The following is a 43,006-nucleotide window of genomic DNA, read 5'->3' as shown; positions in this document are numbered from 1 at the left end:
GATAGTCTAGATGGAAGCTCATAATGGTAAATGTATTAGTATGTACATTTTACACCATAAACTCAGGAGAGCCGTTTAGTCTATGCGAGTGATATTAATTCCGCCCCTCATCGGAATTATTCATCTCTCTGGGATCTCCCTCTGCGTTCTCTGCGTTCTCTGCGGTTAAATCATTCCGATGCAACCGGAACTTATCTGACGAAGTGGCGGTTTTTCTTGTGATGTATCCTAAAAAATTATAAAAATAACATTTAGTAGTCACAGTGGAAAGCGGTTGTACTGTACTTGCCTTTGTGAACCATAAAACCTCTACAACTATTACCCAGCAAAGTTATTTAAACGCCCGCTTTCCCCTTCTCCCCTTTTGCACCTTGCAAAGCAAAAATCGGAGTTTGAGCAGATTTCCCCTTCAGAGCAACAGATCCCAAAGCCTCGCAAATGAAGTTTAGCTCGATCGACTCATACACCCTTTCAGCAATCAAAATTTGGTTTTCCCCCGCCTTGCTCATCAACCGAGCCGCCGTATTCACCGTATCGCCGAGGATATTAAACTCCCTACGCCCTCGCGGTTCCCCAACCTCAGCAGCAAACACCGGCCCCCGCGACAGCCCAATTTGACAGCTTACTTTTACTTCTTCACCCGCGATAATTACCAGAGGCCAACCTACAATCAGATCTCGGATTGCAATCGCCGCACTAGCCGCGCGGCTGGCATCATCTGTGTGAGCGTCAGGTACGCCAAAATAAATCAGCATATCCGAACCGTCTAAGTGCGCCGTTACTTTTTGCAACACGCCCCCTTTAGCTGAGACTACAGCATCAATCGACGCAAACACCCGAGAAAAAGCCACTATCAGATTGACTTCTTCCTCCAGCGAAGCTTTGTCCACAGACTCCGGTAAACCAATCAAGTTGACAAACATCACCGTCGGTTCAGGAAAATCCGGCGGAATTTTCCGCCTGTCTGCATTTTCCACCAGCAGTCTCAGGATAGTTTTGGGAATATAACTAGCAAGGGGTTCAAGCCGATTCACAGCTTCCCCGATTTCTTTTACCAAGCCCGCCACGCTGCGATCGAGCAAGACCGAACTCGGCATCCGCCGCCCAGTCAAAGTGATATCATACTCTCCGAGTCGATCGTCCGTGAAATCGTCCGCCACCAAAAAATAACCCGGTTTCCCGGGTTCAAAACGAAATTGCTCTCCCAAAGACTCTCTAGCAGTTTCCGTCACACACACCCGCCCCACAGTTCCAGAACCCTCAGCTTGCTTGGCTTGCTGCACTGAATGCCCCAGCAGTACGTGAGCCATCCGCAGCGGGGTACCGATGTCAGCACTAATATAGCGGCCGCAGTGGATGCCCACCCGCATCCTCAAAGACAAAACACCCCGCGCCGTTTCAATATTGGCAAATTCAGCCATCGCCCGCTGCATCCGCAAACCCGCCCGCACCGCCCTGGCTGTATCCTCTTGGTAAACTCCTGACAGAAACTGCACCAGCATCGCATCTCCGGTAAACTCCAGCAAATCCCCGCCCGATTTGCTGACAATTTCAATCATCGAGGCAAAATAGTCGTTAATCACGCCCAGCAGGCTTTCAGCTCCCTTGCGCCCCTGGGTCGCATTCGCTTCCAACAGCGAGGTAAACCCTGCCAAATCCGTGAACAGCAAGGTGCCTGTTTGCCACTGGTAGCGCACCTCGCCCGGATTGGGCGGAGATTCGGACACGAGCCTCGGTACGTAGTCGTGGAGGATGTAGCGCAGAGTTCGCAGGTGCTCGAAAACCCCCATGAGCGTTGCCGGGGAAGGATCTACCCACGCAGCAGCGTACAGTTGAGCCGAAAGGAGCGATCGCAGTCGCAGTTCGATCGCAGCCAAGGGAGGATTGTAGGTTAATCTATTAATAATTTCCACCTAAGTTTATTCTTAAAAAATAGGGTAAGTTCTATCGATCGAGAGCCCACACCAGTAACTCGACCTATACCATTATGATAAGTTTCCAGTGACTCCATATCAGCCAAACCCAGAACCCACTATAGAAACTTCCGAAAGTCACAGCTTGCTAGCTCCCGATTTGATCCGAGCTGCTCGCTCTGCCTATGGTATGTATCTGAAAGTGCATTCCGATCAGATGCAGCGTCCGGCGGGTGTAGTTGTCAGTCAAGGAAGCGATCGAGGCCAGATAATTTTTGCTTCGCAGCCGATTTTATTGCCCGGTGAACGTTTTGTTACTTTTGAGGAAATTGAATCTCAAATGTATTAATTGCTAATTGGTCATTGGTGGTAATTGGTAATTGATAATTGAGCATTGGGCATTGGGAATTGATAATTAGTCACTAATATTATGTCCGCTCGAACTCTCGCACTAAAATAGGTTTCTAGTGAAGAGCCATGTTTTCAGGATTTTATGAAAACTTGCCTTCTTGACTATTAATACCTTTTATGATGGGTAATTGACCGTACAGGCTCTAACAACTGACAACTAACTATTGAGAAGTAACAAGTGATACATAACCCCAGTCAACAGTGAACAGTCAACAGTGAACAGTCAACTTAATGGAAATTATCTTTAATTGCCTTGTCATGGCGATCGTCTTTATTGTCGGAGCGGCTATTGGCAGCTTTCTAAATGTGGTAGTTTATCGGTTGCCTGCGGGTTTGTCTGTGATCAACCCTCCTTCTCGCTGTCCCAAATGTTTAAATCAACTCAGAACTTACGAAAATATACCCGTTTTCGGTTGGCTGTGGCTGCGGGGACGCTGCAATCACTGCCGGAGTCGGATTTCGGCCCGTTATCCACTGGTGGAAGCAGCTACGGGTTTGCTGTTTTTGCTAATCTTTTGGCGGTTTGGCGTAACAGTGCAAACTCTTGGTTTTTGGACTTTGTTTAGCTGGCTGTTGGCTTTGTCTTTGATTGATTGCGATACAATGACTTTGCCTAATTCTTTAACTCGATCGGGTTTGGTGCTCGGATTGGTTTTCCAGGTGGCGAAAGGTTGGTGGCCGACATTTAGTTTGATCGACTCGGTACACTATCTGGTACTCGACGGGATCGCGGGAGCAGTTGTCGGGTTGTGGCTGTTTGATGCGATCGGACTCGCCGGGACGATCGGGCTGGGGCAGAATGCTATGGGGGCTGGAGATACCAAATTAGCCGCCTTGATGGGAGCTTGGCTGGGCTGGAAATACTTGCTGCTAGCGGGATTTATTGCCTGTATAGCCGGGGCTTTTGCTGGTGGCGGGGCGATCGCTATCGGGTTACTCGATCGGCGTCAACCCATGCCTTTCGGCCCGTTTCTGGCTCTCGGTACAGCAATTACTGCTCTGTGGGGCGAAGCGATCTTATCTACTTACTTGCAGTTGTTTTTCCCGAATTTTAGTTTCTGATCTGCCGGTAGTCAGGCGCGATCGAACATAATATTGTCTCAAAAATTGGTAAAATTGTTCCGTGTCTTGGATTACACTTAAAACCACTAGCTTTCGTTGGGAAGCGGAATTAATGCAGCAGCTCCTAGCAGCTCATGAAATCCCAGCCCGGATTGTAGACTTGGGCATAGCATCTTATTTGGGTGCTGGAAGTGCTACAGCCCTGCAAGTTCTTCCAGAACACCAGCGAACAGCATCGCTCCTCATCAGTCCCATTGAAGAGGACAATACTCAGTAGTCAAGTCTGTTCTTTATTGTCAGTTGTTATGGGTTATTAGTTATTAGTTATTGGTAGCAGCTAACAACTCACAAATAACAACAGTCAACAGTCAACAGTCAACAGTCAACAGTTAACAGTTAACAATTACCAAGTTTTAATGTCTCTATTTGATTGGTTTGCAAATCGACGAAAATCAGTACCGAACTCCCAAGAACGGCCGGAACGAGAAATTGCGGACGGGCTTTGGAATAAATGCGAAGCTTGCGATGCCCTGAGTTATACCAAAGACCTGCGAGCAAATCAAATGGTTTGCTTGGAATGCGGGCATCATATCAGAGTTTACAGTGACGATCGCATCGAACAGTTGATCGATCCCAATACCTGGGTACCCATTAACGAAGGACTGCACGCCACAGATCCCCTGAAATTTCGCGACCGCAAAAAATATAGCGATCGACTCCGAGAATTTCAAGAAAAAACAGGCCACCTAGACGCCGTAGAAACAGGCATCGGCAAACTCGAAAATTTGCCAGTCGCCCTCGGGGTCATGGAATTTCAGTTCATCGGCGGCAGCATGGGCTCAGTTGTCGGAGAAAAGCTAACTCGCCTCATCGAACACGCCACGCGGGAACGCTTGTCCGTGATCATTGTCTGCGCTTCCGGTGGCGCAAGAATGCAAGAAGGAATGCTCAGCTTGATGCAAATGGCTAAAATTTCCGGGGCTCTGGAACGCCACCGGGAAGCGAGACTGCTTTACATCCCGATTTTGACCCACCCGACCACCGGCGGCGTCACCGCCAGTTTTGCCATGCTGGGAGACATTATAATTGCAGAGCCAAAAGCTACTGTGGCCTTTACGGGCGGCAGGGTAATCGAACAAACTCTGCGGGAAAAGCTGCCGGAAAATTATCAAACTTCCGAATACTCCTTCGCCCACGGTTTTGTAGACTTGATTGTACCCCGGACTCAATTAAAGAAAACTCTCGGTCAGCTCATCAGCCTCCACCAGCCCCAGCCTTTCTTGGCAGGCTCGGAATTCCCCGCCCTAGAAGCCAGCGATAACCACGCTTTGCCCCCGCAGACTCACGCTTTCAAGCTTTCTCCCTAAGCTGCTGCGCCGGATGATTGTCTGTTGGTGAGTCCCGGCACAGAGGGAAATTGCTGAGGAATTGCGAAAAAGCCGGGTTCTACCAAAAATATTTAGTTTGGTAACGAGACGTTCACGCAGACACCGGCTTTTGAGCCCCGCGCGCGCAAGTGCTATTGGTAATAACGACGCAGCAGTGGGATGATATTGATCGGAAGTTGATTGGCCCTGAAGTTAGGCTGGGCAAAAATGCCTAGTCGCAGTTAGCGGTTAGTTAGCTTGCGATAGATCAAACAAAATCTCAGAACAAACTAACAGAACAAGCTAACAGCGCTTTCTAAAATTGTCCGGCTTTCAGTTAATAGCCGTCAACTCAATTTTGACCTGTCAGCGACCTAAAAATTATGGGTTTTGCAGACCTGTCCATCGCAGAAATAGCAGAGGACTTCAACGTCCCTGTTGAAGAAGTTATCCGCTTGTGCGATGAGTTGGAAATTGCCTACAAGCACCCTCAAACCCGTTTGGCTTTGGAGGATGTTAAGGCAATTATGTCCACTCTCGAAAAAAGGCGCGACTCAAAACTTCTTGCAGATTAGATCGCAAAATTCCTCTACCTTTAAAGGTATGGCTGCACAAACTTTCGCCAGTTGTTGTAGAAAGAGGGAATTTTGAACACAAATCTGTTTGCCAGGTATGATCTCTTAGCGTTCAATAATTTGCCGGATTTTTTTAAGGAGAACCATGCTTAAAAGATATTTCATTGCTCTGACCGCTGTATTCTTGACATTTCAGTTATTTGTCAGCAGTGCGATGGCTATCGAACTGAGTCCTGAACTTCGCACTCTGCCTTTGAATGACAAGGGTACTCCAGTGGTGCTGAGCCTCAAACAAGTTGAGCAAGGCAAACGCCTGTTCAATTCGGCTTGCGCTCAATGTCACGCTGCGGGCATGACCAAAACTGACCCGAACGTGAATTTGAGCCCGGAAACTCTGGCTTTGGCCAACCCGCCCCGGAATAATATTGAGTCGCTGGTGGACTTTATGAAAAATCCCACCACTTATGACGGGTTTGAGGAAATTTCGGAACTGCATCCGAGCATGAAGAGCGCGGATATTTTCGCTGAGATGAGAAATCTCTCGGATGACGATTTGTACGCGATTGCCGGTCACATTCTGTTGCAGCCAAAAATTGTCTCCAAGCAGTGGGCTGGTGGCAAAGGCGCTCGCTAATCGATTTTAGATTTTAGATTTTGGATTTTGGATTGGGAGAGGGCTGAAGTTCGGCAATAATTGCTGGCTGGTGGTTTTTCGCTCTAAAATCTGAAATCTAAAATTTACCTCCGGCTCATTGATTATCGCAAAAGGTTGTAGTCCCTCATGCTGCGTCGTGGTGCTTTTGTCTGCTTTCTGTTGGGGATGTTAATTATTTTGCCCGTGCTGTTGGCTCCTCAACCTGTTTTGGCTGCTGCCGATTCTTACGTGAATAGGTATTTACAAGCCAGCGAACCTGTGGCTCTGGAGTTGGACTCTGAGGGACATACTCGCTTGTTTTCGGCTCAGGATTTGTCTGCGGGCAAGGTATTGTTCGAGCAAAATTGCTTGAATTGTCACGTCGGAGGAGCTAATTTGCCTGATCCGACGATATCTCTGTCTTTGTCTGATCTCAAGGGGGCAACGCCTCCCCGCAACAACATCAATAGTCTGGTGGGGTATCTGAGAGAACCGATGACTTATGACGGTACTGAGGAGACTTTTTGGTGCCGCCAAGTGCCGGAAAGCTGGATGCCACAGGCTGAGATTGAAAATTTAGCTGCTTTTGTGATCCGGGCTGCTCAGAAAGCTCCGGGCTGGGGCGTGGAGAATTTTGAGAGTTGAATGGCCACTGCCAAAAAGTGGTAAATTACTCGGAAGAAGGCGATACGACTGCGCGATCGCGCCTGTTTTAACAGGTAAAATATCTAAAGAATCACCCTTTGCGTGTCCATTAGAGGAGAACTGCGTTGAAAAGACTCTTATCGATCGCCCTGTTAGCGATCGCAATTTTTACCGTCGGCTTTGGCCGCCCTGCTTTGGCAGGAGATGCCGCTAACGGAGCTAAAATCTTTAGCTCCAACTGTGCTGCTTGTCACATCGGTGGCGGCAACGTGGTTATGGCTATGAAAACCTTGAAAAAGGAAGCTCTTGAGAAGTACGGCATGAATTCTCTGGAAGCTATTACCACTCAGGTAACTAAGGGCAAAAATGCTATGCCTGCTTTCGCCGGCCGCTTGAAGCCCGAACAAATCGAGGATGTAGCAACCTACGTGCTCTCGCAATCTGAGAAAGACTGGAAAGGCTAAACTGCTTCATTGAAGTCGGACAAGCTGGGCGGTTTTGATTTAATTTAAAACTTGTCCTCCGATCGCACCCTCTCTCACCCTTTGGCGAATAAACATCGGTTTGCAGCGATCTTAACCTATTTGGGAAAGCGCGCCAGAAATCCAATTTTTATTAGCTCAAGGGTGAGGGAGGGACATTTTATTTTAGATTTTAGATTTTAGATTTTAGATTTTAGATTTTAGATTTTAGATTTTAGATTTTAGATTTTAGATTTTAGATTTTGGATTTTGGATTTTGGATTTTGGATTTTGGATTTTGGATTTTGGATTTTGGATTTTGGATTTTGGATTGAAGAATTGAAGAATTGAAGATTGCTAAATTCTGATTTTGTATAAATTGTCAAGCACTTTATATTAAGATTTATTGTGGTGGCGCTTCCAAAATTAAAAGTGTGTGCTAGGATATAACCCCTTATTAGCAAAGCCTTGAAATCCAAATTAAAGTCAATCGGGGATCTGGAATCTACACCTGCCATGAACGTAAAAACATCAGCAAAAGTTAAAACTCTCGGAGACGCTGCATCTGGAGCGATTGAGAAATATTTCCGCAAAAGTATAGCGCACGAGGCTGAAGTTATCAAAGACAAAGACGCGGAAGAACTTCATCAAATGCGCGTGGGATTGAGACGTTTGCGATCGGCTGTGACTGGTTTTGCTCCGGTTTTAGATTGGCCAAAAGAGGCTTCTGAACGTAAAATTGGTAAGGTGGGGCGGATTCTGGGAACGCTCAGGGATTTGGATGTGATGCTCGAAAGTCTCCAAAACCGCTATTACCCGAATTTGCCCACTGACGAACAGAAAGTTTTGGATAAGGCTTTGTTGAATTTGCTCAAACAGCGCCACCGGGCTTTGAAAGGGGTGAGGGCGATTTTAGAGCACAAAAGCTACGAATCGCTGAAGCAGTCGATCGAGGATTGGCTGGAAAAACCGAAGTTTCAGGCGATCGAACATTTGCCAATTGCTGAGGTTTTGCCAGATTTACTGTTACCTCAAGTCAGTGAGTTTTTCCTGCATCCGGCTTGGCTATTGGGTACGGAATATGAGGATGGTAAAGTTAAAGTTGTTGATGATTTAAATGCTGAGACTGTCGAAGAGAAGTTAGCAGCCGAGGGAACTATTCTGCACGATTTGCGGAAGCAAGCTAAGCGAGTTCGCTATTTGATGAATCTGTTTGGAGATTTTTACAGCGAGACTTACGAAGTTTATGTCGAAGATGTGAAAGCTGTTCAGGAATGTTTGGGCGATATTCAAGACAGTGAAGTTTTAGGCGAGTTTCTGACAGATTTTGTCGAGCGTGATCTGAAAAAAGAGTTGCCGAAGTTGGCTGGTTTGTTGGCCGCAAATCGCTATGCAGCTTGGCAAAAATGGCAGGTTTTGCAGCGCCGGTATTTGAGTTCGGAAATTCGGCAAGGTTTGCGATCTGCTTTAATTCATCCTGTGGTTAAAGATGCTGTTAATGGAAAGTTGCCCCAGGAAAGTTAGGTTTTTCGGGCCCAGAGAATGCGATCGACTGGCGGGAGGGACTAAAAGAGGGATATTTGTAGGGACACGGCATTGCAGTGTCCTTCATTTTGTAACTCAATAAAGGGCGATCGCGCTTTGGGATAGGTTCAAGAAAACATCTTAACAATTATTCTTTCCAGTAACATCGTTTTCGGTTGCATCAGAATCATAAAATCGAGTCAACAGTTAACACTCACATATTCAGTTTTTCGACTCCTCCTTCTACAGTCAACAGTCAATAATCATTCCGGTATAACCGGAATTGATATAACGAGTTAAAATCCGAATTACTTCACCAGGTGAAGTAAAAGAAAGGACGATAGCGTTTTTTACCATACCAAGTCACGACTGCAACCACTTCATAAACTTATTCGTCACAGTACCAATAGATTCTCCCACTTGTTTCTTCAACCGCCACCGCTGAAACGCTTCTTCGTAATCTTCCCCTTCAGTTTGATAAACATTCCAAGCATTCAGCGACAATCCCAAGCCCCACGTGAGTAAAATGAACAGTGACCAAGAAAGCTCGTGCGAACCTGCTAGGTTAAACAAAACTAGAAAAGTATTGATAATTGCGTACTTTGTCACATTTTTCTGCAATTTGCGACGACGGTAAGAGTTAAAAACCAGCTTTTCTTGAAATTCTCCTCTACTTGCTAACCATTGCTGTTCCGCCGCTACAATATCCTGTTCGGAAATGCCCAATTCCGCTGCAATCTCGAAAAGCTGCACTCTGGATAATTCCCCTTCATCCTGTCGCCGCGCGATCGCAAGCTGTAAAATACCCTGAGCATCCTCTGAACCGTAAATGTGATTTATTTGACTTTCATTTGTCGCCATAACAGGTTTCCGATAATTTCTCACATCCTTTCTATGATAGATATAGACGCAGTTAAACGACAGGTAGTGACATTGGCGGATTTCAACACCCGGACATTTGAGTGAGCGAGACTCCTGACTATGGGAGGGGAAATCGAAGAACCGATATATTTCCCCAAATTGCAACTAACGGGACTTAAACAAATTTTAAGCCCAAACAAAGCCTAAACTGGCTTTATAAGCGGAGAATACGTCCCAATTTTGGTTCAACCATTTCACAAACCTAAAAGATATGGCTGTCCGAAATGCTTCGAGTGCATAGCGTAAAAGTGTTTAAAGGTTTGTTTGCCCATCTGCGCCTTAATCCTCCTGTTAAGGTATGCCACAAAATGAAAGTGTAGGCACAAAACACCATAATAAAATGTCTTTTAAGGCTGCTTTCATCTCTGACTTGATATTCATTTAACCCCAAGCAGCCCTTGGCTTCCCGATAGAAAACTTCGACCCAATTTCTTTGTGAATAAGTTTTTACTATCCACTCCTCTGTAGCTGTTGATAAGTCAAAATTACTCATCAAATAATCTATTTCAGTCGCGGTATCGAAAGTCTCTGCATTCATGACGATGGCTATTACTTTCTTACCTGTGCATTTTGATAACTCGACTTCTTGAATTGCTACCCATACTGTTCTCGGTCTTTCTAGAGCGAGTTGTATGGGAGCATCCCACTTTTGCAGTCAGTATAAATACTCAGACTATTGTCTGGCTAAGCTGATGGCATAATATAGCAAAACCATTTGATTTGTAAACAATCGATTCAATCATCACAAGCGTTTCAGGTTGTTCTACATTCACAACTCAAATAGACTTGCTATAGAAAGCAGATAAATTACCATAATCCAAGTTCGCATGACCCCAGAAGAACAGCAGAAGATCAAAATAAATCTCCAAGAAATAGCAGAGATCCTTTATAAGAATACCCCAGTAGACAATCTACAAAGCTTTGAATCCGTAGAACTGAGTGTGAGAGAACATTTAATTGAGACAGTAGCACCAGAAATTAGCGTTTTTTTTTTCACTCGGCGGGGGGAAAAGGTTCGGGTAGAAAAAGAACCATAAAAAGTTGTGTAGGAGAAATAACTATATCGAGTAAACAAGCCCAAAGGCTGGGAATAAAGAAGGGAAGTCGTCTGAGTTTTAATTTGGAAAAATGTTGTTTATTATTAGTGGGAAATGAATCTTTTGCCAATGCCGAGAGAGACCTCAAAATGTTGACAGGAATTTATGTACCGCACAGTACACAACATCGACTATTAGAGCGTTACGAATTCTCCTCGGCTCAAGCTACGGAGCAAGTAGAAGCATTGAGTATAGACGCAGGAAATGTCAGACTGAGAACTCATGAAGGAGAAGAAAGTATCTGGAGGAACTATAAGGCGGTTAAGGTACATCGCCTTTGTAGGGGCAGCTTTTTTCCAAAATAATCCAGATTTAGTGGCATGGGTAAATAGGCAACCTCAAAGTGAAGCGATAACCTGCTTGGGGGATGGTCATGATGGGGTGTGGAATCTGTTTAAGCAAATTGGGACTCTTGAGAAAAGAAGAGAGGTACTCGATTGGTATCAGGGGAATAGAAAATCTACATAGAGTAGGAGGTTCGCTCAAACGATTGAGGAGAGCGAAGAACCAACTGTGGCAAGGAGCAACAATAGAAGCTATAGCTGAATTTATAGGAGTTAGAGCTAAAGAAAGTAAAAATTTCCAGAATTATCTCCGAAAACATCAGTCAAGAATCCCAGATTACCAAAATTATCTTTATTCAGGGTATTGATATTGGTTCGGGAGCTGTAGAGTCTTTAATTAAACAGATTGGAGCAAGAATTAAGATTGTAGGTGCACAGTGGAACGAAAAAAATGTGCCTCAAATTTTAAGACTGAGATGTGCATATTTAAATAACGACATCAAGATCGGTATTTCTGCTTAGTTAAAAAGCGGGATGCTCCCCTTTCTCATACCATCTTAGATTAAAGGGTTAAATAATTGAGAATGACTGATTGTGTATTGGTTTGGAGCACGGGCCTAGAGTTGCATTTTTTTAAACTTGTATCACAATCGATAATTGGGTATAAATATCTAAAACTGCCCAAACAACAAAAAGCAAGCTGAACGTTAGTAGATTCGATTCAATTGCTCGCCTGCGATAACTCACACAATATAATAGAAGATAGATTTTTAGTATAGGCGAGATTCCTACCTTGACTACTCCGATTCCTCAAAACTTTGTGCAAACGATCGCCAAACAGCGCGGTGTCACAGATGCCGAGTTAGAAACTGTGTTTATGGCTCTCGACGGTCAATCTACAGCGACCATCGCCACAAAGCTTGGCATTAGCGACATCGCCGTTCGCAAAAGACTCGGCGAAGTTTACAAAAAGTTTCAGATCGGGGGGAACGGCCCTGGAAAGCTTTCGGAATTGAGGCATCAGTTGCTGTTTTCATACCACATCGATCAGGGAACGAGCGCTTTTAGTGGAGGTAAAGGCTCTCTATTGAAGATGGCGATTGGACACCGACAGGAAGATTGGGGCCAAGCACCGGATGTTTCGGTTTTTTACGGACGGACTGAAGAATTAACTACTTTAAAGCAGTGGATTGTATCAGATAATTGTCGCGTGGTAGCGCTGCTTGGTTTGGCAGGTAGCGGCAAAACAACTCTGTCGGTGCAGTTGACAAAACAGGTACAGAATGAGTTTGATTTTGTGATTTGGCGATCGCTGCGATCGACACCAACACCATCCGACTTCCTAGGAAGCTTAATTCAACTTTTTTCTCACCAACAAAAACCCGATGTACCCATCGACCTCAACAGCAAAATTTCGCGCTTGGTCGAGTATCTGCGGAAACACCGCTGTCTGGTAATTTTAGACGATTTTGAAGCGGTTCTCAGACCAGAAGAATTAGCGGGACACTACCGCGAAGGCTGCGAAGGATATCGAGATTTAATTGTGCGGCTGTGTGAGGTCAATCACAATAGCTGTTTACTGCTAGTTAGTTCGGAAGAACCTACAGAACTGGCTTTGCTGGCGGGAGAAAAAGTGCGGTCTTTAAAACCTGCTATTTCCGAGGAAATAGCGCGGGAAATTTTCCAAGAAAAAGGTTTGTCGCCTCAAGATCAAGAGTTGGAAATCTTGTTATCCCGGTACGGAGGCAATCTGTTAGCATTAAAGATTGTAGCGACAACAATTAACGAGTTTTTCGAGGGAAATGTTTTAAAGCTTTTGGAAGCAACGGCGTTATTTATTGAAGAACATATCAGCAATTTGCTGGCGCAGCAGTTCGATCGAATGTCGAGTTCCGAACAAGATATTGCCTACTGGATTGCTATTGCTCAAAGCCAGATTTCCCTAGCAACTTTACGAGAGCAGATGTTCGCCAATTCATCGCTTTCGGATTTGCTAAAAAATCTCGATTCTCTGGGTCGTCGCTCGCTGATTGACAAAATTAGTGAGGGCGGGGAAACTGTTTTTCTGCTTCAGCCTTTGATCGTGCAATATGTGACGGATAGATTAGTCGATCAGATTCGAGCGGAGGTTTTGGAGACGGTTAAGACCCAAGGAATAGAAAGGATGCGGCTGTTGAAAACTCACACATTGAGCATCAACATTGCTAAACGGAAAGGGGATAAAGGCGAACCAAGTCGCTCTATTTTAGCATTAGTAAAAAATAGGTTGCAAGTTTTGTTTGTGAAGACGACAGGCTTTGAAGAACCGCTAAATATCTTGAATAAAGTAGCCTCTGATCTCGATGATAAATCGATTCTTGAGGTGGGATATGCTAGGGAGAATTTGGCGCAGATTATTTCAGAAATTCAGTGCTAAGGATCGCGAATTAAATAACTTACAATTTTAATTGTTATTGTGGGATGGGCGTCCCGCCCGTCGAAAAAGGACGGGCGGGACGCCCATCCCACTTTCAAAAGTGGAAGTTATTTAATTCTCATTTCTAACAAAAAGGCGATCGCCCTTTGACAAAAGCGATCGCCCAATTTTCAAAACAAACAGAGTTCGATAAAATTATTTGACAATGCCAAAAACCGATGCAGATTCAGACCCTGTAATTTTGTCCAAAGCAGGCGATTTTTGAGCTTGAGCAATTTTGGGAACCAAAAGTTGATTCGCATAAATCCGAGGATTTTGTTGAGCAATTTGGATGTAAGATTGGCGGACTTCTGCGTTGACTGCGACAGTCTTGGCATCGTAGACTTGCATCGCCATGTTGGGATAAAAACCAATGCCGACAATCGGTATCAAAAAGCAAAATGCGATCGCCACTTCCCGAGGTTTAGCATCAATAAACGGTGCATCACCAGGCAAAACGCAACTATTACCAAAACAAACCGCTTCATCCAGATTGTTTCTCTGATTCTGCAGATTTAGATCCTCAAGGTCGCAAGCAGCTAGGGTGCCACAGTTGTAAAATAACTGTCGCAGCATCGAGAGCAAATAAATCGGCGTCAAAATCAGTCCTACAGCAGCCAGGAACACTGTCACCGCGCGGAAAGAACCGCTGTACATATCGCTAGTTGCGACGCCCACAAACACTGAGAGTTCGCTAGCAAAACCGCTCATGCCGGGGAGTGCCAAAGATGCCATCGCGCCTGCGGTAAACAAGGCAAACACTTTCGGCATAACTTTCCCAATCTCGCCCATCTCGTCCATGATCATTGTATGGGTGCGATCGTAAGTAACGCCAGCCAGGAAAAACAATACGGAGGCGATTAAACCGTGGGAAATCATTTGCAACAGCGCCCCGTTGATTCCCAAATCAGTGAAGGAAGCAATACCCAACAACACGAATCCCATGTGAGAAATCGACGAATTCGCTAAGCGGCGCTTCATGTTCGATTGGCCGAAGGAATTCAGCGCGCCGTAGATAATATTGACTACGCCGAGCACCGCCATAATCGGTGCAAAGTAAACGTGTGCTTGGGGAAGAAGTTCCAAATTCAGGCGAATCAGTCCGTATCCGCCCATTTTCAGCAATACGCCGGCCAGAATCATCGATACGGGAGAAGATGCTTCACCGTGGGCATCCGGTAGCCAAGTGTGGAAGGGGAAAATCGCCAGTTTCACACCGAAGGCAATCAGCAATCCCGCATAAAGGAATAATTCTAAACCCAGTGGGTAGTCCTTCAAGCCTAGTTCTACCATGTCGAAGGTGGGGGTGCCTCCGCCGTAGAATGCCATTGCTAAGGCAGCTATCAAAATAAAGATGGAAGCGCCTGCGGTGTAAATCAAGAATTTGGTAGCTGCGTAGCGACGGTTTTGTCCGCCCCAAATCGAGATTAGCAGGTACACCGGAATTAGTTCGAGTTCCCAGACAATGAACAGCAGCATGATGTCTTGGGCGACGAACACTCCTATTTGTGCGGAGTACATCACCAGCATTAGGAAGTAGAAGAGTCGTGGCTTGCGATCGACTTCCCAGGCTGCAAAGATTGATAGCGTCGTCACCAATCCCGCCAACAGTACCAACGGAACTGACAGTCCGTCAACGGAAACAGACCAGTTGAGGCCTAAAGAAGGTATCCAGGAATATTGCTCGACGATTTGGAAAGTAGAGATGCTCGGATCGTAATGAGTCCAAAACACCCAGCACATTAATACAAAATCTGCAATACCTACGACTAGGGCATACCAGCGCACGGTTTTGCCGTCTGTATCCGGCAGAAAAGGGATCGCGAGGGAAGCTACCAGGGGTAGGATGACAATTGCGGTCAGCCAAGGAAATTGATCCGCTATCATAGTGAGAATAAATACTTAGTTGGAAGTTACCAAAATTATAATACTAAATTTAATTAAAACTTAAGATTTATTCATAAATATTTTTTATATGTAGGGCGTGTCATTAATTAGGTTGGTTGACAAAACAGAATTAACGTGTAGTGAGTAGCGATCGGAGGGTTAAGCCAACCAAATGACTGATGCTGCCAGTAGCGCCGTGTCATCGGGTTTTCCTGAAGCTTGAGTGAGCGATCCGAACCCTACGCACATTCGCCAGCTTTTGTCAACTCTTTTAATTGATGACACACCCTAGATAAACGCGAAGACATGTGTCACGAATTGCTACACACGTCAATTGATTGTCGATTTTTGATTTTTGATTTTTGATTCAGGACTTACGAACAACAAAATATAGCGTTTTGTAGGGGCAATCTGCCTGTGGTTGCGCCTATTCTGGTAGATGGTGGGGTAAGTCCTGTGTATTAAGGGCGCAAATTAGCTTTCAATCAGCGTTCAATCTGGATCAACTCCCAATTCGCGCAACTTAGCCACCCATCGTTGAACCCTTTGGCTTTCCTGGTCAGCCCTTTGTCTTTCTTGCTCAGCCCTTTGCCTTTCTTGACTCTGCTTGTTCTCAACTCCACAGCAACAAATTACCTACATCATCCCATCAGCGCAGCCAGTTCATGGTTTGTCCCAACCTTTCCCCCGACCAAATCCCCAGATATAGTTCCAGTTGTGGAATCCACACCCGCCCCTGCTCATTGGGTGAATGTAAAACATACCGCCCATCTTGCAAATAGCGCACTTCTAAAATACCTTCGTAGGGGTCATAAGTGACATAAGTAGGTACTTAAAGAATCTGTTCGTAAAAGTGGAGTTTACCATAGGGCGGAGTGGCTCTGACCGATAGTCCTCCTCCCTCTGCTTCCGAGAGAAACTCCATCACGATCGCCACATTAGCACCATCAGTATGAGGAGTATAACTACGGCGAATTACTCCCTCTGCTAAAGGATGCACTTGTGGCACATAAAACCAGTCTGGAGCTTTGACAACAATCTTTTTATTGACTGTGGCGACTAACCCCAAATGAGAGGCAATCAGCATTTCTGGCTGGATAAATTCTGCGGCTCCCCGTGTATCGGTGAGAGCATCCGCGAGAGAAGGTTGTTGAGTATTTTCCACCGGATCGTCGGGTAATACGAAGTTAGCTGCTAGGGGTTCCCAGGTGACGGTTGGTTTGGCTTTGAGAGACGGAGCTTCGAGTACGATTGTATTAACCTTCAACCAGAAATGTTGATGTAAATTTATCTATATTAACTCAAGTTGCTAGTTTCTGAATGGGATGGGGCGGGTTTATCTGATTTGTCGGTGGGTGTCATATATTTCGGTGAACCCGCCCCTACAATTATTTATGTTATGCCTGGGAATTGTCACCCTTGATTTAAAACATCGATTTTAACTAGATAAAGAGAAAAGCCGATCGCCAAAAGATGCAATTAAAGTGCGATCGACTAATTGCGAGAGCCATTTTTGCGGTATACCAGATTCTCCGTAAAAAGCCCCAGCCAACTGTCCGTAAACCGCACCAGTTGTATCCGCGTCATCGCCCAAATTCACAGCCAACAAACAGCCTTCAGCAAAAGAAGAACTGTTGTAAAATGCCCAAAGTGCCGCCTCCAAAGACTTGACAACATAACCACTACCCTGAATTTCAGGAGGTTGTCGCAATTTAAAAGAACCCGCCGCAATCTCATCAATCTCTGCCACCAGCGGATTTGCTGCCCAATAGCCACCAATCGGACAATATCTTTCCGAAAGCAACACATCTTTAGCAACCCCATTCACAGCCCCCGCAATTAAATTACCAAAATAGCGGCAAGCATCCACACAAGTAGCAGCAGCGTGAGTAGTTCTCGAACTTTCTCCAGATTTATCTATGACTTCCAAAAGATTTTTCGCATAAAACAAAGGCACCGGAGCCAAACGCATAATCGAACCGTTGCCGGCAGTCCAAACATCGGTAGAACCGCAGAAAGGTTTTCTTGTATCTTCAAAATTCCCAAGAGCTTGCTGCACAGTATTTCCAATATCAAAACATTCACCAGTGCTGCTCAAATGTCCGTCTTTACTCCACCGCAGATATGTTTCTAATTGATGGACTGGATCGAAACCTTGTTTCTCAATCAAACTTTCAGCCAAACAAAGCGCCATCGAAGTATCATCCGTCCACTCGCCCGGTTTTAGTCGAAACGGGCCACCGCCAACCATATCGTTAATAGGCGCAAACGTTCCGGGGCGATGGAACTCTAAAGTTGTTCCGAGAGCATCGCCAACTGCTAAACCGAGAAGACTGCCGCGATAACGTTCTATTTGCTGCATATAGTAATGGGGAATTGGGAATGGGGAGTTGGTAATGAGTAATTCAGGATTTATGCACCGATAGAACAAACCGGGTTGTTTACCGAATCTGTCGGTTGCAACGAAGTATTTTTGTAAAAAAACCCGGTTTCTAGACCCCCATGCGTAAGTCCTATAATTGTCTAAAGTGCGCGCGGAGTGCCCTGCTAATGACTAATGACTAATGACCACTCAGGCTAATATTGATGTTAACCTGTCCATACCCGAACTCAGACCTGTCCATGACACCCGATGTTTTCCCCGGAGCCGCTGCGGAACCGGCCCCTCAAGCGACACCCGAAGTCAGCCTTGATATGCAAGTCCGCCTTAAAACAGAAGATGGACAGCTACTACTGCTACTCCCCTCAGAAACTAACACCAGTGAATTACCAACAGCCACGGCCTCGACTTGGACTGAACTTTGGCAGCAGCTAAAAGTCAGACTGAATGCAGGAGAACGCTTTTGGCAGGCAAATGCCGAAGTACAATTGATGGCGAACGATCGACTTTTAGATATCCGCCAACTACAAGAAATCGCTGATGCCCTCTCCGAAGTGGAACTGCAACTCAAACGAGTCCACACCAGTCGCCGCCAAACCGCCGTTGCTGCTGCTACAGCAGGCTATTGTGTAGAACAGCAGCCTCCGGTTTCTTCCCTGAATAAAGCCGCAGCCGAAAAACCGCAATCCCTGGCGGAACCTTTATATTTGCAGATGACAGTGCGATCGGGCGTAGAAATTCGCCATCCAGGCACGATCGTACTTTTGGGAGACGTAAATCCCGGCGGCTCAGTCATCGCCGGAGGCGATATCCTAGTTTGGGGCCGTTTGCGGGGAGTCGTGCACGCCGGTGCCGGTGGCAATACCAAAAGCGTGATTATGACCTTGCAGATGGAACCGATGGTGATTAGGATTGCTAAGTATGTTGCCAGAGGCCCAGAAACCTCACCCGCTCAGTTTTTCCCGGAAGTCGCCTATGTGACACCTCAAGGGATTCGGATCGGTAGAGCCTCTGATTTTGACAAATCGCAGTTAGTCGGGGGTAATGAGTAATCGGTAATTGGGAATTGGTGATTGGTAATGAGTAATTAGGAATTAGTAATGAGTAATTGGTAATACTATTTCTCTTTAAGTCTGCACTTGATAATTTTTCCCTTGGCTAAATCAGCCACTAAAGGACAATTTCAAAATTAAGTGCAAATTAATATATAATTAGTATTACAAGGAGAGTTGTGAGTGTTGAGTTAATTCACTGGATAACAGATTGCTGCCAAATTACTAAAGAATAATTGCTAAATATAAACCAACAATAAAACCAATTATCAATTGCCAATTACCAATTACCAATTACCAATTACCAATCACCAATTCCCAATAAATCTAAAATCGCTTATGGCTCGCATTATTGTTGTTACATCAGGGAAAGGCGGGGTAGGAAAAACCACCTCCACAGCCAATCTCGGCATGGCTTTAGCTAAGCGGGGACGCAACGTTGCCGTAATTGATGCCGATTTCGGTCTCAGAAATTTAGACTTGCTGCTGGGCTTAGAAAATCGCATTGTTTACACGGCATTAGAAGTTCTCGCTGGAGAGTGCCGATTAGAGCAAGCTTTGGTGAAAGACAAGCGGCAGCCGCGCTTGGTGCTGTTGCCGGCTGCCCAAACTCGGATGAAAGATGCCATCAGCGCTGAGCAAATGAAGCAGCTTGTGGGGATGTTGGGAGCGAAATACGACTATATTTTGATCGACTCTCCTGCTGGAATTGAACAAGGTTTTCAAAATGCGATCGCCCCGGCTCAAGAAGGGATAATTGTCACCACTCCCGAAATCGCTGCTGTCCGCGATGCCGATCGAGTCATCGGCCTGCTGGAAGCCAACAACGTCAAGAAAATCAACCTGATCGTCAACCGGATCAGACCCGCAATGGTGCTGGCAAATGATATGATGTCGGTGCAAGACGTGCGGGAAATCCTCGCCATTCCGCTGTTAGGCGTGGTTCCCGACGACGAGCGCGTCATCGTTTCCACCAACCGAGGCGAACCATTAGTATTGTCGGAAACGGCCTCTTTAGCTGGAACTGCCTTCGACAATATTGCCCGCCGCTTAGAAGGCGAAAAAGTTGATTTTCTAGATCTCAATCCCCGTCGAGAAAACTTTTTTACTCGCCTCCGCAAGTTCTTAAATACTAAAATTATGTGATGTGCTGCAATATTGGCGATCGATCTTTAACAGCAGCGACCGCATCACAAAAACTAGCCCAAATTTTCTCCCCGTGACACCAGTTCCCAAAAAGAATGAAACTGTAGGTCAACTTCAAACCATTAGGGAATGAGTGATTCCCCAATCGAAAATCGAAAATCGTATAACGTTTTCTATGCCTAACCCTTGACAAACCAGCCTGACCCATGATACACACACTTCTCGAACGACTTTTCCCGCGCACCCCTGACAACAGCCGCGACGAGGTAAAACGGCGCCTCAAACTGGTTCTAGCCCACGATCGCTCAGAACTCAGCCCAGAAATGGTTGAGTCTATGCGCCGAGAAATTCTAGAGGTGGTGTCTCGCTACGTGGAAATCGATACCACCGGGTCTGAGTTCTCGCTGGAGAGCGACCAGCGGGCCACAGCACTAATTGCAAATCTCCCGATCCGGCGAGTCAGGATCGAGCATCCACCGGAGAATTTGCCCCAGAATTTGCCCCAGAATCGGCCCGAAAATCGACCCGAATATGTACCGGAGTATGTAGTCGAAATTCTCCCCGACACTACAGAGTGATAGGGATTGAGATTTTATTGTCAGGCAAAGAGTTCGATTCGAGCCGATCGGCATTTAAATTAAACTATAGCAACCGCTTTCGTCGGTTAGAAAATAGACTACAATTAGTGGCCAGTTTTGCAGAGCGATCGCGCAGACTTTGGGGCACAAACTGTAAATTTATACCTCCTTCATCAGGTCATCCGAGCGATCGAGTTAAATGGCATGAAGAAAATCGAAGTTGCTCAAGCTTTGGGAATCCGTCGCAACACCATCGACGCCACAAGTCGATGGTATTGCAACGCAGGAGACTTCCCAGCGGAGCGCCTTGTGGAAACGGCCTGCTAATGGTCACGGGCATCACAAAACAGAGCCAAGTTCCGAGACTTCAAAATAAATACACAAGCACAATAATCCAAGCTGAGATCCCACAACTGTGGGAGGCAGGGCATGATTGCTTGGTACTCATACAAAAAAAATAATTAAGAGTTGTAACCCCTATTGACATCGGCACAGTTAGCTAATATTCTTATTGTTTAAGATTTAAAATTCTCCAACTATTTCCATCAAAAACTTAAACAAAGTTTTCAAGTGCGGCTCCCTCCATAACCACTTCTAATAAAGAGGAAGATTGAATCATGGCAGTATCTCTCACCAAAGGACAACGGGTATCACTTGAGAAAGTTTCACCCGGTCTCTCAGAAGTATTCATAGGACTGGGATGGGACGTTAAAGCTACAGACACGGGTTCTGACTTTGACCTAGACTCATCATTGTTCCTCTTAGGTGCTAATGAAAAATTAATTTCTGACAATCACTTCATTTTTTATAACAATCTCACAAGTCCAGATCCAGACAAATCCGTGCAGCACATGGGAGATAATCTCACGGGGGCCGGCGAGGGGGATGATGAAGTTATCAAAATCAACCTCAAAAAAGTGCCTAATGATGTCCAAAAAATTCTTGTAACTGTAACCATCCATGAAGCACAGCAACGCCGTCAAAATTTTGGTCAGGTGCAAAATGCCTTCGTGCGGATCGTTAATGCCCAAACACAACAGGAAGCTGTTCGCTATGACCTTGTAGAAGATTATTCCATAGAGACGGCACTGATCATGGCTGAACTTTACCGGAAAGACGGTGAGTGGCGTCTCAATGCAGTGGGAGCCGGCTATCAAGGTGGTTTACAAGCATTACTCGATCGCTATAGCTAAAAGGTAAAACACATGGGAATTAACCTACAAAAAGGACAGCGCATCTCGCTTTCCAAAGAAGCGCCAGGGCTAACAAAACTGATCTGCGGATTAGGCTGGGATGTGGCAAAACGCTCCGGTGGGGGTTTGTTTGGGGCTTTTAGCAGTGCTCCAGATTATGACTTGGATGCCTCAGTGATTTGTTTAGATCGAAATGACAAAGTGAATGATATGACCAATATCGTTTATTTTGGCAATCTCTCCCACCGTTCAGGAGCTATTACGCATCTAGGTGATAATCTGACTGGAGCGGGAGAGGGAGATGACGAGCAAATTCTCGTCGATTTATCTCGAATTCCCTCGCAAATTGTCAAACTGGTTTTCACAGTTAACATTTACGATTGCATGGCACGCAAGCAAGACTTTGGACAAGTTCAAAATGCGTTTGTGCGTTTGGTTAATACGTCTAATAATCAAGAACTCGCAAAATATAACCTATCAGGTTCTGAATACAAAGGCATGACGGGGATGCTGATGGCAGAAATCTACAAGCATAATGATGAGTGGAAAATGGCAGCCATCGGTAACGGTGTTAAGGTTAATGGGTTACAGGAACTTGTGAAAACCTATGCTTAACAACTCGCTCAATACCTAGATGCTTTCTACTTGCTGGAATCAGACACTGAATCAATGTCTCTGTACGATCGCCTAGACTTAACCAAACACAATCGCCAGCTAAAACTCCCCCTCTCTCAACGGCTAAACCTGACTAAACCCCCCAAACTCCGTTGTCAGGGCTGTCGTTCCCGTATCCGGTCTGAGTGGGAGTTTTGCCCTTCCTGTGGAGGAGTTCTAAGGGATAAAGATAGCGATTTTCGCCGTTGCATTTGGGTAGATGTATCAGGAATGGATGTCGCACCCGAAAATAAAGAAGCGATCTTTTCCCTGTTGATGGACGCCTTCTCCAAACTCTACGGCGCATTTAGAAGCATCAAAGTATTTTTGACATCTGATCCCCCCGATCGCAAAGAGTGGGGCGAAGATTTTACTCATGTTTATATATTCGTGGATAGCCAGCCGGTTGACTATCTCGGCGTGGCTAGCTTCAAATCGGGAATGGTTACAGATCGGGCGATTATTCGGATTGACCAAGTATTCTATGCTTCTTGCAATGCCAGCCTTAGTCTCAATCAACTATCTAACTTAATTGCAAATACCATTGCCCATGAAATAGGACATACACTCGGACTCGATCATTCTGCACTTCCGACCGATGTCATGCACAATGGACTCGTTCATACTGTTCATAGCTTAATGCCTCCCTCATTTCACGCAGAGCAAATAAACTCAATGAACAATGCTATTCGCAGATATAAAGCCTTGAATAATTGATTGGCTAGAACCCTAAAATAGCTGAATTTAGAGATCGAATTCCCCAGGATTAATGCCTACAGCATGGCAAGCTTCTTTGACAACCTTCTTTTCATCTTTGTCAAAATTACCATCTGCACCACCGATAATAATGCCAATTTGGATGACTGCACGACCTTGATCTAGTTTTTTATTAAGTTTCCCTATCGCTTGGATAGCCTCAATTTTACCAAAATCGAAGTCCTGTGAGAGCTTCTCACAATAAAAATCAAATTTTTGCTTTAACTCCGACGCCGGAAAAATTTGGAGTGTTTTATTGGAAATTATTAGAGCCGCCGTTTTTTGTCTTTCCTCGGTATTGATAGTGCCATCAGCAGCCGCAATCAATGCACATATTGCCATGGAGGCATCAGCAAAATCATTGTTTTTAAACTTGGAAATATTGGTTTGCAGAGAATCATTGATTTGTGATACGTTCTGCTTTAATTTCTCCCAGAAAGTCATTTTTTCTCCTGTTTGGTGAATGAGATATGATGTTTATGACCGGAGTCATAGTAATCTAAGCTGCTTTTAACTTGCCAAGCAATTGCCAGACCCTGTAAGACCCTTAAGTTGATGAATTACACTCCTGTAGTGTATCATGGTTCTTGAGTTTTTAGATTAATCAAGTCAATCTTCATAACTAATCGCTCTTTCACAGGTTTGTTCGTGGTCTATCTTACTTAATAATTAAGCGCTCTTTCCAGAGTATCTTGTAACTGAAGTTCTAACGGTCGGTCAGAGCGAATTTTCAAACCAGGTAAATCGTGTTTGACTAACGTTTTTTCGCCGGTTTCAGCAGTTGCCAACGGCCAGAGTACCCAGCGGCTGCCAGGGGAAAGAGTGCTTAAACTTGCAGAGTTTTGAGTCAGCCAAATTATCGGCAGTTTCGACCGATTATCGATCGCATCTTCCCCAGCATTAACCGCCGCTAAAGTTTCCAAAACTACCCGGTTGCCCGAAACGAGTCCAGTCGCGGCCGTCCAAAGTTTGACGTTTAACAGGCGCTTGCTAGCATAGAAGTAAAGAGACGCAGCAACTGTCACGGCTCGTTCAAATTCTTCTGGCTGCCACGCCGCAGCGCTGTCGAGAGCAATAATAATTTCTTGACCGCCGGCTGCAACTTCTAACTCTCTCACCCGCAGTTCTCCGTAGCGGGCGCTGGTGCGCCAGTGAATCAGGCGGGTCGGGTCTCCGTGGCGGTAAGGTCTCAGGTTGCGGGTGAGGCCTTCGGTAGCAGTTTGCGCTCGACTGCGATTGTAAAATTGCGGGCTGTCTTCTTGACCGATGCGATCGATCAAAGGACAAGTGCTCAACGGCAAAACCTTTGGATACACAACCGCCACCGCTTTGACTGGGCGGCTGCGTCTGCACCAAAACAACCCTAAAGGTGCCGCCGTCCTCAAGTTTACCTCTTGCCAACGATAGACGCCGCGCTGCCGGACTTCCAGATAGTATGTATCCCTGTATATACTGTTCGGCTCTATGACTTCGATCGGGCGGACAACCGGTTCTCCCAATACAAACGGCAAGATGTCTACCACTTGCAAGAGAGTCTGAGGTTGGCGGGCGCGATTTTCGATTTCTAGTTCGACGGTGATTTGATCGCCCGCACTCACCGGTTCGATCGGGCGGCGACGGACTTCCAGCGAACGGAGCGATTTTCCCGGCAAAACCGCCGCTACTCCCAACAGCGCCAAACCCCCACCGCTGAGCACGTACAGCCACCCAGACATTGTATTAGTCGCCGACCCAAAAAAGAAAACCGTCATCCCCGACAGCAGCCAACCCGCGTAGGCAGGGGTAACAGCACGATTTTCGAGCCAGTCGGCGATTTTGTGACCGATGTTCATAGGAGTTGAAATTGTTAATTACTCGATCGCCCCATCCAGCCTAATTGTAAAATATTCTCAGCATTTAACACCGAATTAGCTGCGAGCGATAAAATTAGAAATCGGGCATTTTTTCGCAATAAATCTACATTGACCCCGCCCAAGAACGGATACAAGCCCCCGACACTCAGTCAGGGTCGATCTCCAAATTTTAGACTCTAGTTCCTGCTCCCAGATTAATCTGTCGAGTAAATCTAAAATCTAAAATCTAAAATCTAAAATAGACTGACTGGAGACCAAAAAATGAACCCATTAAACAATCCTACACCCCTTCAACCAGAGGCTCAAGGCCGCCGACGAACACCGCCCCCGCCCCCGCCCTTGGCTGCAACTCCCGCGCCACCTCCACCTGCGCCGAGTGCGCCCCCCGCAGCCCAGCAGCAGCGGCCTGTCGAGACACCCGTCAGTACGATCGAACAAATGGTCAGAGATGCCCATAGCGCAGGAGCTTCCGACATTCACATCCGAGTCGGCCAAGTACCTCGATTTCGGATTCGGGGCGTGATGCAAGTAGCAACTAACCACCCCAAAGTAACCCCAGAAATTTTTGAAAATTACCTAGCCGAAATTCTCACCCCCGAACAGCGAAAACAATTTGCAACTACCAAGGAATTAGATTCAGCAATTTTTTACCCAGGCTTCGTGCGTTGTCGGCTAAACTGTTTTGATTCTCTCAGCGGCGGTGCCCTAGTATTGCGGTTGATTAGTTTGGAAATACCTACTATCGATTCCTTGAGGTTGCCAGAAGTTTTCAAAAATATCATTTTGCGATCGCAGGGATTAATATTGGTTACGGGGCCTACCGGTTCGGGGAAATCGACAACTGTAGCTGCGATGATCGACCACCTCAACCAGATGGAGCAAAAGCACGTAGTTACAATTGAAGACCCGATCGAATTCATTCACCCTTCTAAAAAATGCTTGGTCAGCCAGCGGGAAGTCGGCTTGCATACCCACGAGTTTCAGCAGGCTTTGCGGGCTGTTTTGCGGGAAGATCCAGATGTAATTCTGATCGGGGAAATGCGCGATCGCGTTACCATCAATACAGCGTTGCAAGCAGCTCAAACGGGTCACTTAGTATTGGGAACTCTCCACACTCGCAGCGCCATTAACGCTATTAACCGGTTGTTGAACCTCTACCCGCCCGAGGAACAACAGGCGATGCGGATTCAAATTTGCGATTCTTTAGTAGCAGTAATTGCCCAACTTTTGCTGCCAACAGTTGACAACCGTCGGGTAGCAGTTCACGATATTTTGGTGAATACACCTGCCATGCACGATTACTTGATGAAAGGTGCTGATGATGAAGCTTTCCGATTAATGGAGCATGATACTTACGAAGGAATGCAGATTATCAACCAGGGTCTTTACAAACTGGTGCTTGAAGGCAGAGTGACGATCGAAGAAGCCGCCAAAACTTCTCCCGAAGCCAGCGATTTAGACCGTCGCTTGCGGACAGGGGGCTATGATGTTGGGGACGCTCGTGGCTTTGAAGGCAGCAAAAAAGAACGCACCGTTCGCGCCTAATAGCAGCACACATACAGGGGTAGGCACTGCAGGACTACCCCACCCATCAAGTAACAAGATTTTTAGCAGGCGGAAATATTTGATTAAGGCTTTTGTGCGTATTTTTACTTAAAATAAAACTATATTTAGTACCCAAAAATACATTTTAATTAAAAAGTAAAATGCTATCATCAATAATGTCGAGTGTATTGTTAAGTTTTTTAAACGTAGACCCTACTTTACATAAACTTTAAAATTGCGTGAAAACTCGTAGGTTATTGCAAAGAAATAGTAAAGATATGTTCGGAGTATTGCCAACACTCAGCCATTTAAGTATATAGTTGTAGTGACAAATATTTGATAGAGAACATTCCGACTTTGCCGATATTTGCCGATCGCAGAAGTAAGCAGGTTACAAAAGGGCTTAATAAAACTACAAGCCCAGCCAATGGCGTGTTTTCCTAATTAAGTAGCTTTCCGTCGAAAAAATCCTAAAACCAAGCAGACTTTTAAAGATTCTGTCCCTCGAAAATTTGTTTAACAACGCGCTTATCAGCAACGGTATTTCTAGAATTTAAAGGAGCAAAAAAAGTGAAGAGTGCATTTAACCAAAGAGAAGTGTTTGAAGGTGTCAGCAAAGCGGAAATAATTGAGCGCATCCAGCAGCTAGTTCCGCCCGGTTCCCCGGAACCCCAAGATCCTGAAATCCTCGCGGCCTTAAAAACTCTCACAGCACAGCTAATCGCAGCCTATCAAGCCGACGGACAATTAGAAAGCGAACCTTTTAGCGACGTGCGCGGTCGCACTATTCACCTATACGCATCTGCAGTCACCAGCCAAATCAAAGGAAAAACCATCTTAATCACCGGAGGAGAAGGATGTGTCGGTCGTTTCTTAATCGCAAAACTCCTCGAATTAGGCGCAACTAAAATCATTTCCGCAGACAACGCCCGATGTCAAAACCCCGAAGAAAATCTCCCGCTTTTTACCAGAGAAGGTGCTGTAACTTTCTATGCCGTCGATATTCGCAACCTCGACGCGCTCAAACACATATTTGAGGTAGAAAAACCAGCAATTGTTTTTCACCTAGCAGCCCAGCGCCAACCCGGACTAGCTGAAATCAAAATCCGAGAAACAGTTACAACCAGCCTGTTAGGATGTAAACACGTCATTCAACTCTGCGAAGAATACGGTGTAGAACACTGCATCTTCTCTTCGACAGGCAAAACATCTCGATATTTTACAACCGAAGTTTACGCCGCCTCGAAGAAGTTTGCCGAATGGCAATTTGCCAAAGCAGCTCAAGAAGGAGGCGTCACTTACGGGATGGTTCGCTTTACTCATATGTTGGAAAATAGCTTGTTCTGCGAGCAAATGTCCAAAAAAGTAGAGCAAGGTAAAACTGTCAACGTTCACGCTCCCCACCGCTACGTAACTGCTCAAAATCTTTTTGAAGCCGTACATTTATTGCTGAATTCCCTGATTGTGTCCGTTCCCGGAAAACTGAAATTTGTTGCCGTAAGTAATCTCGGGTGGCCGACAGAAACTTTGGAAGTAGCTCTTTATAAAATTCTTGAATCAGGCAAAAATCTGCCGATTTATTTTCAAGGACTTTTGCCGGGATACGAAGAACCATTTTTCCTTGGACAGTTTGACTGGAAAAAACCTACAGACATTCACCTTTTAATTAATGTGTTGGAAGATCCTTTTAGAAGTATTAACGATACAGGCGACATGGTGCGTGTAGAATTAGCTCCTTTTTCTTTGCCTGTCTTAGATAAACAAGTGTCGAAGCTGGAAAGCTTAATCATCGATCCAGATTTCCCCGAAGTGCAAATCAAGCACGCTCTTGTAGCAGCGGAAAAAGAAGTGATTGCTTCCTCTTTTGCGTGGAGTGCCCCTGAAGACTTGTTGAAGATTTTGCAGTGGGGAATCAATCCCAAGAAATTGCAAGGTTACGGAACGGAAATCGCTGACTATAGCGAGATTATCCAACTCCTCCTGCAAGGAATCTGCGGCCGGCTTAACCAAGAAGTCTTGCACAGTGCTGGAGTTACTGCAGATGAGTTTGATGACTTAGTTGAGAGTCTTTCTACGCTGGATGTGATTCAAGCAGAAGTGGGATATTTGCGATCGATATCGAGATATCTCAGAGAATTTGCAGCCCCCGCACAGTTCACCACCAAAAAATCTGAACCTGTTGCTATGCCCGATGCAGCGTAGCTTGAACATAATTTTGAGTTGGGAGATTGTTTCCTGAGTAGCCACCCACAGGGGATGAATGAGTTATATCAATTCCGGTTGCAGGAGCGAAATGATTCTTGACTGTTGACTGTTGACTGTTGACAGGCTGGTCGAAAAACTAAATGGTTGAGTGTTAACTGTTGACTCGATTTTATGATTCCGATGCAACCGGATTTGATGTTAAACATCGACGAAGTGTTTAGTTGATTAAAAAAAATATAACACCCAGAAACCAGGTTTCTAAAAGAAACCTAGTTTCTCCAGTCTGGGCTTGTTTGATGTTTAATTAAATAGAGTGACTTAACATTGTCATAATAGACATGATATGATATCATATTCGATCGCACAACCGCAATCAAATTAATTTGTAGTGAGAACGATCGTCCTAGTAGTTTTAGGAAGACTTAAGTCCTCACAACAAAGGTGATAACGGTGATTTTTTGCAGGCATGGTAGGATGATACTTGAGATAGAGTGGCGCTGTGAGTTAACAAAGGTGCAATTAGATTAAATAAACTCAATGAATGCAACCAATAAAATTAAATTAAGGTACTATAATTGTGGAAATTAATCAGCTACTCTTCCTATTGATAGATGTTGTGCTATTGGCGATCGCCCTGATCCTTCTCATTCCCGTTACAGTTCTATTTCTAGAATGCAGTGCAGCTTTCTTCTCCGGCTTCGACCCCACAGCGGAAACTAAAGCACCCCGCCCCAAAGTAGCAGTTTTAATTCCCGCTTACAACGAAGCAGCAGGAATTGCCGCCACCATCTCCACCATATTGCCACAGCTAACACCTCAAGACCGCCTGTTAGTGATTGCTGACAACTGCACGGACGCCACGGCAGAAATCGCCCGTAACTGCGGTGCAAGTGCGATCGAGCGCCAAGACACACAACGCAAGGGCAAAGGATACGCACTGGATTTTGGCTTGCAGTCGATCGAATCCGACCCCCCCGAAGTAGTCATCATGGTTGACGCAGACTGCATCTGTCAGCCAGACTCTATAGAAAAATTAGCCAGGGTTGCAGTTGCTGAACAAAGACCCGTGCAAGCAACTTATCTCATGGAACAGCCACCAAATCCTACTCCTAAAGATTCCATTTCTGCTTTAGCTTTTCTTGTGAAAAACTTAGTTCGTCCCAGCGGATTAAAAAAGTTAGGATTCCCATCATTACTAACAGGTACTGGCATGGCTTTTCCCTGGTCGATAATTCGATCAGTTTCCCTAGCTAGCAGCAATATTGTTGAAGATATGCAGATGAGTTTGGATTTGGCGATCGCCGGACACCCAACAGTATTCTGCCCCGAAGCCAACGTCACCGGGTGTTTGCCACAGCAGCAGCAAGCAGCTAAAAGTCAAAGAACCAGGTGGGAACACGGTCACATACAGACATTGTTAACTCAAACTCCCCGGCTGACTGCAGCTTCAGTCGAGCAAAAACGTTTTGACTTATTGGCGATCGCCCTCGACTTATCCGTCCCTCCCCTATCGCTTTTAGTCGCTATTTGGCTAGCCGCTTTTGCCGCCTCATTAATAGCAGCAATTTTGGGGACATCCCCAATTCCAGCCGTCTTGTTAGGACTACAAGGATTGCTGATTTTAGTTTCCATTGTCGGCGCTTGGGCAAAATTCGGGAGGGCGGATATTTCCGGTTCCACTTTGTTATCTGTACCTTTTTACATCCTGTGGAAAATCCCTTTGTATCTGGGTTTTCTCCTCAAGCGGCAAACTAAATGGGTACGGACAGAACGCGATGTTTAGTATTTGTAGAGTGAGTTATTCAGGTACTTGACGCAACTCTACAATCTCGTTTCTGCAGCATATTTAATAAACGGGTGCGGACAAAACGCCATGTTTAATCGTAACTCCCCGCAGGGGGTAAGTTCCGATTAAGGAACGCCCAAAGTAAAAACACAAAATAAAAAGAAAAAATCTGAAGCTGGAAAATTCCAACTTCAGACTTTTACTAACTCCCCGGGTAGGATTTGAACCTACGACCAATCGGTTACACTTATCCCAACGTTTCCGAAGGGGGCGGACTATTTCATCATCCCTACAAATCAAGTTTGTGATCTGTCGTCGGATGTCGGGCGCTATGAGATTTATTGGTTAGGCTCCTCATCTCTAGTCTCTGCACCTTTCTGGCTACTTGTGGTTTAAACCACGGCCTTTCGCCAGACTTGGCTCAAGATTGCCGCCACCCGAAGTGCTGCGGTTTCCTTGAATTCACCCGATTTTTCAGTACCCGTTACCGGATAGAGCTGCTATGTCACTAGGGCTTTTGGTTGATGCCAAAGGCTTGCATTCATTACAGCCGACCGCTCTGCCACTGAGCTACCGAGGATTGGGGGTTTTTGTTACCCACATTTACTAACAATAGCTGAACTTACTCGATTTGGCAAGGCCTTTGAGAAACTTTTTTTTTATCAGACAGCGAGCGGGTTTCAGCAGCTAATGCAGCCCCATTCTCAACTTGGCGAGGCGCTGCTGGGATTCTGGATCGAGGGAACTGGCAAGAAAGCGACTGGAATTTTGCTTGCGGGATTTGTGTCGGCGCTCGCTGCGGCGGGCGGTGGATTCTACGTCAGCCGCTAGTTGTTCGGCGGACATCCATTCGGCACCGTAGCCGACTACGGTCAATTGCTGCGCTCGGTCTGAGGTGGCGACAATCATGCGGCCTTTGCCTTTGACCGATCGCAACTCGTAGCGCAAACTAGCACAAGATTTTTCAATATAGGTATCTGCTGTCTGACCGAAGTCAGTGTAGTGCACTGATAAATTTTTAGTAATAATTTCTTTAACGCCGGGAGTATCTCGATAGTGCGCGTCAAACACCAGCCTGGCCTCAAAATCTTGAACGGCGCTGTAGTTAACTAAAACCTCTATTAACTCGCGGCGAGCGGTTTCGAGTTCATCGCGATCGCGCTTCTCTCGGAGTCGAGGCCAAAGTCCAATTATGTTATAGCCGTCTACAAGTAAAACTGCTTGTGATACATAGGGTGACATGGTTCAAGGCTGAAGAGCTCCAGCACGTATAGGACATTATTTGCATTGTTCATCAAAGCTTTTGTTCAATAATATTACCTATTGATGTGTAATTGCTAGGTTACATCGCAATAATTAAACCCCCCAGACCCAGCTTTACCTGAGTTTTGGGGGGTTAGATTAACGGATAAATTTTCCAGTTTATTCGGCCGATTCCAGCGATACGGGCGATGGCTTACGCCCCGCTTCCCTACGTACAACTGTCGGCAGGGATATTTTCTCAACAGCAGGAGTACAACCGAGCCACTGCACCGACAACTCGGCGAACTGCTGCGGGGGGCCGCTCACGCAAAAACGAGTCGGTAGCGCAGTACCAGGATTCCGCAGCCCCAAAAGCTCCAATTCTCTGGCTGCAGCAGCCACCACCCGTACCGCAGGATCGATCAATGTCACCCCAGCAGGCAAAAGCGAGCGAAGCACAGGAGCCAACAGCGGATAATGAGTGCAGCCGTAAATCAGCGTATCGATGCGCTGCTGAATCAAAGGAGCCAAATATTCCCGCGCCACCTCACAAGTATAAGGGTCGTGAATCCGGTTTTGCTCCACCAGCGGCACAAAAGCCGGACAGCTAACCTGCCAAACTAGGCAAGAATCGTCCATCTCCAAAATCGCATTTCGATAAGCATTGCTAGCAGCCGTAGCAGGAGTTGCGATGACCCCGATCCGCTTGCCTTGCTGCACCGCAGCCTGCGCCCCCGGCAGAATTACTCCCAGCACCGGGATATCAAATTCAGCCTGCACCATCTCTATCGCCAAAGCAGAACTGGTGTTGCAGGCCATAATGACCATTTTCACATCCTGTTCCACCAACCACGCCATAATTTCGCGGACAAACTCCACAATTTCCGACGGCGTGCGAGTGCCGTAAGGCAGCCGCGCCGTATCTCCAAAATAAAGTATCGATTCGTTGGGCAATTGTCGGTACAACTGGGTCAAAACAGTCAAACCGCCCACGCCGCTGTCAAAAATACCGATTCTTTGTTGTCCAGAGTCTGTTGTCATTTGTTAATAGTTAGTTATCTGTTGGCAGTTGGCAGTTGGCAGTTGGCAGTTGTCAGTTGTCATTTGTTAATCGTTTGCGGTGGCTAATAACAGATAACCAATAAGATTAATCAACAGTCAACAGTCAACAGTCAACACCCCACTGCCTATTATCTTTGTTGAAGATAAAACAAAATGCCGCGAGCGATCGAAGCCGCCATTTGACTGCGGTAAGCTGGGTCAGAAAGCCTAGCAGCATCCTCAGCACCCGTCACAAAACCCACCTCCAGCAAAACAGAAGGCATAGAAGTCTTCCTCAAAACATAAAATCGCGCCTGCCGCACCCGGCGGTCAGGCGCCCCCGTGCCCTCCAAAATACTGGCGTGAATCACCCTCGCCAAATCTTGGCCGTTATTGAAATAATAAGTCTCAATCCCACTGATATCCGGCCGACTCATATTAATCGCATTCGCGTGAATGCTGACAAACAAAGTAGCATTCACTCGTTCCGCCAAAGAAACTCTGGGTTCCAGGTCGATTTCCCTGTCATCAGTCCGAGTCATCACCGCCTGCACGCCTTGCTGTTCCAGCAGCCTCGCCACCTGAAGCGAGATATCCAAAACAATCTCCTTCTCCTGAATGCCCTGAATCCCGACTGCCCCCGGATCGCGGCCACCGTGACCAGGATCGATCACTATTACGGCGCGGCGGTTTGAAGCTTGGGGCAACTCATCGGTTCCGAAAGTCCTTCTCGGCAAAGGTTGCTGCTGGCTGGGAGTGCGAGTGAAAGGCTGCTGCGCGCTAGCATTCGATCGCAACTGCAAAGACAGCAACTGCGGGTTTGGTCTCGTCACCCTACCTACCTCTACCCCCGATCGCGGCTGCACCCAAATCACCACAGTCTCCGCATCTTCTTGGCTGGCTGTAAACGATACAGGACTGTTGGCATCGAGCTGAGGAATTTCCCCCGTTAGGACACCAGAAGCGATCCTGATCCAGTAAGATCTCGACCCCTGGTCCCAGCCGCTGGTATAGGAGACTTGGCGGTCAGTTCTCACCACCAGTTGCGTGCCGTTACTGGCTAAATCAATTGACTGAACTCTCGCTAAATTTCCTTGAGCTTGTCTAGCCGGAGGATCTACAGTCAGGCGGCGGGGAACAGAGGGCTGTCGTACTACACTTCCAGGCAATAGCACAACCCCGCCCAAATTGCTCACTGACGCCCGCCACTGAGTATTAGGACTCTTCATCCGCAAAGTCACGCGGGTAACGGGCGGGTCTGTTGGCAGTTGCCGGACTTCAATCTTGTCAACCCCGTGCTGACCGTTAGTTTGAGGCTGTTGGCTGCTTAGGCTTGGAGCTAAACTCGCTCCTTCAATATCGAGGGTGGCAATGTCCCCAGCCCGACTTTGTTGAAAATTAATTTGGGGGCGACCGCCCTCCGTGCGGACTAAAAAACCGTCCGCCGTCACCTGAACGTTCTGAACTACAGTCGCCTCGGCCGACTGGGCTTGGGGTGCTGAAGATTCAACCGATAACCTTTCTCCCCCCGGCTCTGAAATCGGATTTTGAGTTTCTCCCCGCACCGGCGTTGGCAAATCCACTGTCCACTCGCTCGGAGAAATCCCCCGGAATTTTACTTGCTGAGGGTCTATAGTAAACCCGTCTCTGATCTCGACCACAATTCTGGTCGTATCGTTGTCAAACTGCCCTACCCGCACCGATTCGATCGCCCCTGAGAGCGGTCTGCTGACCGATGGACGACCCAGACTCGTCCCCGGCAAGTCGATTACCAACCGCATCGGGTTGAAAATCAGTTGAGCCTTGGGTTGTACTCCCCCGTCTGTTGTAATGTAAAGCCGGTTCTCTGAAGCATCAAACCGCCAAGATTGCAGTCTAGCTGCTTCGGCGGCTCCGGCGAGCAAAAATACACTTAAGAAACTCGGTAGTAGCCAGTGGAATTTCACGACAGTTTTTTCCTCGTTTGCGTTACTGCCAAAAGCTGGAAGGGCGCTGCTTGCCCTCAGAGGCTTTCAGCAGTTAGCCGCCAGCAGACCGGGGGCACGGGAGCCCTCAGTTGTTGGCTAAATTGACTTTTTTATGCGTTAACAGGCTCCCAAATGCCAGATACGGGCATTTTTGAACTTTCCCGTATACTTGGGGGCGATCGGTTATAAGCAGACTGAAAGATTGTTGGCACAAGGGAAGGTATTTATTTTTAGGAGCAAGAAACAAGGTGTTTCTTGAAGCTAGAAGGTACAAGTTAGAAGGTAGAATTTTACCGTTCTTCCAGGGAGGGGTTTCATCGCTCTTTAATGTTGGCGAAGCTCGTTACGGCAAGGGTTATAATCCGCTTTACACTTGCGTTTTGTTCTAACTTTTCCTAAACTACCTCAATAACTTAACAACTTACCTCGGTAACAATCCGGATTTCCAAGATTGAGGTAACTTTTCAAGGTCACCAAATGTTAGTCCCTGACAAACTGACATATTTTTTGGAAAAAGCTTTTTTGCTACTTTTTTGCTAAGAGATTGACAGTTAAATACAACTACATATCGCCCCTGCTCTCTTTTTTTCTGGATTTTTTTAATCAGTGGCTTTCGGTGCTGCTTGACACTTAGTGGGGCGATCTTAATCGCGCCCGCCAATTTTACACTATGATAGCTAGTCCATGTTTTCAGCAGTAACGGGAGAGTTTTGTGTGTTACTTGGGTCGGCAATGCTTTGTACTTTCGACTCTTTTTGAGTGAACGATCGACACCCAGAGCATTGGTTGGTTGACCTGAGAAAAAGTTTTGACCGTAGATATAATAGTTATTGCAGTTGTAAAGTTTGTTGGACAGCAAAGACAATCGATCGGCTTCTGGGTAAAACCTGTGATTTGGTTTAATGACTTGCCTTTCGACTAACTGCATAACTTGGATGTGTACTACCAGTTAGAGAAGATACACTATCTTGGTGATTGTGTCAATCTCTGACCGAAAGCATCCAGGATACAAGCCCCCGGATTCATTCCAACGCACAGACTCAGGACCGGTGAAATAAAAAACCTGTATCCGATAAAGAAGCTCTCGAATTGATCCGTGGGGTCAATGCTTCAATTCTCAAATCTAAAATCTAAAATCTAAAATCGATTGACCTTCTAAAAAAATGGCAATCAATAACAGTAGATACATGACATCACAGAAAGACGGAGACTTACTTTCCTGCAGGAGTCGTCCACAGCAAACAAGTGGTTTAGGTTAGCTCAAGCCTGTAGATAGCCGCTGGGGAGTCAATCTCGAAGATCAAATCGACTGACTCTCAAGATAGGGAAGTTTTGTACTATAGCAAATGCCCTGACGGTGAGGACCTTCTTAATTTGTGAAACCTAAGCGGTCGATTGCGCCTTCTTGCAGGACTTCTTTTTACCCGCTTTGCTTCGCCCCTAGAGCTTTCAACATCTGCTATACAATACCCCCCCGTGCGATCGAGTTCTAGCAAATTTATTTTTGAGCGGGATCGATAGCTGCAAGTTATTTTTTCCCTTAGTAATCCACGGGCCGATGTCTAATCAACAGTGCTGCAATTCGCTCTCGCCCATAGGTGCAAAATTCCGGCTCATCCAGTTCAAAATTGCTTGATTTACTTGTTCCGGGCATTCATCCTGGGGACAGTGGCCGGCATTGTCTAATTCTACTAGCTCTACATAATTGGGATTGCATTCGACAAATTGGTGGGGTCGGGCGAACCGAGGGGGAATCATCCGGTCTTGTTTGCCCCAAATTAACAGCATGGGGATTGTTAAATTTCGCATCACAATCTTGACACTGGGGCAAAATTGTGAGCTGCCTACAGCTTTAAATAAAGCGCAGAAGGCGCGGGCGGCTCCCCGATCGCCCGCTGGTCCTGCTAGAATTTCCACTAATTCGTCGGTAACAGCTTCGGGGTTGGAGTAGGCAAAGCCAATCCAGCGACGGACAAAGGAAGGCTTGCGGGCTAAATAAAACAGAGGCCTGAGTACGATCGGAGAAACAAACAAACTTTCAACCGCTTCGATCGCCGGAAGCAGCCATCCAGGAACCGCCTCGGCTCGCACAGAGGGGTCTGGAAGGCTAATCATTACCGTGCCGGCCACCATGTCCGGGTGAGCTGCGGCGACGGCCAGACAAATCAGTGAGCCGATCGAGTTTCCTGCCAATATTACTGGCTCTCTGATAAAAGTTAGCCAAAAATCATAAACTTGATCGACCCACAAAGACACAGAGTAGTCGATCGGAGCTTTTTGGGAAGCGCCAAACCCTAACAAATCCAAGGCATAAACGGTTTGGTTTTCGGCGAGTTGGGCGAGATTTTGTCGCCAGTGACCGATCGAAGCTCCAAACCCGTGCAGTAAAATAATCGGCGTTCCCGATGCGTGCTGGGCAATTGCCGGGGCCGCAGAATCTTGAGATTTGAGCGCGCCTTGATTTCGCCCCAAAGTCGGCCGCAAATAAGTGTAGCGAGTTTGCCAACCCCGCCACATCCAGTCTCGTTGAGTTCCCACCCGTTGGTGCCACAGCAGAGAATTTGTCAATTTTGCCTCAGCTCGCAACATAAATTTACACTTGCTTATACCTATTCTACAAGGCAAATCAGGCGACTTGGGGGACTTGTCCGACCGGGCGAGATGGGCGAGGAAAAGCGACTTTAGCTCATCCTTAAGCTTTTACCCTGAATTTGTGACGGTTTTGTCGTCAATCGGGCAAGGGGGCGGACGATCGTGTGTGAAGTTAAAATAAAACTAGGCAGAAACTCAGCCAGACTGAGTAGAATAGCAAGTATTGTAAGAATTCATTTACGATCGTCCAAATATTCCCCAAGGCTTTAGCGCAGGGGACACAGGGCGCGGTAGTACGTCCGGTAAGGGTAACACCTTATAAAACAGTTTGATCGTCAATCGTGAAAAATTGACCAATCAAACCTGTAACTATCAAAAAGCTTCGCTATTAAACTACTGCTTGTAAAACCATTCATGCCTGTGATTGAAAGAAGACAAAATCGCAACCTACCCCAGATCAACGAAAATATTCGATACCCCAAAATCCGGGTAATCGATACCGACGGCGCGCAACTAGGGATATTGACGCCTGCAGAAGCGCTGCGCCTGGCAGAAGAAAAAGAACTCGATCTCGTACTTGTCAGCGACAAAGCTGACCCGCCCGTATGCCGGGTAATGGACTATGGGAAGTACAAATTTGAGCAGGAAAAGAAAGCGCGAGAAGCAAAGCGGAAGCAGCACACTGCCGATGTTAAAGAAGTGAAGATGCGCTACAAAATTGAAGAACACGACTACCAAGTGCGCCTCAAACTAGCAGACCGCTTTATCAAATCTGGGGACAAAGTAAAAGCCACGATCATGTTCAGAGGTCGGGAAATCCAACACAGCAACCTAGCAGAGGACTTGCTTAAGCGCATGGCCACAGATTTGCAGGAAATCGCAGAAGTGCAGCAAGCGCCGAAAAAAGAAGGACGCAGTATGATGATGCTGCTGTCGCCGAAAAAAGTATAAATAGATAGTCATTAGTGAGCAGTCATCAGTCATAAACTGGTGACTGATAGCTGATGACTTCCGAAGTTAGTCAGGAATAAGCTACCACACAGGGAAATCAACGCTGCATGGAAAATTTTCAAATCAGCGGTTCGGCGGGAGTAAGACAAGGAGTGCTACGATCGCTCAACCTGCGATCGGAAGAAGTAGAGCGAACCGTACTCATGTTCCTCGTCTACACTCTAACCTCTGTCGGGCTGATCTGGCTGGAACTCAGCACAGTAGGTCTGTTTTTAGACGAGTACGGTGCCGACAAAATGCCTTTTATCTACATAGCCAGTGCCTTTATCGGTTCTGGCTTGGGATTTGTCTACTCGTGGCTGCAAAAAATCCTGCCGCTGAGGCGCACCGTCGTAGTGGTTCTGGGCATGATGTCGGTACCGCTATTTTTGTTTCGATTCGGCATCGGCTACGAAAATACTAAGATAGCTGGCATCAGCATCGCTTTTATTACTATTTTTTTGATGTGGCTATGGGTGGAAGCTTGCTATGTCCTCAATGACCTTAATACTTCTATCACTTCCAACCAACTGTTTAATATTAGAGAAATCAAGCGCACCTATCCGTTAGTCAGTAGCGGCTATCTAGTAGCTGGAGTAGTCAGCGGATTTTCTCTGCCTGTTTTGCTGTACGTAGTCGGACTCAAAAACGTTACCCTCATATCGGGGCTGATGGTGGCAACAGGCTCGGTGTTGCTCTACTACCTCACGGAAAAATACAGCCAAGCATTCCCGGAAACTGCTCACTGGACGGATGACGACGAAGACGACGACCAAGAAGAATTTACCGCCCGCAAAGTTACAGGCCCACTTCAAAAATACGCCGTACCTCTAGTCAGTTTCTTCATCCTCGCAGAAGTCGTCTATGTGCTGGTAGATTTCCAATTCTACAGCCAGCTAGAATACCAAAACCCGGGGGACGGAGCTAGCTGGATCGCTAGCTTCCTGGGCATTTATGAAGGCATACAAGGCCTCTTTCAAGTGGCGACTCAGTGGTTCGCTTCGAGCCGCTTGGTGGAAAGAATCGGTGTATTCGTGACCGCGATGATTTTGCCGGCGGGCATCGCTATACTAGGGGTGCTGACCATAGGAGCATCTCTGGGTCAGCTAGTATCTGTGTTTATCGGGCTAATATTGCTGAGATTTTTAGACGAACTGCTGCACTACACGCTTTTGGAAACCGTTAGCCCGGTTTTATTTCAACCGATTCCCGACAATATTCGATCGGGCATTCAAACTCTGGTCAACGGTGTGGGCGAACCTTTGTCCTGCGGAGCTACAGGAGTAGGCATCCTGATTATGCTGTGGGTGACAGGCAAGATACTCCCCCAGCAAGACGAAAATGTATTTCACGACCAGCAAAGCTTGATATTTATTGGCGTGATCGTCATATTGGCACTGTTGTGGGTATTTGTCGTATGGTTGATCCGCTCTCAATACGTGGGTTTGTTGGTCAAAAGTGCGGAGCGGGGGCGCTTGGGAGTCACAGACGTTGACCTCAAAGCTCTCAAACGCGCAGTGGTGGAAACTCTACAAAAGCCGGGGGGCGAAGATGAAAAGCGCTCTTGCATAGAACTCCTGACGCAAATTGATCCCAAAAATGTCGGAGAAGTTCTGGCTCCCCTCCTCGATTCGCTGTCCCCAGGTTTGCAGCGCCAGAGCTTGGAAACGATGCTGCAACACCCGAACCCCGCATATTTAGAATCAGTCCGCGCACTCTCGCAGCAATCCTTGCCACCGGAGGTTCTGGCCTTGGCTTTGCGCTACATCTGGCTGACGGAAGCTGAACCGAATATTGAGAGCTTGAGGCCTTACTTGCAGCCGACGGTCGATCCGGTGGTGCGGGGGACGGCGGCTGCTTTAATTATGAGAAGGGGCGATCGCCTGCAAAAGGCAGAGGCTACTAACACGCTGCGGCAAATGCTGACACACAAGCAAGAGCGGGAACGTGTTATGGGGACGCGGGCTCTGGGAGAAGCTGATTATTTGCAAGGACTGCGGCTGCATATCCCGAATCTGTTGCAAGATGAGTCTCTGCGAGTGCGCTGCGCTCTGTTAGACGTGATTTCGTCTACTCATTCGGAAGAATATTATCCTTCGCTGCTGCGCGGACTTGGTTACAAGTCGACTAGGGAAGCGGCTTTGCAGGCTATAGTCAAACTTCACAACGATGCCATTCCTTTGCTCGTGTATTTGGCTGAGGATATCCACAAGTCGGATTTGGTCAGGTTGCAAGCTTGGACGGCTCTGGGTCAAATTGGGACAAATGAGGCGATCGACATTTTGGTCAGCAATTTGATGACGGCTTGGGGAACGACGAGGCGCAATATCCTCCGCATCCTGTTGAAAATGCCTTCGGAAGCTGGGATAGAAGGGGTTCTAGACCGCATCGGCCGTAGCGGCTTGGAAACTCTTATCGAACAGGAGTTAATGTTTATCGGTCAAATTTATGCAGGTCTGGTAGATTTGTCTGGGGTAACAAGCTACGGCCATTTCTCAGAGCGAGAGGCCAACAGCGCTCGGAAACCTGGGAACGATACGGCTCAATTGTTGCAGCGGGCTCTGGCTGGGTTGGAAGCTGATGCTAGGGACCGGTGTTTTTTGCTGATGAAGTTTCTTTATCCGCTGGACACGGTACAAGCCGCTGCTTTCAACATCGCTTCTGGCCAACCTTCTTTGGTTGCTAGGGGATTGGAAATTCTCGATAATACTGTGGATATAGCTAGGAAGCGATCGCTCATCAATTTGTTAGACCAACACTCGGAAAGAGAAAAATTGAGCAACCTCTCGGAATTGATGGTTTACAAACCTCTAGCCCCTAGCGATCGTTTGCGCCGCTTGCTAGAATTGCGCCACTTCCTTTCGGATTGGGCCTTGGCCTGCTGCTTTCACTTGGCGAGGGAAGCGCGCTGGAGTCTTACGGCTCAACAAACTCTCGTCTGTCTGCAGCACCCGACGGGTTTTGTCCGCGAAGCAGTGTTAGCCTATTTGAAAATAGCCTCGCCCCGGGCTTTGGTCGAATTGTTGCCCAGGCTGCAAAATGACCCCGATAATTTGGTATCCGCTCAAGTTGAAGAGATGATGGCAGAGTTGGGTGCTGGGGGAAAAAGGTAAAGAAGGAAGAAGGAAGTTCGGCAACGGATTCGCTCGACGGATGTAACGGATGTAACGGATGTCGGGAAGAGGGAAGAGGGAAGAGGGAACAAAAAGAAACTATGCCCAATGCCCAATGCCCAATGCCCAATGCCCAATGCCCAATGCCCAATGCCCAATGCCTCTTCCTCTTCCTTTGTTTAAGTTTAAATTAATCATTGCATCTCATTATGTTAACAAGCGTCGAACGCCTATTGTTTGTGAGGGAGGTTCCGATTTTTAAGGAACTGCGGGATGATTTTCTCGTGCGTCTAGCATCGGTAATGGATGAACTTTCGTTTCCTTCCAAGCACAGGATTTTTACGGAAGGACAAGAAGGGCGGTCTCTCTATATTTTGGTATCGGGAACGGTGCGCGTGCATATAGGCGATCGGGATTTGGCACAGTTGAAAGCAGGGGCTTGTTTCGGAGAAATGTCGCTGTTTGATGCGGAACCTCGATCGGCTTCTATTTCTACTCTTGAACAATCCGAGTGTTTGATGCTGACTCAAATGCAGCTTTATGATGCGATTGATGAAACGCCGGGAATTGCGGTGAATATTATTCGCTTGCTGTCGCGCCGGATTCGGGAGTTGAATCAAAAGTTGAATGCTAAAGAAGCCATGATTCCTCCTACAGAGACTGTGAGAGTTCCTGAAATGCGATGAAATTGGGGAATTGAGAATTGTGTTTTTAGTCGATCGGTAATTCTGCACAATTTATATTCTGTAAGGTGGCAATAGCGCACAATTTCTCTTGCTAGTGTCCGCTATTGCCGCCTTACGAATAGCCAGGGTAAACGCATCTAAATTAATTTGATAACAAGGTGAATTTGTGCATAACTAAATAGGGCTTGCTGAATAATTGATCGCTTTTTGCCGATGGGGACTGATTGATTGTTCAACCAGAGTTAAAGATGAGTTTTTTCAGCCTTATTTTGAGTAAAATATAAGCGCAAATTATGTTAAGCCCAAAAACAGGGATTGTTTTCCCCGAACCGCATACAAACATACAAAAAACCCGGCGCCACCAGGTAGAAAGGTTCATTACTAATAAAGTGATAGTGATAGCAATAGCTGTAATAGAGGTATTCTCAAGTTTTGTCATTACCAGATTCAGGTTAAATCTTCGTTTACGCAAGCCCCAAATTTTCTTTCAATTGCCTGACGAATCCTCTCCTCTTCCTTTGTTTGCTTCTTTTTTTCTTTACTCACATTGGCTGGAGGTCTTTCTAGAGGTGGTTCACTGATTCTAATTCCTTTTTCTTTACACCAAGCTCGGTTTTCTCGCTTTACGTACGATAAATCCGCTCTGTATGAACGGACTCACCGATAATATCCTGTGAAGCTATAATAAGCTTCTACTGAGGTTTTCAAGTCTCCTGATTCCTTAAAATTATCCCAGCTCATCCGGTATAAAAATACATATCCTTCAAATTAAGATTGAATTTAATCGCTGGTATTTATAATTATGAACTTTCTTTAAAGACTAAATTAGATATCGCCTGAGACTTTCGCAACAGGTCTAATAATATTCTCATCAAAAAAAATGTAACTATAGACAAGCACCAAACCCGAATCTTTAAGTAGTTAGACAGAATTAATTACACCAATACATAGTATAATGATATTTCCGGCAAAATTATGAGTTAATTACAGT

34 protein-coding genes and 4 pseudogenes are annotated in these 43,006 nt (G+C 46.3%); 24 read left to right on the top strand and 14 right to left on the bottom strand.

Going from position 1 to position 43,006, the window contains the following annotated elements; translation table 11 throughout:
- Nucleotides 1–335: 335 nt before the first annotated feature.
- Nucleotides 336–1,913 (bottom strand): adenylate/guanylate cyclase domain-containing protein, encoded by a 1,578-nt coding sequence (locus tag Q5691_RS19085; RefSeq protein WP_333216849.1) that lies wholly within the window; start codon nucleotides 1,911–1,913, stop codon nucleotides 336–338.
- Between the two features lie 88 nt (nucleotides 1,914–2,001).
- Between Q5691_RS19085 and Q5691_RS19080 the strand changes: the two genes are divergently transcribed.
- From Q5691_RS19080 to Q5691_RS19040, 9 genes are all read left to right on the top strand, one after another.
- On the top strand, nucleotides 2,002–2,262 hold the full coding sequence (locus Q5691_RS19080) for a hypothetical protein (RefSeq protein WP_333216847.1): 261 nt from the start codon (nucleotides 2,002–2,004) through the stop codon (nucleotides 2,260–2,262).
- Nucleotides 2,263–2,555: 293 nt separating this feature from the next.
- Nucleotides 2,556–3,386 carry a prepilin peptidase gene (locus Q5691_RS19075; protein WP_333216845.1) on the top strand — a complete coding sequence of 277 codons (831 nt, stop codon included), beginning with the start codon at nucleotides 2,556–2,558 and terminating at the stop codon, nucleotides 3,384–3,386.
- A gap of 61 nt (nucleotides 3,387–3,447) precedes the next feature.
- Nucleotides 3,448–3,663, top strand: coding sequence for a hypothetical protein (locus Q5691_RS19070; protein WP_333216843.1), 216 nt, complete (start codon nucleotides 3,448–3,450; stop codon nucleotides 3,661–3,663).
- Between the two features lie 139 nt (nucleotides 3,664–3,802).
- Complete coding sequence (gene accD, locus Q5691_RS19065; protein WP_333216841.1) at nucleotides 3,803–4,753, top strand: acetyl-CoA carboxylase, carboxyltransferase subunit beta; 951 nt, start codon at nucleotides 3,803–3,805, stop codon at nucleotides 4,751–4,753.
- 383 nt (nucleotides 4,754–5,136) lie between these two features.
- Nucleotides 5,137–5,328 carry a translation initiation factor IF-2 gene (locus Q5691_RS19060; RefSeq protein ID WP_333058460.1) on the top strand — a complete coding sequence of 64 codons (192 nt, stop codon included), beginning with the start codon at nucleotides 5,137–5,139 and terminating at the stop codon, nucleotides 5,326–5,328.
- Nucleotides 5,329–5,473: 145 nt separating this feature from the next.
- Nucleotides 5,474–5,962: a photosystem II cytochrome c-550 gene (psbV, locus tag Q5691_RS19055; protein ID WP_190663569.1), complete on the top strand. Its 489-nt coding sequence runs from the start codon at nucleotides 5,474–5,476 to the stop codon at nucleotides 5,960–5,962.
- Between the two features lie 147 nt (nucleotides 5,963–6,109).
- Entirely contained in the window at nucleotides 6,110–6,607 is a 498-nt protein-coding gene (psbV2, locus tag Q5691_RS19050; protein ID WP_333216839.1) for a photosystem II cytochrome PsbV2, read from the top strand.
- A gap of 125 nt (nucleotides 6,608–6,732) precedes the next feature.
- The gene (gene petJ / locus Q5691_RS19045; RefSeq protein WP_333216837.1) at nucleotides 6,733–7,071 is read left to right on the top strand and encodes a cytochrome c6 PetJ; all 339 of its coding nucleotides are present in this window, start codon (nucleotides 6,733–6,735) and stop codon (nucleotides 7,069–7,071) included.
- A 513-nt stretch (nucleotides 7,072–7,584) separates the two neighbouring features.
- Nucleotides 7,585–8,592, top strand: coding sequence for a CHAD domain-containing protein (locus Q5691_RS19040; RefSeq protein WP_333312147.1), 1,008 nt, complete (start codon nucleotides 7,585–7,587; stop codon nucleotides 8,590–8,592).
- Nucleotides 8,593–8,955: 363 nt separating this feature from the next.
- On the opposite strand, the gene Q5691_RS19035 is transcribed toward Q5691_RS19040, so the two are convergent.
- Nucleotides 8,956–9,453, bottom strand: coding sequence for a 2TM domain-containing protein (locus tag Q5691_RS19035; RefSeq protein WP_333346336.1), 498 nt, complete (start codon nucleotides 9,451–9,453; stop codon nucleotides 8,956–8,958).
- Nucleotides 9,454–9,639: 186 nt separating this feature from the next.
- Nucleotides 9,640–10,147: pseudogene (locus Q5691_RS19030) on the bottom strand (IS701 family transposase); the annotation flags it as partial.
- A 193-nt stretch (nucleotides 10,148–10,340) separates the two neighbouring features.
- On the opposite strand from Q5691_RS19030, the pseudogene Q5691_RS19025 reads away from it, so the two are divergent.
- Nucleotides 10,341–11,416, top strand: a pseudogene (locus tag Q5691_RS19025) (ISKra4 family transposase).
- Between the two features lie 271 nt (nucleotides 11,417–11,687).
- Nucleotides 11,688–13,310 carry an NB-ARC domain-containing protein gene (locus Q5691_RS19020; RefSeq protein ID WP_333346333.1) on the top strand — a complete coding sequence of 541 codons (1,623 nt, stop codon included), beginning with the start codon at nucleotides 11,688–11,690 and terminating at the stop codon, nucleotides 13,308–13,310.
- 195 nt (nucleotides 13,311–13,505) lie between these two features.
- Here the strand turns inward: Q5691_RS19020 and Q5691_RS19015 are convergent, their stop codons facing one another.
- From Q5691_RS19015 to Q5691_RS19005, 3 genes and pseudogenes are all read right to left on the bottom strand, one after another.
- A complete protein-coding gene (locus Q5691_RS19015) occupies nucleotides 13,506–15,236 on the bottom strand; it encodes an NAD(P)H-quinone oxidoreductase subunit 4 (RefSeq protein WP_333346330.1) in 1,731 nt (576 codons plus the stop codon).
- Between the two features lie 492 nt (nucleotides 15,237–15,728).
- Nucleotides 15,729–16,488 (bottom strand): annotated as a pseudogene (locus tag Q5691_RS19010) (Uma2 family endonuclease).
- 186 nt (nucleotides 16,489–16,674) lie between these two features.
- Nucleotides 16,675–17,598 (bottom strand): ADP-ribosylglycohydrolase family protein, encoded by a 924-nt coding sequence (locus tag Q5691_RS19005; RefSeq protein ID WP_333346327.1) that lies wholly within the window; start codon nucleotides 17,596–17,598, stop codon nucleotides 16,675–16,677.
- A 260-nt stretch (nucleotides 17,599–17,858) separates the two neighbouring features.
- Between Q5691_RS19005 and minC the strand changes: the two genes are divergently transcribed.
- The 7 genes from minC (at nucleotide 17,859) to Q5691_RS18970 (ending at nucleotide 22,956) form a co-directional block, all read left to right on the top strand.
- Nucleotides 17,859–18,668, top strand: a complete 810-nt coding sequence (minC, locus tag Q5691_RS19000; protein WP_333215118.1) for a septum site-determining protein MinC — start codon at nucleotides 17,859–17,861, stop codon at nucleotides 18,666–18,668.
- Between the two features lie 339 nt (nucleotides 18,669–19,007).
- Entirely contained in the window at nucleotides 19,008–19,814 is an 807-nt protein-coding gene (gene minD, locus Q5691_RS18995; RefSeq protein WP_006635273.1) for a septum site-determining protein MinD, read from the top strand.
- 206 nt (nucleotides 19,815–20,020) lie between these two features.
- Nucleotides 20,021–20,392: a cell division topological specificity factor MinE gene (gene minE, locus Q5691_RS18990; RefSeq protein ID WP_333215120.1), complete on the top strand. Its 372-nt coding sequence runs from the start codon at nucleotides 20,021–20,023 to the stop codon at nucleotides 20,390–20,392.
- Nucleotides 20,393–20,509: 117 nt separating this feature from the next.
- Entirely contained in the window at nucleotides 20,510–20,719 is a 210-nt protein-coding gene (locus Q5691_RS18985) for a hypothetical protein (RefSeq protein WP_333215122.1), read from the top strand.
- Between the two features lie 290 nt (nucleotides 20,720–21,009).
- On the top strand, nucleotides 21,010–21,585 hold the full coding sequence (locus Q5691_RS18980) for a TerD family protein (protein WP_333083448.1): 576 nt from the start codon (nucleotides 21,010–21,012) through the stop codon (nucleotides 21,583–21,585).
- A 12-nt stretch (nucleotides 21,586–21,597) separates the two neighbouring features.
- On the top strand, nucleotides 21,598–22,200 hold the full coding sequence (locus tag Q5691_RS18975; protein ID WP_333224978.1) for a TerD family protein: 603 nt from the start codon (nucleotides 21,598–21,600) through the stop codon (nucleotides 22,198–22,200).
- A 270-nt stretch (nucleotides 22,201–22,470) separates the two neighbouring features.
- Nucleotides 22,471–22,956, top strand: coding sequence for a matrixin family metalloprotease (locus tag Q5691_RS18970; protein ID WP_333215130.1), 486 nt, complete (start codon nucleotides 22,471–22,473; stop codon nucleotides 22,954–22,956).
- 27 nt (nucleotides 22,957–22,983) lie between these two features.
- Here Q5691_RS18970 and Q5691_RS18965 read toward each other — a convergent pair whose 3' ends face one another.
- Entirely contained in the window at nucleotides 22,984–23,439 is a 456-nt protein-coding gene (locus Q5691_RS18965; protein ID WP_190657273.1) for a TerB family tellurite resistance protein, read from the bottom strand.
- Nucleotides 23,440–23,657: 218 nt separating this feature from the next.
- Entirely contained in the window at nucleotides 23,658–24,827 is a 1,170-nt protein-coding gene (locus Q5691_RS18960; protein ID WP_333312126.1) for a DUF58 domain-containing protein, read from the bottom strand.
- A gap of 282 nt (nucleotides 24,828–25,109) precedes the next feature.
- On the opposite strand from Q5691_RS18960, the gene Q5691_RS18955 reads away from it, so the two are divergent.
- The 3 genes from Q5691_RS18955 (at nucleotide 25,110) to Q5691_RS18945 (ending at nucleotide 30,381) form a co-directional block, all read left to right on the top strand.
- Nucleotides 25,110–26,393 carry a PilT/PilU family type 4a pilus ATPase gene (locus Q5691_RS18955; protein ID WP_333215134.1) on the top strand — a complete coding sequence of 428 codons (1,284 nt, stop codon included), beginning with the start codon at nucleotides 25,110–25,112 and terminating at the stop codon, nucleotides 26,391–26,393.
- Nucleotides 26,394–26,963: 570 nt separating this feature from the next.
- Nucleotides 26,964–28,595 carry a polysaccharide biosynthesis protein gene (locus tag Q5691_RS18950; RefSeq protein WP_333346323.1) on the top strand — a complete coding sequence of 544 codons (1,632 nt, stop codon included), beginning with the start codon at nucleotides 26,964–26,966 and terminating at the stop codon, nucleotides 28,593–28,595.
- Nucleotides 28,596–29,175: 580 nt separating this feature from the next.
- Nucleotides 29,176–30,381 (top strand): glycosyltransferase, encoded by a 1,206-nt coding sequence (locus Q5691_RS18945; protein ID WP_333215138.1) that lies wholly within the window; start codon nucleotides 29,176–29,178, stop codon nucleotides 30,379–30,381.
- A 690-nt stretch (nucleotides 30,382–31,071) separates the two neighbouring features.
- Here Q5691_RS18945 and Q5691_RS18940 read toward each other — a convergent pair.
- From Q5691_RS18940 to Q5691_RS18920, 5 genes are all read right to left on the bottom strand, one after another.
- Entirely contained in the window at nucleotides 31,072–31,626 is a 555-nt protein-coding gene (locus Q5691_RS18940) for an NYN domain-containing protein (RefSeq protein ID WP_006635267.1), read from the bottom strand.
- A gap of 180 nt (nucleotides 31,627–31,806) precedes the next feature.
- The gene (gene murI / locus Q5691_RS18935) at nucleotides 31,807–32,667 is read right to left on the bottom strand and encodes a glutamate racemase (protein ID WP_333346320.1); all 861 of its coding nucleotides are present in this window, start codon (nucleotides 32,665–32,667) and stop codon (nucleotides 31,807–31,809) included.
- Nucleotides 32,668–32,816: 149 nt separating this feature from the next.
- Entirely contained in the window at nucleotides 32,817–34,613 is a 1,797-nt protein-coding gene (locus Q5691_RS18930; RefSeq protein ID WP_333215142.1) for an N-acetylmuramoyl-L-alanine amidase, read from the bottom strand.
- Nucleotides 34,614–35,055: 442 nt separating this feature from the next.
- Complete coding sequence (locus Q5691_RS18925; protein WP_333215144.1) at nucleotides 35,056–35,499, bottom strand: hypothetical protein; 444 nt, start codon at nucleotides 35,497–35,499, stop codon at nucleotides 35,056–35,058.
- 701 nt (nucleotides 35,500–36,200) lie between these two features.
- Entirely contained in the window at nucleotides 36,201–37,223 is a 1,023-nt protein-coding gene (locus Q5691_RS18920; protein WP_333311039.1) for an alpha/beta fold hydrolase, read from the bottom strand.
- A 417-nt stretch (nucleotides 37,224–37,640) separates the two neighbouring features.
- Between Q5691_RS18920 and infC the strand changes: the two genes are divergently transcribed.
- The 3 genes from infC to Q5691_RS18905 all read left to right on the top strand — a co-directional run bounded on the left by infC (nucleotide 37,641) and on the right by Q5691_RS18905 (nucleotide 42,015).
- Nucleotides 37,641–38,177, top strand: coding sequence for a translation initiation factor IF-3 (gene infC / locus Q5691_RS18915; protein ID WP_006635262.1), 537 nt, complete (start codon nucleotides 37,641–37,643; stop codon nucleotides 38,175–38,177).
- 107 nt (nucleotides 38,178–38,284) lie between these two features.
- On the top strand, nucleotides 38,285–41,329 hold the full coding sequence (locus Q5691_RS18910) for a HEAT repeat domain-containing protein (protein WP_333215147.1): 3,045 nt from the start codon (nucleotides 38,285–38,287) through the stop codon (nucleotides 41,327–41,329).
- Between the two features lie 209 nt (nucleotides 41,330–41,538).
- On the top strand, nucleotides 41,539–42,015 hold the full coding sequence (locus Q5691_RS18905) for a cyclic nucleotide-binding domain-containing protein (protein ID WP_333215150.1): 477 nt from the start codon (nucleotides 41,539–41,541) through the stop codon (nucleotides 42,013–42,015).
- 232 nt (nucleotides 42,016–42,247) lie between these two features.
- Here the strand turns inward: Q5691_RS18905 and Q5691_RS18900 are convergent.
- Nucleotides 42,248–42,780: pseudogene (locus Q5691_RS18900) on the bottom strand (transposase); the annotation flags it as partial.
- Nucleotides 42,781–43,006 lie beyond the last annotated feature (226 nt).

It is taken from the genome of Microcoleus sp. w1-18aA5 (genome assembly GCF_036701705.1).
Taxonomy (GTDB): domain Bacteria; phylum Cyanobacteriota; class Cyanobacteriia; order Cyanobacteriales; family Microcoleaceae; genus Microcoleus.
Note: the sequence above shows the minus strand (reverse complement) of the source record. Positions and strands in the feature narration are given on the sequence as shown.

Coding starts and splice junctions, on each gene's coding strand:
- Q5691_RS19075 (WP_333216845.1), top strand. CDS start 2,556: ATGGAAATTATCTTTAATTGCCTTGTCATGGCGATCGTCTTTATTGTC.
- accD (WP_333216841.1), top strand. CDS start 3,803: ATGTCTCTATTTGATTGGTTTGCAAATCGACGAAAATCAGTACCGAAC.
- Q5691_RS19060 (WP_333058460.1), top strand. CDS start 5,137: ATGGGTTTTGCAGACCTGTCCATCGCAGAAATAGCAGAGGACTTCAAC.
- psbV (WP_190663569.1), top strand. CDS start 5,474: ATGCTTAAAAGATATTTCATTGCTCTGACCGCTGTATTCTTGACATTT.
- psbV2 (WP_333216839.1), top strand. CDS start 6,110: ATGCTGCGTCGTGGTGCTTTTGTCTGCTTTCTGTTGGGGATGTTAATT.
- Q5691_RS19040 (WP_333312147.1), top strand. CDS start 7,585: ATGAACGTAAAAACATCAGCAAAAGTTAAAACTCTCGGAGACGCTGCA.
- Q5691_RS19035 (WP_333346336.1), bottom strand. CDS start 9,453: ATGGCGACAAATGAAAGTCAAATAAATCACATTTACGGTTCAGAGGAT.
- Q5691_RS19015 (WP_333346330.1), bottom strand. CDS start 15,236: ATGATAGCGGATCAATTTCCTTGGCTGACCGCAATTGTCATCCTACCC.
- Q5691_RS19005 (WP_333346327.1), bottom strand. CDS start 17,598: ATGCAGCAAATAGAACGTTATCGCGGCAGTCTTCTCGGTTTAGCAGTT.
- minC (WP_333215118.1), top strand. CDS start 17,859: ATGACACCCGATGTTTTCCCCGGAGCCGCTGCGGAACCGGCCCCTCAA.
- minD (WP_006635273.1), top strand. CDS start 19,008: ATGGCTCGCATTATTGTTGTTACATCAGGGAAAGGCGGGGTAGGAAAA.
- minE (WP_333215120.1), top strand. CDS start 20,021: ATGATACACACACTTCTCGAACGACTTTTCCCGCGCACCCCTGACAAC.
- Q5691_RS18980 (WP_333083448.1), top strand. CDS start 21,010: ATGGCAGTATCTCTCACCAAAGGACAACGGGTATCACTTGAGAAAGTT.
- Q5691_RS18975 (WP_333224978.1), top strand. CDS start 21,598: ATGGGAATTAACCTACAAAAAGGACAGCGCATCTCGCTTTCCAAAGAA.
- Q5691_RS18970 (WP_333215130.1), top strand. CDS start 22,471: ATGGATGTCGCACCCGAAAATAAAGAAGCGATCTTTTCCCTGTTGATG.
- Q5691_RS18965 (WP_190657273.1), bottom strand. CDS start 23,439: ATGACTTTCTGGGAGAAATTAAAGCAGAACGTATCACAAATCAATGAT.
- Q5691_RS18960 (WP_333312126.1), bottom strand. CDS start 24,827: ATGAACATCGGTCACAAAATCGCCGACTGGCTCGAAAATCGTGCTGTT.
- Q5691_RS18955 (WP_333215134.1), top strand. CDS start 25,110: ATGAACCCATTAAACAATCCTACACCCCTTCAACCAGAGGCTCAAGGC.
- Q5691_RS18940 (WP_006635267.1), bottom strand. CDS start 31,626: ATGTCACCCTATGTATCACAAGCAGTTTTACTTGTAGACGGCTATAAC.
- murI (WP_333346320.1), bottom strand. CDS start 32,667: ATGACAACAGACTCTGGACAACAAAGAATCGGTATTTTTGACAGCGGC.
- Q5691_RS18920 (WP_333311039.1), bottom strand. CDS start 37,223: ATGTTGCGAGCTGAGGCAAAATTGACAAATTCTCTGCTGTGGCACCAA.
- infC (WP_006635262.1), top strand. CDS start 37,641: ATGCCTGTGATTGAAAGAAGACAAAATCGCAACCTACCCCAGATCAAC.
- Q5691_RS18910 (WP_333215147.1), top strand. CDS start 38,285: ATGGAAAATTTTCAAATCAGCGGTTCGGCGGGAGTAAGACAAGGAGTG.
- Q5691_RS18905 (WP_333215150.1), top strand. CDS start 41,539: ATGTTAACAAGCGTCGAACGCCTATTGTTTGTGAGGGAGGTTCCGATT.